Below are 57,671 nucleotides of genomic sequence, written 5' to 3' on the forward strand. Positions count from 1 at the left end.
GACAAAGTGATTTGTGCTGGCAATGTGGTGACTGGTGAGATGGTAGAAGAGCTTATCCTTTCTGGTGCAGATATTGTTAAAGTGGGTATTGGTCCAGGTTCTGTTTGTACCACGCGAGTTAAGACCGGTGTTGGTTATCCACAGCTATCTGCTGTGATCGAGTGTGCCGATGCTGCCCACGGTTTGGGTGGACAGATTGTCAGTGATGGCGGCTGCTCTGCACCGGGCGATGTGGCTAAAGCTTTCGGTGGTGGTGCTGATTTCGTGATGCTGGGTGGCATGCTAGCAGGGCACGATGAGTGTGAAGGCCGCGTGGTGGAAGAAAATGGCGAGAAATTCATGCTGTTCTACGGTATGAGTTCAGAGTCTGCTATGAAACGCCACGTAGGCGGAGTCGCTGAATATCGCGCCGCAGAAGGTAAAACAGTTAAACTGCCATTACGCGGTTCCGTTGATAACACGGTGCGCGACATTATGGGTGGCTTGCGTTCTGCTTGTACCTACGTGGGTGCTTCGCATTTAAAAGAACTGACCAAGCGCACCACCTTTATCCGAGTTGCAGAGCAAGAAAACCGCGTTTTTGGCAGTAACTGATTACGGATGGAAACAGGGCGTTATTTAACGCCCTGTTTCGACCTCCCTTTCCCCACGATACTTCGCCCTTAATACCCGTATTACCCAATAACATCCCCTAGTTGAAATATCGGTAAATACATTGCGATCACTAGAACCCCGACGATGCTGCCAATAATCAACATCAACAGTGGTTCCAACATTTGTGTGAGATTATCGGCTAAATCCTGTGTTTTTTGCCGATGCCAACCTGCTAGTTTTTCTAATAACACATCCAACGCGCCAGATTCTTCACCCACCCGAACCATTTGTTGGCATAGCGGCGGGAATAGATGATGTTGTGCAAGAGCGATATGCAGAGGCTCACCTTGGCTGATCTGTTGTTGAATATGTTTTAATGCTTGCTGATAGGTACAGTTATTGATGGAAAGGAGTGCGGCATCCAATCCGGCAGTTAGCGGTAATCCGGCATGTTGAGTGATAGCTAATGTTTGAAAAATTTGGCTAAGGCAACTTCCTCGGATTAATGTGGAGATGAGTGGGAGACGTAATAACAGTGTTTGCTCCCATTGTTGCACGTGCGCCTGACGCCGCCGCGCATAAAGGTATCCTATACATATTGATGTTAATAACACCGCAATATATGGCCCGTAAGTAGTAAGAAATACTGACATCAGCAGCAGCGTGGCAGTCAGTGTGGGTAATGGTGTATCAAATGATTGATAGATTTGTGCAAATTCAGGCAGCACCATGACCAGCATAACGAGGCTAACAACCATCGCGATAACGCAGACAAATATTGGATATTTGAGTGCCTTAATCACTTTCTTTTGTAATTTTTGTTGCCGTTCTTGGTGCTGTACCAACTGAATACAGCACTGTTCAAGGTTACCTGTCAGCTCCCCCATTGCAATCACTGGGGGGTATAATCGGGGGAACGTGTGTGGGTAACTCGCCATCGCTTCAGATAGTGATTGGCCCTGTGAAACCAGTTGGCTTATGTCCTGCAATAAGCAGCGCCACGGTAATGCATCTATCTCTTTCGCTAGCAGTTGCAGGCTATTAACCAAAGGCAGTCCGGCTTGCAGTAGTGTCGCCAATTGGCGAGTAACAGCCACCAGGTGCTCACCTTGCCAATAACTCATTGATAATCGCTTACCACCCTTAACGTTTAATGGTTGTAACCCTTGGCGGAACATTTGTTCATAAACAATATTTCGCTCTGTTGCCAATTGTGCTCCAGTCTGTAACTGTCCTGTAGTATCAATGGCTTTCCAGTAAAATAAACGTTGATGACTCACAGGATTACCTCGAATTCTTTCAGAGTTCCCACAACACGATTAATTTCACTAAGCGTAGTAACACCGCTTTCAACTAATGCCAAACCAGCAGAAAGTAATGTTACTTGTTCTTGCTCTTGTGCAATCTGAGTGAGCTTTGCCGGGCTGACATTGTTGAGCAAAGCTTGCTGGATTGGCGGGGTGACACTTAACATTTCGTAAATACCTGTGCGACCATAATAACCTGCGCAACAGTGTTCACAGCCCACGGCGAGATAATGTTGCAATGGACTCGCCCAAACACCTGCCGGAACCTGAAAAAGAGTGGGAGATGCCTGGCGACAGTGCAGGCAGAGCCTGCGAACCAGTCGTTGGGCGATAACTAACGTCAGGCTCGATGCAATTAAGTGACGTTCTATTCCCATTTGTGTCAGGCGTATTAGGGTTTCAGATGTTGAGTTGGTATGCAGTGTTGAAAGTACCAGATGCCCCGTTAATGCGGCCTTAACCGCTATCTCGGCAGTTTCATTATCGCGAATCTCGCCGAGCATAATCACATCAGGATCCTGGCGTAGCATCGCGCGTAATACGCAAGAGAAATCCAATCCAATTCTATTGTTAGTCTGAGTCTGATTTATGCCATCAACCTGGATCTCTATAGGATCTTCAACACTACAGATGTTTCTTTGCGGTTGATTGAGTTGGTCTAAACTGCAATAGAGCGTCACAGTTTTTCCACTTCCGGTAGGCCCAGTCACCAGAACTAAACCTTGCGGAGCAGATAATGCGCGCGTGAGTTGTTGGTGGGCCATGGTTGTCAGACCCAGACTGGCCAGCGTTGGTTGTTGATGAATATTCAGTATACGCAGCACCACTTTTTCACCGAACTGTACGGGGAGGGTGGCTATTCTTATGGAGTAGCGGGTGCCATTTAACACTAAAGCTAGCTGGCCATCCTGCGGTAACCGTTTTTCCGCGATATTCAATTTAGCCATAACTTTTAGGCAACTGCTGATACGGCTGGTTAATTCAGTTGTTGGAGGTGGGGATTCGTGTAAAACACCATCAATTCTTAAACGAATACGATAATGATGCTGATAAGGTTCAAAATGGATATCTGAGGAACGTTTCTGAATCGCCAATCTGAGTGTTTGCGTTATAAATTGAATAACGGGAATATCACTTTCATTATCCAGCAACGTCTCATCTAAATCCTGTTGTGGCAGAGAAGCTGAGCCTCCTCCTTGTCGTTTCCTCTCTTGTCGCGATACGCCTTGGCTATTTTCGGTAGATTCTACTTCTAGGTTTAGGTGCTCTTTTGCTGATGGCTCAAGGTTTAATAACTGTTCAATCTTAGCCTCAGGCCAGTATTCTACGGTAATTTTACGACCACAGGTAAAACGCAGAGCAGTTAATAATTCGTCATTCACTGGTTTGGATGACGCTATAGCGAGGTTTTTGCCATCGAGTTTTAAGGCTATTGCCCTATAACGACGACAGAGTTTGTGTAATTCAGCGCTGATTCGCTCGGGTTGGTGTGCCATGAATTCAGTCATTGGATTAGGCCTTATCATTGAAACGGAACACGGTCTTACAGCTATCAGCAAGGTTGTTATCTACGGTGGTACATGTTCTGGTCCAGACAATATTTCCACTACTACTAAGTGTGGGGGTCATCGAGAGAGTCAGGTCAGCAAGGGTATGTTGACCCGTAAGTGTAATCACACCTTGATCAATGGTTGTTGCACTGACATAACGCGATGGTTGCCCAGCCGGTACGCCGTTATTGCCCGCATTACAGCTATCGAACTTGGCATGCTCCAGAGCACAAAGTTCTACCGCCATTTTGTAGGGCACGATGGCTTGTAACATATCGGTGAGGGCTGCTTTTTGGATATAGCGCTGATAGGAAGGAATACCAATACCGCTAAGTACAGCAATGATGGCGATGGCAACCATTAATTCAATTAAGGTAAAACCCTGTTGCTTATTCATTTGTCACTCTCCTTGTGTGTGAGAAAACAAGGGAAGGGTGCAACTTTTTAATTGATGGCAACAGGGGCATTACATTGATTTGCGAAGCAGGCTGTCGAATATTTAGGTTGTTACAGTGAAGTCACAGATAACTTCGGCGATGCTCGCAAAAACAGAATTAGAGTCTGCTAATGGCTATCATCGGCCGAAGATAATTTGGTAGGCTTATTTAAATCGCATGGACAGGTCTAAAGCTGTCACGTGTTTTGTTAGTGCACCGACTGAGATGAAATCAATACCGGTTTCGGCATAGCTTCGCAGTGTTTCTAGCGTAACGTTGCCAGAAACTTCCAGTTGAGCACTCTCTTGGGTCTTGGCCAACTCATTACGCATGTGCACAGCATCACGCATCATTGGAATGGTAAAATTATCCAACATAATGATATCGGCACCAGCGGTTAATGCTTGTTGCAATTCATCAAGGGATTCAACTTCAACTTCGACGGGAACATCGGAATGAATCCAAAATGCTTTAGCAACCGCTTCTTTGATAGAGCCAGCAGCAATAATGTGATTTTCCTTGATAAGGAAAGCATCAGATAAGCCGAGTCGATGATTATTACCGCCACCGCAGAGGACGGCATATTTTAAGGCGGTACGCAGCCCTGGCAAGGTTTTCCTGGTATCGAGTAATTGTGTATGCAACCCAGAGAGCTCCGCCACATAACGGCTGACCTCGGTAGCGACACCGGATAAGGTTTGCAAGAAATTAAGTGCGGTGCGTTCACCGGTAAGTAGGATACGGGCAGGGCCAGTCAGATGGCAAAGTGTCTGATTAGCTATCAACTTGTCTCCATCGTTGACTAACCATTCAACTGTCACTTGGGCGCCAAGTTGAATAAACACTTCATTTAGCCAGCGCTGACCACAAAAGATACCAGCTTCGCGCGTAATAATCGTGGCATTAGCCTGTTTATCTGCTGGGAGTAATTGTGCGGTGAGGTCGCGATCTGCATTAACCTCACCACCCAGGTCTTCGCTCAAAGCTTGGGCAACAGTGAAAGGGATATCACATTGAATTCGTTCCAATAGCTCGGCACGGCGGCTGTCGGCATTATAGCTGCGGGTCGGCATATAAAACTCCGAAATGGCGGATAGATAATAGTTCAAACATGCTACTCTGTTGCTGGCTGAAGTGCCATAAAAGAGCCAGTTGAAGTGTACTATTAGGGGGCTTAGATAAACAATGCAGTTAGAAAATGGCTGGATTTTAGGGGTTAAACGGGTCGTTTCTCCCCATTTTGATCAACGGCCAGAATGCGAGGTACCTTCGCTGCTGGTAATTCATAATATCAGTTTGCCCCCTGGTGAATTTGGTGGCCCATATATCGATCAGCTTTTCACTGGCACACTAAATGCCGATGAACATCCTTATTTTGCTGATATTGTTCACTTGCGAGTTTCAGCCCACTGTCTGATTCGTCGTAATGGTGAAATTATTCAATATGTTCCGTTTGATCAACGCGCTTGGCATGCTGGAGTCTCAAGCTTTGGCGGGCGTGAGCGGTGTAACGATTTTTCTATTGGGATCGAGCTGGAAGGAACGGATGTGTTACCGTTTACGCCCGCACAATATCGGAGTTTGAATGAGATAAGTGTGCTGTTATTTGCTCATTATCCGATAACTGTTGATCGGGTGACGGGCCATAGTGACATTGCGCCACAACGTAAAACCGACCCTGGCCCCGCTTTTGATTGGGCTTTGTATCAGCAGAGTTTAGTGAAGTTAACATCGCCATCGTGATGCTGGTGATTCAGTCTTCACCGCAGGTTTGTTGTCGAGCAGCTCAGCTGCTTGTTGCCTGGTTTTATAGTGTGGTTTATACATGCCGGGAGGCATATGCCCTGTTTCCAGGGCTGGTTAAGTGCAAAGGGAGAATAAGAGCTAATGACACTGTTTACGCTGTTGCTGGTGCTAGCATGGGAGCGCTTGTTTAAACTCGGCGAACATTGGCAGTTAGACCACCGCCTTGAAGTCGTATTCACGCGTTTACACCGTTTTTCGTTGGCACAAACTATTTTGCTGACTGCCGTGTGGATGGCCTTGGTATGGCTGATTTTGCAGTTAGTGCAGAATATCTTGTTTGGTTTCCCCCTGTTGTTGATTTGGATTCTGATTTGCCTGCTATGCATTGGTGCCGGGGGGATTCGTAAACACTATCGAGCCTACCTTAAAGCTGCCCGCCAAAATGATGCCCATGCCACCGATAAAATGGCAGAAGAGTTAGCATTAATCCATGGTTTACCCATGGATAGCGGAGAGAAAGCTCGCTTACAATCCCTACAAAATGCCTTGTTGTGGATAAACTTCCGTTACTATTTAGCGCCTATCTTCTGGTTTGTTGTATGTGTTAACTATGGCCCCGTAGCGCTAGCAGGCTATGCGATGTTACGCGGATATCAAACCTGGTTAGCCCGACACCATACACCTTTACAGCGTTCTCAATCTGGTATTGATCGTCTGTTACATTGGCTGGACTGGATACCTGTGCGGTTGGTGGGTGTGGCATATGCCTTGTTGGGGCACGGCGAAAGAGCATTACCAGCTTGGTTTGCCTCATTAGGCGATTTCAGAACTCAGCAGTATCAGGTTCTGACCCAATTAGCGCAGTACTCTTTGGCTCGTGAGCCTCATTTAGACCCAGTACAGACGCCAAGGTCTGCGGTCTCGTTAGCACGAAAAGTGACACTAACGGTGATTGTAGTCGTGGCTTTACTGACCATTTATGGTGCACTAGTTTAGTTTTCTGATTTATGGCACTGGCCGGAGAGTTTGTGCTCGGCCAGTGCGGTCTTAACGAAATATGATTAATTAGCCCGCATACCTCATCCCCATCTCATATCTGATCTTTTCCTTCACTATTAGTTCTGTATTCATGGATATTCTCTCCGTTTTGGATCAAAAACAGTCATTGAAGATGGATAATTGCTGTTCAATCGGGGAGATATCAGAAGTTAATGGTTATAGAGATGCACAAATGTACCATCGCCATCAAAGTCTGAACCAGACGGCAAAAAAGGAAACGTGATAAATTCAATACATAAGTAATATCAAACTGTTCATTATCTGGTTTGTACTGTTGGGACGCACAGCACTATAGGATCAATGGGTTATGGAAGATGGCGAGTCAGTCGAACACGGTTTTGTTAAACAATAAAATAAACGGGTCAGCGCTGTGGCTGACCCATTAGCTATGATGTCGTCAGATTCCCGAGAGAAATCTGCTATCAGGATTTGGCGCGTTGGTTACGATTTTTCAGGATGTAGCCAATAGCCAGTAGCAATACCCAAGCTGGAATCAATAGCACAGAAATCTGGATACCCGGTGTCAGATACATAATGACCAAAATGCCGGTGAGGAACAGCAAGCACAGGTAGTTGCTGAACGGATACCAGAAGGCTTTGAACTGTGGGATCACACCTTGGCGGTTTTTAGCGGCACGGAATTTAAGGTGCGCAAGGCTAATCATCGCCCAGTTGATCACCAGCGCCGATACTACCAGTGCCATCAGTAATTCGAAGGCTCGGCCTGGGATCAGATAGTTAATCAGTACGCAGAAAGCGGTGGCAAATGCAGAGACGGCGATAGCAATAACAGGTACCCCGCGACCATCGACTTTTAGCAGCATTTTCGGGCCGTTGCCTTGTTTGGCTAAACCAAACAACATGCGGCTGTTACAGTAAACACAACTGTTATAGACCGACAATGCTGCTGTCAGTACCACGATATTCAATACAGTTGCGACCACATTGCTGTTCAGTGCATGGAAGATCAGTACAAATGGACTACCGCCTTCGACCACTTTTCCCCACGGGTAGAGTGATAATAAGATTGCCAGAGAACCAATATAGAACAGCAAGATACGGTAGATAACCTGATTGGTTGCTTTGGGGATGCTTTGGGCTGGGTTTTCGGCTTCTGCGGCGGTAATCCCAACTAACTCAAGGCCACCGAAGGAGAACATGATCACCGCCATTGCCATAACCAAGCCCATGACACCGTTAGGGAAGAAGCCGCCTTGTGCCCACAAGTTAGTCACAGTGGCTTCCGGGCCGCCTTGCCCGCTAAGTAGTAACCATCCACCGAACAGAATCATTGCAATGATAGCGACCACTTTAATGATGGCGAACCAAAACTCCATTTCACCATACACTTTGACATTTGCCAGGTTGATGGCATTGATAGCTAAGAAGAATACTGCCGCTGACACCCATGTTGGGATCTCCGGCCACCAATATTGTACATAGATACCTACGGCGGTCAGTTCGGCCATCGCCACTAACACATATAGTACCCAGTAGTTCCAACCAGAAGCGAAACCGGCAAAGTTCCCCCAATATTTGTAAGCAAAGTGGCTAAAAGAACCCGCGACTGGTTCTTCGACTACCATTTCTCCTAACTGGCGCATAATCAGAAACGCGATAAAGCCGCCGATTGCATACCCCAGTAGCACTGAAGGCCCCGCCATTTGAATGGTTTGCGCGATACCAAGGAATAATCCGGTACCAATTGCGCCACCTAAGGCAATAAGCTGTATGTGGCGGTTTTTAAGCCCCCGCTTTAGCTCTGCACCTTCCTGTTGAACACTCATTGTTGCATCCTCTGTCGTTGTCACTTTTAGCGGGCAAACCCGTCATCTTTCAAACTGCAAATATATTGGCTGTACTCGTTACTCAGCCCATCCTTGGAATAATCTCTTACCGCCTTCCCGCAACTTGAAATCTATTGGGTATAAATAGGTGCCGCTTGCTATGCGTAAGGTTTTGATTACATTATTTGTATTATTTTGTTTACGGTGACTTTTCTGGGAATTTTCTCTTTAGGCTACCGTTTAAAAGAGAATAGTGGTAGGCGAGAATTATTGCATCTGCTTTTTATTTTAATCGGTGAAGTTTTAGCCAAAACAGCAAGAAAAATGTTGATGCGTGATCAAGCTGTTGTTTTGAGGAAAAGCAGGAATGTGCTTTTTTGGGTTGAAAAGCCACCAGTAAGCCATTTTTATAATGGTCATACCAGTTTTAAGGCGAGAGACAGAGGGATACAGACTTTTCTTGTTTTTGTTTGAATATAAATTCAAATTTACAGGATTTATATTCACAAATAAAATCACTTTAACGCTTCAGCTTGCCTAATTACCCGTTTCATAAAAGTTAAAACCCGAGGCTGCCAGGTAATGGTATTACCACTGCTACGTTATCACTTTGCATTGCTTTATCAGTGAAGTTGTTAAAATGTGCTGGGTTTCATGATTTTGGTCAAGGTCCGTATGGACAGCTAGTGAATACTTTGTTACTTTATCGTCACGTTTTTGAAATTGGTATTACCAATTGACTCCGCGCTACTCGCAGAGACGATTCACTCAATACGGCTTACAGCGCGACTTACAACAAATTATGGCCTACAACAAAATACGTCAGCCCAAATTATCAGATGTCATCGAGCAGCAGCTCGAATACCTGATCTTGGAAGGGACGCTGCGTCCGGGGGAGAAATTACTGCCTGAACGCGAGTTGGCGAAGCAATTTGATGTTTCCCGACCTTCTTTGCGAGAAGCAATTCAGCGCTTAGAAGCTAAGGGACTGCTGTTGCGTCGTCAGGGGGGCGGGACTTTCGTGCAAACCAATCTGTGGCAAAGCTTTAGCGATCCGCTGGCAGAGCTACTGGCTGACCATCCAGAATCACAATTCGATCTGTTAGAAACCCGTCATGCTCTCGAAGGTGTTGCTGCCTATTATGCAGCATTGCGCGGCACTGATGAAGATCTGCAACGTATCCGTGAATGCCATACTGTTATTCAGCAAGCGCAGGATAACGGCGATTTAGATGCTGAGGCAGATGCCGTTATGCAGTATCAAGTGGCTGTCACAGAGGCTGCGCATAATGTGGTTTTGCTGCATTTACTGCGTTGCATGGGGCCGATGCTGGAACAAAACGTAAGACAGAACTTTGAATTGCTTTACTCGCGCCGCGAAATGCTGGCAACAGTAAGCAGTCACCGCGCCGGGATTTTTGAGGCGATTGTGGCACGCGAGCCAGAGAAAGCCCGCGAAGCTTCACACCGTCACTTGGCGTTTATCGAGGAAATTCTGTTGGATCTTAGTCGGGAGCACAGTCGCCGTGAGCGATCTTTGCGTCGGCTCCAACAGCGCAAGGACTAGAAACGAATCATTCAGGTTGCGCCTCTGCAAGACCTCAATAACTCGTTTTATACCCCTCGTACTTGAAGCTACAGGGTTGTCAGCTGCGTGAACTCACCCGAATCACTGACTTGGGTCAGCTCATCGAGATTCGTTCTCTGGCAGCGCTGCCGTAACTCCAATTTCGTTGGGTAGTTATTCTCATTTGAGAATTATTAGCGGCAACTATACCCAAAATAATTCGAGTTGTAGGTAGGCGGCAAGGGAATGAATCCTCAGGAGCTTACTTGGGTAAGTGACTGGGGTGAGAGAGTACAGCCAACGCCTCTACAGCTTGAAGTATGACGGGGACAAACTGATGGGCCTATCTTCCGGTGTTTTCACCAGGGCACGTGCTTTAGCCTGGGGTTAAAGCACAGGAAGATAGGCTCCAAATAAACCATTAGAAACAGATAAGGAATACCACCATGTCAGAACGTTTAAATAATGACGTGGATCCGATCGAAACCCGCGACTGGCTACAGGCGATCGAATCGGTCATCCGTGAAGAGGGTGTTGAGCGTGCTCAGTATCTGATTGATCAGGTTTTGGGCGAAGCCCGTAAAGGTGGCGTGAGCGTTGCGGCAGGTTCTGCCAACCGTGATTACATCAACACCATCGCGGTAGAAGACGAACCCGCTTACCCTGGCAACCTGGAGCTTGAGCGTCGTATTCGTAGCGCTATCCGTTGGAATGCTGTGATGACCGTGTTGCGTGCGTCGAAGAAAGATCTGGATTTGGGCGGCCACATGGCATCCTTCCAGTCTTCCGCTACCTTCTACGAGGTTTGCTTCAACCACTTCTTCCGTGCTCGTAACCAAAAAGACGGCGGCGATCTGGTTTACTTCCAGGGCCACATTTCTCCAGGTGTTTACGCGCGTGCTTTCCTTGAAGGCCGCCTGACTCAAGAGCAAATGGATAACTTCCGTCAGGAAGTCGATGGTAAGGGTCTGTCTTCTTACCCGCATCCGAAACTGATGCCTGAATTCTGGCAGTTCCCAACTGTATCGATGGGCCTTGGCCCAATCAGTGCAATCTATCAGGCCAAGTTCCTGAAATACCTCCATCACCGTGGTCTGAAAGACACTGCAGCACAGACCGTGTACGCCTTCTTGGGCGACGGCGAGATGGATGAGCCGGAATCCAAAGGTGCGATCACCATCGCGACCCGTGAAAAACTGGATAACCTGGTCTTCGTTATCAACTGTAACTTGCAGCGCCTGGATGGCCCGGTTACCGGTAACGGCAAGATTATCAATGAGCTGGATGGTATCTTCAATGGTGCTGGCTGGCAGGTTCTGAAAGTGATTTGGGGTAGTCGTTGGGATGAGCTACTGCGTAAAGATACCAGCGGTAAACTGATCCAATTGATGAACGAAACCCTGGATGGCGACTACCAGACCTTTAAATCCAAAGACGGCGCTTATGTCCGCGAACACTTCTTTGGCCGTTTCCCTGAAACTGCTGCATTAGTGAAAGACATGAGCGACGATGAGATCTGGTCTCTGAACCGTGGCGGTCATGATCCGAAGAAAGTCTTTGCCGCACTGAAGAAAGCACAAGAAACCACCGGTAAACCAACTGTTATCCTGGCCCACACCATTAAAGGTTACGGCATGGGCGAAACAGCAGAAGGTAAAAATATTGCTCACCAGGTGAAGAAAATGAACATGGAAGGGGTTCACCACTTCCGCGATCGTTTCAATGTACCAGTTGCCGATGCTGATATCGAAAAACTGCCTTACATTACCTTCGAGAAAGATTCCGAAGAGTACAAATATCTGCATGAACGTCGTCAGGCGCTGGAAGGCTATGTGCCAACCCGCATGCCTAAGTTCACCGAGAAGCTGGAAATCCCTGCGTTGTCAGATTTCAGCTCCTTGCTGGAAGAGCAGAACAAAGAGATCTCTACCACTATCGCCTTCGTGCGTGTGCTGAACGTGATGCTGAAGAACAAATCTATCAAAGACAGAATTGTTCCAATCATTGCTGACGAAGCGCGTACTTTTGGTATGGAAGGTCTGTTCCGTCAGATTGGTATTTACAGCCCGAATGGTCAGCAGTACACCCCGCAAGACCGTGAGCAGGTTGCTTACTACAAAGAAGACGAAAAAGGCCAGATCCTGCAAGAAGGGATCAACGAACTGGGTGCTGCCTCTTCATGGCTGGCTGCTGCGACCTCATACAGCACCAATGATCTGCCAATGATCCCGTTCTACATCTACTACTCCATGTTTGGTTTCCAACGTATCGGTGACCTGTGCTGGGCTGCGGGTGACCAACAGGCGCGTGGCTTCCTGATCGGTGGTACTTCAGGTCGTACTACTCTGAATGGCGAAGGTCTGCAACATGAAGATGGTCATAGCCACATTCAGTCACTGACTATCCCGAACTGTATCTCTTACGATCCGGCCTATGCTTATGAAGTTGCTGTCATCATGCATGACGGTCTGGAGCGTATGTACGGTGAAGCGCAGGAAAACGTCTATTACTACCTGACCACGCTGAACGAAAACTACCACATGCCAGCAATGCCACAGGGCGCAGAAGAAGGTATCCGTAAAGGTATCTACAAACTGGAAACTGTTGCAGGTAGCAAAGGCAAAGTGCAGTTGATGAGTTCAGGTGCAATCCTGCGTCACGTTCGCGAAGCGGCTCAGATTCTGGCTAACGACTACGGTGTTGGTTCTGACGTGTACAGCGTAACTTCATTCACTGAACTGGCTCGTGACGGTCAGGATTGTGAGCGTTGGAACATGCTGCACCCAACAGAAACGCCACGCGTTCCTTATGTGGCTCAAGTCATGAACGACGCACCAGCAGTTGCTTCAACTGACTACATGAAGCTGTTCGCTGAACAAATTCGTAACTTCATTCCTGCCAGCGAGTTCCGCGTTCTGGGTACAGATGGTTTCGGCCGCTCTGACAGCCGTGAGAACCTGCGTCACCACTTCGAAGTTGATGCTTCTTACGTTGTGGTTGCAGCTCTGGGTGAATTGGCTAAACGCGGTGACATCGACGCCAGCGTAGTTGCACAAGCAATTACCAAGTTTGGTATCGACGCCGATAAAGTTAACCCGCGTCTGGCATAAGAGGTAAAGAACAAATGGCTATTGAAATTAACGTACCAGACATCGGTGCAGATGAAGTGGAAGTCACCGAAATTATGGTGAAAGTAGGCGATACCGTTGAAGCGGAACAGTCGCTTATCACCGTTGAAGGTGATAAAGCTTCCATGGAAGTCCCATCACCGCAGGCGGGCGTAGTTAAAGAAATCAAAATTGCAGTTGGCGATACTGTCGCGACCGGCAAACTGATGATGATCTTCGAAGCAACAGGTGCCGCTGCGGCGCCTGCAACAGCCGAAGAAAAGCCAGCAGCCCCGGCTCAGGCAGCGGCTTCTGTGGCCAGCGCGGCGAAAGACGTTGCGGTGCCGGATATCGGTTCTGACGAAGTTGAAGTCACCGAGATTATGGTCAAAGTGGGCGACACTGTTGCGGCTGAACAATCGCTGATCACTGTAGAGGGCGATAAAGCCTCTATGGAAGTGCCAGCGCCATTCGCCGGTACCGTTAAAGAGATCAAAATCAGCACTGGCGATAAAGTCAGCACCGGTTCTCTTATCATGGTATTTGAAGTAGCAGGTGCTGCGGCACCCGCTGCGGCAACTGAGTCAGCACCGGCAGCAGCACCGGCGGCGGCAACAGCCTCTGCGGTTAAAAATGTCGACGTGCCAGACATCGGCGATGATGAAGTTGAAGTGACTGAAGTGATGGTTAAAGTCGGGGATAAAGTTGCCGCTGAACAATCACTGATCACCGTTGAAGGCGATAAGGCTTCAATGGAAGTGCCAGCACCATTTGCCGGTACCGTTAAAGAAATCAAAATCAACACTGGCGACAAAGTTAAAACCGGCTCGCTGATTATGGTGTTCGAAGTGGAAGGCGCAGCCCCTGCTGCCGCGCCTGCCCAGCAAGCGGCTCCTGCTGCTGCACCGGCTAAAGCGGCCAGCGCTCCTGGCGCGAAAGCTGAGAGCAAAGGCGAGTTCGCTGAGAATGACGCTTACGTGCATGCCACGCCGGTTATCCGCCGTTTAGCGCGTGAATTTGGCGTAAACCTGGCGAAAGTGAAAGGTACCGGCCGTAAAGGTCGTATCCTGCGCGAAGACGTTCAGGCCTACGTGAAAGATGCGGTCAAACGTGCTGAAACAGCACCAACTGCTGCCACTGGCGGCGGTCTGCCGGGCATGCTGCCTTGGCCGAAAGTTGATTTCAGCAAGTTCGGTGAGATTGAAGAAGTTGAATTAGGCCGTATCCAGAAAATCTCTGGTGCGAACCTGAGCCGTAACTGGGTCATGATCCCACATGTAACTCACTTCGACAAAACCGATATCACCGATCTGGAAGCGTTCCGTAAGCTGCAGAACGACGAAGCTGCCAAGCGTAAGCTGGACGTGAAGTTCACCCCAGTGGTGTTCATCATGAAAGCTGTTGCTGCTGCTCTCGAGCAGATGCCACGTTTCAACAGCTCACTGTCCGAAGACGGTCAGAAGCTGACACTGAAAAAGTACATCAACATCGGTGTCGCGGTAGATACGCCAAATGGTCTGGTCGTTCCGGTATTCAAGGATGTGAACAAGAAAAGCATCACTGAACTGTCCCGTGAACTGATGGCTATCTCCAAGAAAGCTCGTGATGGTAAGCTGACCGCTGGCGAAATGCAGGGCGGTTGCTTCACCATCTCCAGCCTGGGCGGTATCGGGACAACTCACTTCGCGCCGATTGTTAACGCGCCGGAAGTGGCTATTCTGGGTGTATCCAAGTCTGCGATAGAGCCAGTCTGGAACGGTAAAGAGTTCCAGCCGCGTCTGATGATGCCGATGTCGCTCTCCTTCGACCACCGTGTGATTGACGGTGCTGATGGTGCGCGCTTTATCACCATCATCAACAACATGCTGGCCGACATTCGTCGTCTGGTGATGTAATCGTCAAGGCCGGCTTAGCGCCGGCCTTGTTATACCTTTCGTTCTTGAAGTCGCAGGGGTGTTAACGCGCCTACAGTTTGAAAGATGAAGGGTATTTCGCCGGACAAACAATTAAGAGGTCATGATGAGTACTGAAATTAAAACTCAGGTCGTGGTACTTGGGGCAGGTCCAGCAGGGTACTCTGCTGCTTTTCGTTGCGCGGATTTAGGTTTGGAAACCATTCTGGTTGAGCGTTACTCTACTTTGGGTGGTGTTTGCCTGAATGTGGGTTGTATCCCTTCCAAGGCATTGTTGCACGTTGCCAAAGTTATCGAAGAAGCTAAGGCGCTGGCTGAACACGGTATCGTTTTTGGTGAGCCTAAAACTGACATTGATAAAGTCCGTGTCTGGAAAGAGAAAGTTATCAATCAGTTGACCGGTGGTTTGGCAGGTATGGCTAAAGGCCGTAAAGTCAAAGTGGTTAATGGTTTTGGTAAATTTACTGGCGCGAATACCTTAGTGGTTGAAGGCGAAAATGGCCCAACTACCATTACCTTCGATAACGCGATTATCGCGGCCGGTTCTCGCCCAATCCAACTGCCATTTATTCCTCATGAAGACCCACGTGTTTGGGACTCAACTGATGCACTGGCACTGAAAACCGTACCTGAACGTCTGCTGGTTATGGGCGGTGGCATCATCGGTCTGGAAATGGGTACGGTTTACCATGCGCTGGGCTCGAAAATTGATGTGGTAGAAATGGCTGACCAGGTTATTCCGGCTGCTGATAAAGACGTGGTGAAAGTTTTCACCAAGCGCATCAGCAAGCAGTTCAACCTGATGCTGGAAACCAAAGTGACGGCGGTAGAAGCCAAAGAAGACGGTATCTATGTCACGATGGAAGGCAAAAAAGCGCCAGCAGAACCACAGCGCTATGATGCCGTTCTGGTGGCTATCGGCCGTGTACCTAACGGCAAATTGCTGGATGCCGGTCAGGCTGGTGTAGAAGTTGATGAGCGTGGCTTTATCCACGTTGATAAACAACTGCGTACCAACGTGCCGCATATCTTTGCTATCGGTGACATCGTGGGTCAGCCAATGCTGGCACATAAAGGTGTGCACGAAGGTCATGTTGCTGCTGAAGTTATCTCCGGCCTGAAACATTACTTCGATCCGAAAGTCATTCCATCTATTGCGTACACTGAACCTGAAGTCGCATGGGTGGGTCTGACTGAGAAAGAAGCGAAAGAAAAAGGCATCAGCTTTGAGACCTCCACCTTCCCGTGGGCGGCATCGGGCCGTGCTATCGCTTCAGATTGCGCAGACGGTATGACTAAACTTATCTTCGACAAAGAAACTCACCGTATCATCGGTGGTGCCATTGTTGGGACTAACGGTGGTGAACTGTTAGGTGAAATCGGTCTGGCGATCGAGATGGGTTGTGATGCGGAAGATATCGCGTTGACCATCCATGCTCACCCTACCTTGCATGAATCTGTCGGTCTGGCTGCGGAAATCTACGAAGGTAGCATTACCGACTTGCCTAATCCGAAAGCGAAAAAGAAATAATTTTCGCTAATACAGCAAGATAATGAAGCGGCTCCTTAACAGGGGCCGTTTTTTTGTTTAAAGGTTTTTATCACTCAGGTATTTTTTATCGATCAAAAATCGATCCCGCCCGTAGTTGACTGGGCGAGATATGAAAGGTCCGCCGCAGTGCGGTGGCAAAGTTGGCTGGGCTGGTATAACCAGCAATGGCGGCGGCTTGATCGATACTGACTCCTTCTTTCTGTAATGCCAGCATGGCCCGCTTTAAACGACAATGGCGCAGATATTCAAATACCGTAATGTGGTAACTTTCACGAAAACGTCGCTGCAAGGTACTCTGGCTCATATTCACCAGACCGGCTAATTCACTCATCGATAGGTGGTCAGCCTCACCACTTTCCAGCCAGTCACGTACCTGCTGGACTCGGTTCAATCCACGTAATGAGATTTTATTTTGCTGTTGAGCTTGCTGCTCCAGTGAACTGAACGCTTCAATGATCAGCCCAATACATTGTGTTTCCCATTGCAACCGCTCCAGCGGCGTTGAAAAGGGTGGGGCGCTCGCTATTTTCTGAGCAATGGCTTGCGAGTGAACTGATGGGCGCCATAAATGAATCGCCAGATGCTGTTGGGTAAAGTTATACAACGTATCCCATGCGCCGGCTTGTGGCAGCAAATCGCCATACAGCCATTCACGGTCAAAAGTCAGTGTTAATGTGCGCTCGTGACTGTTGTTTTTACCGTGGCGAGTAAACAGGGTGCTTTCAGTTAATGAGACCAGCGAGGCATCGCCTTTTTCCTGCAAATGCAACTGTTGACCGCCGAATGAGATATGCGCGCTGCCACTAACCACAATAGCCAGTTTCAGTGCTGGATTAAGCCGGTTTTGTGTCTTGATATCACAGAGGTTGGTGACATTCGCGGTATGTAAAATCAGATGTGGGTTCAGACGCAATACTTGAAAGTCGCCAAACAATACCGGGTCAGTGGACAATGATTTCACGCTGCTCAGTTGATAATCACTGGCAACCAGATTCGATTGTTGCACAATTTGTTCACGATAAATCGGTTTGGATGAGGGAGAGACATTGCGTAATTTGTTTTGCTTCACCGCCGACATGACGAACTCTCCACTGACATTATGACAACATTGACGTTCTGACAAACAGATTTGCTGTTTGCACAAACCTTTTCCCTATATGCAAATGTAACAATTAACGCGATGAATTGATAATGGAAATAATTATCAATCTTGTTCGCCTTTATCGCCCAACGAATAGATTGCCAGAGATTTTACTCTGCGGATATTTGCTGTGGGCTTTTTTGCATCAGGGGAAAGTGTAATGAAAGTAAAATGGCAACGGCGTTCTCTGACGACATTGATCGGTATTTGCATATCGACTCCGCTCTGGGCACAAACTCAAGCGACAAATCAAGCTGAGTCCACAGCAGCGACACAGACGACAGCGCAAACAACCGCCACCACATCGCAGCAAGAGCCTGCTGTGGCCGGTGGGTCGGCAACCACCGGAGATACGCTGGTGGTGACCGCTCAACAGCAAGTTCGTCAGGCGCTGGGGGCATCCACTATCACCGCAGAAGATATCCGCAAACGGCCACCCGCGAATGACCTGTCCGAAATTATCCGCACCATGCCGGGTGTTAATCTTTCCGGTAACTCTGCCAGTGGTCAGCGTGGCAATAATCGCCAAATTGATATTCGTGGCATGGGACCTGAAAATACGCTGATTATGATTGATGGCATACCGGTCTCCAGCCGTAATGCGGTGCGTTATGGCTGGCGTGGTGAACGTGATACCCGTGGTGATACCAACTGGGTTCCCGCGAATATGGTTGAGAAAATAGAAGTTTTACGCGGGCCGTCAGCGGCACGCTATGGCAACGGTGCAGCCGGTGGTGTAGTGAATATCATCACCAAACAGCCGGACAAAGAACTACATGGTAGCTGGAACGCCTATATGAACCTGCCGCAGCACAGCGAGGAAGGCGCGACTCGTCGTACCGATTTCAGTCTGTTGGGGCCGCTAAGTGATACCGTCAGTTTCCGCTTGTATGGCGGATACAATAAAACCGATGCTGATGATTGGGATATTAACCAAGGCCATGAATCTGCCCGTACCGGTAACCAGGCCGGTACACTGCCTGCTGGCCGTGAAGGGGTACGAAATAAAGATATCAACGGGTTACTGCGTTGGGAATTTGCCCAAGGCCAATCTCTGGAGTTCGAGGCAGGTTATAGCCGCCAGGGAAATATTTATGCCGGTGATACACAAAACACAAACAGCAATGCCATAGTTCGCAGCTTATACGGTGCGGAAACTAACGTGATGTACCGCGATAATTTCTCGCTAACACACCGTGGCTTTTGGGATAACGGCGTCAGTACAACCTCCTATTTTCAGTATGAAGATACGCGCAACTCACGAATTAATGAGGGGCTGGCGGGCGGTACAGAAGGCATATTCTCAAATAAATATTTCAGTACTATCAAGCTGGACAACTATCTGGCCCACTCCGAGGTTAACCTGCCATTTGAATTGGGCGTTAATCAGGTGCTGACCGTGGGGGCGGAATGGAATGACCAGAAAATGAACGATCCAAGCTCTAATACCCAAACGACGAGTGAGGGTGGCAGTGTCAGCGGCTTGACGGGGACTGGGCGTAATACTCGTAGCTCGGCGCAGATAGCCTCGGTATTTGTTGAGGATAATATCGAGTTGACGGATACCACCATGCTCACCCCAGCACTGCGCTTTGATCATCACAGCACCGCGGGAAGTAACTGGAGTCCGGGCCTGAATCTGTCACAGGAACTGGGTGATTACTTCACCATGAAAATGGGTATTGCCCGTTCTTATAAAGCGCCAAATCTCTATCAAACCAACCCTAACTATCTGTTATATAGCCGTGGTCAAGGTTGCTATGGCGGTGGCGGCAGTTGCTACCTGATGGGTAATGATTCTCTGTCTGCTGAAACCAGCGTAAACAAAGAGATCGGGTTCGAGTTCCACGATGACGGCATTATTGCCGGTATCACTTACTTCCGTAATGATTATCGTAATAAGATCGAGCCGGGTTTGGTCTCCCTCGGGACTGCCAGTGGTGGTACCGGTACTTATGCTAATTCCGATATCTTCAAGTGGAGTAACGTGCCGAAAGCGTTGGTGGAAGGGTTGGAAGGTAATCTGACCGTGCCCTTCACTGAGACAGTACAGTGGAGCAGCAATCTGACCTACATGCTGGAGTCGAAGAACAAAAGCACCGGCGATTACTTATCGATCACGCCGGAGTTTACTTTGAATAGTTCACTGAACTGGCAGGCAACTGATGATTTGTCACTGCTATCCACGGTGACCTGGTATGGGCGTCAGAAGCCGAAAAAATATGACTATCAAGGTCTGCCGGTTACGGGTACGGCACGCAATGAAGTCAGCCCATATGCCATCTTTGGTCTCAGTGCTAGCTATACAGTGACAAAAAATGTCAGTGTCACCACTGGGATTGAAAACCTGTTCGACAAACGCCAGTTCCGTGCCGGGAATGCTCAGAGCGTAGCCGGTATCGCGGGTGCAGGGGCAGCGACTTACAATGAGCCGGGCCGGACCTATTTTGTTAGCTTGAATACCCAATTCTAAATGCCCTTCATACTTGGGGCATAGAGTCTTTTATCAAAGCAGAAACAGTGGTTATCGACTGTTTCTGCTTCATTTATCGCCACAATATCTTCCCTTCGTTATTTATCACCCTAAAAGTCATATCAATAGCACGAGATTCTCATAGAGAGATGGTATCCATTCATTTACTGTGGTTATCATACAGCGGTGTTTTTGCGGATATTGCCCTACGGTGAGAGGCTAACTGAGAGCCATTATCAATACTTCAGGTGATTACACTGCGCTCAACGATTCAGCAAAAATTTAATGTTGCTTTTATGTGAACGAATTAACACTGAGTTCAAATACTGGTATGCTGGCTGGGCAAACTGGGCATCTTACTTACACCTACTGCATCAGTGATGATGGCTGGTGGCTACTGATAGCCTGGAAATATACCCAATAGATTTCAAGGTGCAGGAAGGCGGCCAACGAGAGAGTCCCGATGAGCTTACATAAGTAAGTGATTCGGGTGAGCGAGAGCAGCCAACACATCTGCGGTTTGAAAGATGATGGGTATAAATGACAATAAAAGCGAGGAGAGAGTCGTGCTAGAAGAATACCGTAAGCACGTAGCCGAGCGTGCTGCTGAGGGTATCGTCCCCAAGCCATTAGATGCATCACAAATGGCCGCGCTGGTTGAATCATTAAAAAATCCGCCGGCGGGCGAAGAAGAATTTTTGTTAGATCTGCTGATCAACCGTGTTCCACCCGGTGTTGATGAAGCAGCCTACGTTAAAGCCGGTTTCCTGGCGGCGATTGCCAAGGGTGAAGCCAACTCCCCTCTGATTAACGCTGAAAAAGCGATTGAACTGCTTGGCACTATGCAGGGCGGTTATAACATTCATCCGCTGATTGATGCGTTAGATAACGAAAAGCTGGCACCGATTGCGGGCAAAGCGTTATCTCACACCTTGCTGATGTTTGATAACTTCTACGATGTGGAAGAAAAAGCCAAAGCGGGTAACCCACACGCCAAGAAGGTGATGCAATCCTGGGCTGATGCCGAATGGTATCTCTCCCGACCGCCTTTGGCCGAAAAAATCACGGTCACCGTATTCAAAGTAACCGGTGAAACCAATACCGATGATTTGTCCCCGGCGCAAGATGCCTGGTCGCGCCCTGATATTCCACTACATGCCTTGGCGATGCTGAAAAATGCCCGTGAAGGCATTCACCCAGATCAACCGGGTAGCGTTGGCCCGATCAAACAGATCGAAGAACTGAACAAAATCGGTTTCCCGCTGGCCTACGTCGGTGATGTAGTCGGTACCGGTTCTTCCCGTAAATCCGCCACTAACTCGGTGCTGTGGTTTATGGGCGACGACATCCCTTACGTGCCGAACAAGCGCGGCGGCGGTGTGGTGCTGGGCAGCAAAATTGCCCCGATCTTCTTTAACACGATGGAAGATGCCGGTGCTTTGCCAATCGAAGTGGATGTTGCCAATCTAAACATGGGCGACGTGATTGATATCTTCCCGTATCTCGGCGAAGTACGCCGCCATGATACTGGTGAGATACTCGCGACCTTCGAGCTGAAAACTGACGTGTTGCTGGACGAAGTCCGTGCTGGTGGGCGTATTCCACTGATTGTTGGCCGTGGCTTGACCACTAAAGCTCGTGAGTCGCTGGGTCTGCCAGTCAGCGAAGTATTCCGTGTGGCGAAGCCGGTTGCCAAAAGCAATAAAGGCTTCTCGCTGGCACAGAAAATGGTTGGCCGCGCATGTGGTGTTGAAGGTGTGCGCCCAGGCGAATACTGCGAACCTAAGATGACCTCGGTCGGTTCACAAGACACCACCGGCCCGATGACCCGTGATGAACTGAAAGACCTGGCCTGTCTGGGCTTCTCCGCTGATTTGGTGATGCAGTCATTCTGTCATACTGCCGCTTATCCTAAGCCCGTTGATGTGACCACTCACCATACTTTGCCTGATTTCATTATGAACCGTGGTGGCGTATCGCTGCGTCCTGGTGATGGCATCATCCACTCGTGGTTGAACCGCATGCTGTTGCCAGATACGGTTGGTACCGGTGGTGATTCCCATACTCGTTTCCCGATTGGGATCTCCTTCCCGGCAGGTTCTGGTTTGGTGGCCTTTGCGGCCGCAACAGGTGTAATGCCTTTGGACATGCCTGAATCGGTGCTGGTGCGTTTTAAAGGTAAAATGCAGCCGGGTATCACTCTGCGTGATCTGGTGCATGCAATTCCTTACTACGCGATTCAGGAAGGCCTGCTGACGGTTGAGAAGCAAGGCAAGAAGAACATCTTCTCTGGCCGAATTCTGGAAATTGAAGGCCTGCCAGAGCTGAAAGTCGAACAGGCATTCGAGTTGGCCGATGCTTCCGCTGAACGTTCTGCTGCTGGTTGTACCATTAAATTGGATAAAGCGCCGATCACTGAATACCTGCAATCCAATATCGTCTTGTTGAAGTGGATGATTGCGGAAGGCTACGGCGACCGCCGTACGCTGGAGCGACGGGTTAATGGTATGGAAAGCTGGCTGGCGAATCCAAATCTACTGGAAGGCGATGCCGATGCGGAATATGCAGCGGTAATCGAAATCGATCTGGCTGATATCACACAACCTATTCTGTGTGCGCCAAACGATCCAGATGATGCTCGCTTGTTGTCTGATGTGGCTAACAGCAAGATCGATGAAGTGTTTATCGGTTCTTGCATGACCAACATTGGCCACTTCCGTGCGGCGGGTAAGTTGCTGGATCAACATAAAGGCCAATTGCCAACACGTTTGTGGGTTGCACCGCCGACCAAAATGGATGCCGCACAGTTGACTGAAGAGGGCTACTACAGCGTCTTTGGTAAGAGTGGTGCCCGTATTGAGATTCCGGGCTGTTCACTGTGTATGGGTAACCAGGCTCGTGTGGCTGATGGTGCGACAGTGGTTTCTACGTCAACCCGTAACTTCCCGAATCGCTTGGGGAATGGGGCAAATGTCTATCTGGCGTCGGCTGAACTGGCGGCGATTGCATCACTGCTGGGGCGTCTGCCAACGCCTGAGGAATATCAAACTTATATGGCTCAGGTTGATAAGACCGCAGAGGATACTTATCGCTACCTGAACTTCGATCAGTTGAGCCAATATACGGACAAAGCTGACGGTGTTATCTTCCAAACCGCAGTCTAAACAGCTATACCCTTTGTCTTTGGAGTTACAGGGCTGTTAGCTTGCCGCCTATCTGTAACACCAATTACTTTGGGTATGATGTATAATACGTATCTGACGGGAGGCCTATGGCCTCCCGTTTCTATTTTAAACAAACCGTCTGGTAGTGAAATCTTAGTGGTATTTACCGGCTTTGCGAGCTTGCGCCAAGTGGGTGGGCTAAATACGGTTACAATAATTATAAGAGCATCAGGAGGGCATGCTATGGACTATGAATTCTTGCGTGATTTAACAGGGCAAGTGCTGGTCAGATTCTCCATGGGACATGAAGTGATCGGCCATTGGCTCAATGAAGAGATTAAGGGCGACCTGGCGAAACTCGATCAAATTGAAGCTGCCGCTATGGAAGTGAAAGGCAGTGAGCGCCAGTGGCAGTTGACCGGCCATGAATATACCTTGTGGCTGGATGGGGAAGAAGTGATGGTGCGTGCCAATCAACTGGATCTAGACGGCGATGAGATGGAAGAGGGCATGAATTACTATGATGAAGAAAGCCTCTGTCTGTGCGGGTTAGAGGACTTTCTGCTGGTATTGAAAGGCTATCGTAACTTCATTACTTCTAAATAAAATATTTACTCAAAGAACTTGGAGTTGCTGCCAACCTGCGGCTTCAAGTCCGAAGGGGATTGCGGCTGGCAGACCAGCACAGCAGAGAACCTACCACCACCATCGCCACTCCAGGCCAGAAAGCGGCTGAGGGCAGGGTATTGAGCCACAAGCTGGCAATCAATATCGATAGCAGTGGTGTGAAGTAGGATAGAGCAGCCACTAATGTGGCATTGCCCTTTTTCATGGCAATATCCCAACACAGATAGGCCAGCGCAGTGTTGGCTCCCATAAGTAACAGTTCAAATGTTGCCCGTGTGGTGAAATGCAACTTGCCGGGGGTCAGCATAAAGAACATGACCCACAAACACAGGGCGCAGGCGAGTAAAAACAGCGGCAACGCCCCTGGTCCACGGCTGTACAAACGGACCAGATTGGAATAAGCCGCCCAGGTAAACGCCGCGATGAGTGCCAGGCTGTAGGCCAGAGGGTTACTGCGAACATTGGTGCTCAATACGTTGATATCTAGTCCGTTTCCACCGCTGACTACCCAGATTACACCGAATAGAGCAAGTGCAACTCCCAGCCATAACCACCAACGGGCACGCAGCTTAAGTAATGGAACCGCTAACAGCAAGGTTAAACTCGGCCACAGGTAATTGATCAAGCCAATTTCCAGTGTCTGCTGACGGTCATTAGCCATACCAATAGCCAAAGCGAACGCCACCATATACACCACAAATAGTAAACCACAACCGTACAGATAAGCTGGATGCTGTCCACGTAACGTAGGTTTACCCGCCACCAACCACACCAAAACTCCACTCAGGCTGTAAATTGCCGCTCCGGCCCCAAACGGACCCAAGGTTTCAGATAGTCCGCGCGTTAAAGCGACACTCATGCTCCAAAGCAGGATTGCAATAATGCCATATAGGGTGGGGAGGCGGTTCATTCGCGGGGTCATTCCTTGAGTTGGAGGTATTAACCGGGCAAAAAGAGTTATGCCCGATTAATCGGTTTCTTGTCTGACTTATTACTGATTAATAACATATAAATACAGTGGTATTACCGGCAACGTATCACATTTCTGGCACATTGCGGCCATAGTAGATTTCCTGCATCTCTTTATATAACAGGCGAGTAATACGTTCTCTTTCTGCGGCACTCAGCTCTTCCGGCTTGGCGTTAAACAGGTAATGCTTCAAATCGAAGTCTTTCAACATCATCTTGGTATGAAAGATGTTTTCTTGATAAACATTCACATCCATCATGTGATACAGCGACTTCATATCGTCAGACATGAAATTCTGAATCGAGTTGATCTTATGATCGATAAAATGCTTTATCCCATTGATATCACGGGTAAAACCTCGCACGCGATAATCCATCGTAACAATGTCGGACTCCAACTGATGGATAAGGTAATTCAGGGCTTTCAGCGGTGAAATCACTCCGCAGGTAGAGACTTCGATATCTGCGCGGAAAGTGCATAACCCCGCTTCAGGGTGGCTTTCTGGGTAGGTATGAACGCAGATATGGCTCTTGTCCAAATGGGCAACCACTGCATTTGGCAGCGGGCCGGGGTGCTCAGAGGTATCAACATCGCGCGGATCGACCGGTTCTTCGCTGACCAGAATGGTAACACTCGCCCCCTGAGGGTCGTAATCCTGACGTGCGACATTCAATATATTTGCGCCAATGATCGAGCAGGTTTCGCTCAAGATCTCGGTCAGGCGGTTGGCGTTGTACTGTTCGTCAATGTAGGCGATATAGCCATCGCGGTCGTCTGCGGTCTCGGCATAACAAATATCGTAAATACAAAAACTCAGGCTTTTGGTCAGGTTGTTGAAGCCGTGTAGTTTAAGCTTGGACAATTTAGTTCACCTCCTTATTTGGCTGTTAAGGCATCCAGCAGATACTGCGGCAAGGCAAAGCTGCCGACATGAATGGCTGGGTTATAGTAGCGGCAGTTTAGGCCTGCTTCAGCAAAACGCTGTTGTAGCGTGGCAAGATCCAACTGACGCAGCGAGGGGTTCTGAGTCGCCCACGCGAAGGTCATAATACCGCCATAATAGGTCGGAATTGCGGCCTGATAAAAACTGACATCACTGAAATAGTGGTTAAGCTTATTGTGGCTGCCGACGGCTTCATCCTGTTGTAGGAAGCATACGCCGTTTTGCGCCACAAAAATGCCGCCTTGGTTCAGGCTACGGGCACATCCCTCGTAGAAAACTGAGGTAAACAGGCTTTCTCCTGGGCCGATGGGATCGGTACAGTCGGAGATGATGACATCGAATTTTTCAGTGCTCTGGTTAACGAAGTTAACACCATCATCAATAACTAATGTGAAACGAGGATCGTCATAGGCACCCGCACTGTGATTCGGCAGATATTGGCGGCAGAACTCCACGACACCGGCGTCAATTTCCACCATGGTAATCTGTTCGATATTTTTATGGCGGCTGACTTCACGCAGCATGGCACCATCACCACCACCGATGATAAGTACCTTCTTCACCTGACCGTGGGCCAGTAACGGCACATGAGTCATCATTTCGTGATAGATAAACTCATCGCGCTCGGTCGTCTGAACCACGCCATCCAGTGCCATGACACGGCCCAGCACGGGATTTTCAAAAATCACCAGATCCTGATGCTCGGTTTTCTCGTGGTACAGCACATTTTCTACTGAAAAATACTGACCGAAGTTGGCATGCAATGTTTCATACCATAGTTCTTTCTGTGACATGTTCGGGGCTTCTCCTTCGCAGTAACAGCCATGAAAAATGGGGGCAACATCATAGCCAACTCTGGATGAGGTTGCACGGTGGAATTTCAGACTGAAAGGATAAAGGCGGGATTGTTAGTTCGCGTAAGCCAATAAACTCAACGAGTCACGGGCCAGAGACTTGCATTTGGTAGGAACTGGAATAGCAATACCACGCAGGTCGCGATAACTCTCTTCGCCCAACGCTTTCATATTAAAGCTATTATAGTTACGCAGGTCCCAGCGATTTTGCTGAGCAAAATAGACGATAGCCCGTTTGATTTCGTTATTGGGTAATTCGTTATAACCACAATCATTTTTCAGATAGACAAATACCGCAGTCAGATCCGCAAGATCTTCTGCTTCGGATTCACTTAATGCAGAACTGGCAGATGAAAATCCGCACAGAGTAAGCAGCAGCATAACTAACGTTGTTCTTTTCATAGCGGAAACAGGCTTGTTCATTGTTAACAGACGTTATCACACTGTGATGGTTCAGAGTAAATTTTATTATACCCTTCGTAGTTGAAGCCGCAGGGTTGTTAGCGATGCAGGTGACTCTCCCGCACCATGCGCCTTGCCAGGCGAGGTTACTGCAAGCAGATTTATCACCAGAATCACTTACCTGATTTGGATTGATTCACCAAGTGATTGATTACGTCTTGACCTTCCTGTAAGGGGAGGGTTTAAGCTCACAGACTGCTGTTTTTGTGTCTTGCAGGCACTCACTCATTATCAAGATGGAGACGACCATGCATCGCCGTGATTTTATTAAGTTAACGGCAGCTCTTGGAGCCGCCACTTCACTGCCGTTATGGAGCCGCGCGGCCTTGGCCGCAGATTTCTCACCACTGCCTATTCCACCTCTGCTCCAGCCCGATGCCAATAGCAAAATTAATTTGAATATCCAGACCGGTACTGTGGCCTGGCTACCCTCCGCAGCAACGCAGACCTGGGGTTATAATGGCAATCTACTGGGGCCTGCCATCCGTTTGCAACGAGGCAAACCGGTCACTATTGATATCACTAATTCCCTACCAGAAGCGACCACGGTGCACTGGCACGGACTGGAAATCCCCGGCGAAGTGGACGGTGGTCCACAGGCACTGATTCAACCCGGCACAACCCGGCAGGTTGTTTTTAGTGTCGATCAACCGGCGGCTACCTGCTGGTTCCATCCCCACACTCATGGGAAAACTGGCCAGCAAGTGGCCATGGGCTTAGGCGGATTGGTCCTGATCGATGACAGTGAGAGCGAGAAACTTCCTCTGCCAAAGCTGTGGGGTGTAGATGATATTCCGGTTATTTTGCAGGATAAATTACTGGGTAAAGATGGGCAGATTGATTATCAGTTAGATGTGATAACGGCGGCTGTTGGTTGGTTTGGCGATCGGATGTTTACCAATGGAGCACACTATCCGCAGCAAATCACCCCACGCGGTTGGGTGCGGCTAAGGCTGCTCAATGGCTGTAATGCCCGCTCCCTTAATTTGGCACTCAGCGATGGCCGCCCGATGTATGTGATTGCCAGCGACGGTGGCTTACTGGCCGAACCGGTAGCCGTGCGTGAGTTGCCAATACTGATGGGTGAACGTTTTGAGGTGCTGGTGGATACCGCTGATGGTAAGCCGCTTGATCTGGTTACTTTGCCAGTGAAACAGATGGGTATGACCCTGGCCCCGTTCGATAAGCCATTACCGGTATTGCGCATTCAGCCATCACTGGCCGCCGGTAGCAAGGTGCTCCCGGATTCGCTGGTTGTGGTACCGGCATTAGCCGATGCCACTGGCCTGCAAGAGCGCTGGTTCCAACTGATGATGGATCCGAAATTGGATATGTTAGGGATGCAAGCGCTGATGAGCCGTTATGGTATGCAAGCAATGGCTGGCATGAACATGGGTAACGGTGCCATGAATGGCATGGATCACAGTAATATGGCCGGTATGGAGAGTGGCAATATGAAAGGCATGGCGAGTGGCGCGATGAAAGGTGCGGCAGCTTTTGATTTCAGCCATGCCAATATGATTAACGGCAAACCGTTCTCGATGACTGAACCGGCGTTTGACGCGAAGCTCGGGAAATTCGAGAAGTGGACCGTTTCTGGTGAAGGCGACATGATGTTACATCCTTTCCATGTCCACGGGACACAGTTCCGTATTTTGACAGAAAACGGCAAACCACCGGCAGAGCATCGCCGTGGCTGGAAAGATATTGTACGAGTGGAAGGTGCTCGCAGTGAGATATTAGTGCGTTTTAGTCACCTCGCACCAGCCAGTATGCCTTATATGGCCCACTGCCATCTGTTGGAACATGAAGATACTGGCATGATGTTGGGTTTTACCGTCAGCGCTTAGGGGGTATCAACAGGTTATGTGTGCGGCGGGTGAGTCCGTCGCAACATCGCTTAGGCTATGGTAAACTCAGCGGCTTTCTTGTGGCAAGTAACGTAAAAAAGCGACGTAAATACTTATGAAACACACTGTAGAAGTCATGATTTCCGAGCAGGAAGTCAAAGCCCGAATTGCCGAATTAGGCCGCCAAATCTCCGAACACTACCGCGACAGCGGCAGTGAAATGGTGCTGGTCGGGTTGCTCCGTGGCTCATTTATGTTTATGGCTGACTTATGCCGTGCCATTGATGTTTCCCATGAAGTCGATTTTATGACGGCGTCCAGCTACGGCAATGGCATGAGTACCACGCGAGATGTGAAAATCCTGAAAGATTTAGATGAAGATATCCGTGGTAAGGATGTGCTGATTGTTGAAGATATAATCGACTCCGGTAATACATTAAGTAAAGTGCGTGAAATTCTGCAATTGCGTGGGCCGAAGTCACTGGCTATCTGCACGTTGCTGGATAAACCAGAGCGTCGCGAAGTTCAGGTGCCGGTTGAGTGGGTCGGCTTCGCCATTCCTGATGAATTTGTGGTGGGTTACGGTATCGATTATGCTCAAAGATATAGACATCTTCCTTATGTAGGAAAGGTTGTCATGTTTGACGAGTGATCAGGAACGGCTACTGTGCGTCGCCATTTTGAGATTACGCAGTACTTAGAATCCTCACGTACTACGTGTACGCTCCGGTTGTTGCGTGCTGGGCGCACTCAAACTGACTTAGCTCGCTACGCCTTATTTGCCGCTGGTCACTGCACGTCAATATTTTGAGTTCGAGTGTCTTTAGCAGCATTTAGGGATGGGAGAGGGTGTGCTTGAACACCCTCCCTGGCGACTGTTCAGTCTTTTCTATTAGGTTGCAGTAACTTTGCCATCGCTTCACGGTAAAGGACTTCAAGGCTACTGAGGCTGGTGGCCGAGACTTTCAAATCAGTCAGTTTGCCATCTTCAATACCATAGACCCAGCCGTGAATCATGGCTTTCTGCCCACGCTTCCAGGCGGACCGGACAATAGTCGAATGACCCAGGTTATAGACTTGTTCTACGACATTGATTTTACATAACATATCGCTGCGTTCTTCTTGTGGTAGCTCACCCAGCAGTGAGCTGTGCTTATACCAAAGATCACGAATATGCAGTAACCAGTTATCGATAAGGCCCATCTCTTCACCTTTGATCGCCGCTTCGACACCGCCACAACCAAGGTGACCACAGATAATGATGTGTTCGACCTGCAAAACATCGATGGCGTATTGCACCACGGACAAGCAGTTGAGATCCGTATGGATAACCAGATTGGCTACATTGCGGTGAACGAATAATTCACCCGCTTTTAGACCAGTTAGTTGCTCTGCGGGGACGCGGCTGTCTGAACAGCCAATCCACAGAAAACGGGGTTTCTGGGCTTGCGCCAGGTGTTCAAAAAAATCGGGGTCATCTTTACTGATAGAGTTTGACCACATGTCATTGTTCGCGAGGAGCTTCTCTATTTCTTTCATTAATGTAAATAGCCTGTAATGAACGGATTGCGATAAGATAATATACGGCAAGGATGACGATTTTGAAATCGGAACAGTGACCCTGTTGATCGCGCAATTTTCGTCTGCGTAACATCTTCTCGGTATCGACCCATGATCCCTTCTGCTCCCCGTAACTTGCCCTGACAGGCGAGCTAAGCAAGGCATGGGTATGCTGTTATCGCTGAGAAACTCATAGAATAAGGTTCTTTTTTACTTATGACATATGCACTGGAAATAACGCAACTAACCAAAACCTATGCAGGTGGCGTTCAGGCACTACGTGGCATTGATCTGCGCGTAGAGGCAGGTGATTTTTATGCCCTGCTTGGGCCGAATGGTGCGGGTAAATCGACCACCATTGGTATTATCAGTTCATTAGTGAACAAAACGTCCGGTAAGGTACAAGTTTTTGGTTACGATATTGATAACGATATCGTGAATGCCAAACGCCAACTTGGGTTAGTACCACAGGAGTTTAACTTCAACCCATTCGAGACGGTGTTGCAGATTGTGATTACCCAAGCGGGGTATTACGGCGTCACGCGGCGTGAGGCGTTACAACGTGCCGAGAAATACCTCACTCAGTTGGATTTGTGGAGCAAACGCAATGAGCGCGCTATCCGGCTGTCGGGCGGGATGAAGCGCCGTTTGATGATTGCGCGTGCGCTGATGCATGAGCCGAAGTTGCTAATCCTTGATGAACCTACCGCTGGGGTGGATATCGAGTTACGCCGCTCGATGTGGGGGTTCCTGAAAGAGCTGAATGCGCAGGGGACCACCATTATTCTGACTACTCACTATCTGGAAGAAGCAGAAATGCTGTGCCGTAACATTGGTATTATCCAGAATGGTGAACTGGTGGAAAATACCACCATGAAGCAGTTGCTTGGCAAACTTGAGTCAGAAACCTTTATTTTTGATTTGGGTATTAAAAGCCCGCTACCTAAGCTGGAAGGTTATGGCTATCGTCTGACGGACACCTCAACGCTGGAGGTTGATGTTAAGCGTGAGCAAGGTCTGAATGGTTTATTCAGTCAATTGAACGCTCAGGGAATTCAGGTACAAAGTATGCGCAACAAGGCTAACCGTCTGGAAGAGCTATTTGTCACCTTGGTTAATGGTAACGGGGGAGAGAAAGCATGACCCGCCTATATTGGGTAGCATTACAGAGTATTTGGATCAAAGAAATCACGCGTTTTGCTCGTATCTGGATTCAAACACTGGTACCACCGGTGATTACTATGTCGCTCTATTTCGTTATTTTCGGCAACCTGATTGGTGCCCGAATTGGTGATATGGGCGGTTTTAATTATATGCAATTTATCGTTCCCGGCTTGATTATGATGGCGGTTATCACCAACTCATATGCCAACGTCGCTGCATCGTTCTTTGGTGCTAAATTCCAGCGCAGTATTGAAGAGTTGCTGGTAGCACCGGTACCCACACATATTGTGATTATCGGTTATGTCGGTGGTGGGGTCGCCCGTGGGATCTGTGTCGGTATTCTGGTAACGATTATCTCACTGTTCTTCGTACCGTTGCATGTCCACTCTTGGTCAATGATTGCACTGACATTGATGCTGACGGCCATTCTGTTTTCCCTCGGTGGGTTACTGAATGCGGTATTTGCCAAAACGTTCGATGATATCAGCCTGGTGCCTACTTTTGTGCTGACCCCCTTGACGTATCTGGGCGGGGTCTTTTACTCGCTATCATTACTGCCCCCTTTTTGGCAGGCGGTATCGAAACTAAATCCCATTGTGTACATGATAAGCGGGTTTCGTTATGGCTTCCTTGGGATTTCTGATGTGCCATTGGTATTGACCATTGGTGTTTTGGTGGTATTCATCGCGGTGTTTTATGCGTGGGCTTGGTATTTGATAGAGCGTGGTCGTGGGCTACGCACCTAATACCCTTCGGCCTTGACGTTACAGCGGTGTTGGCTACGTTCACTTACCCGAATCACTTACTACTGTAAGCTCATCGGGATGCGCTGACTTGCCGCCTTGCTGTAACGCCAATGACTTTGGGTATTCTTTTCGGCCTTGACGTTACAGCGGTGTTGGCTACGTTCACTTACCCGAATCACTTACTACTGTAAGCTCATCGGGATGCGCTGACTTGCCGCCTTGCTGTAACGCCAATGACTTTGGGTATTCTTTTCGGCCTTGACGTTACAGCGGTGTTGGCTACGTTCACTTACCCGAATCACTTACTGCTGTAAGCTCATCGGGATGCGCTGACTTGCCGCCTTGCTGTAACGCCAATGATTTTGGCTATTAGCAGAGATTGATCGTGAATTATTAGTTAGTTAATTGTTGTTAATACTGGAATTTAAACGTAATAAATAATGTCCCCATCTAATATCGTCTTTCTCAACTTCTGGCGTCTCGTGCTATGCTGGCGCACCAGATTTTCCCCTTTTCAATTCAGCGCCAAATGCGCATAAGTAGAACGATAATGTGGCATAAAAACAGAATAGCTATTGGGATGCTACTCGGTCTTGTCATGTCGGTAATGATACCGGCAACCCATGCAGATCTCTTACCTGATGAAGCAACACTTACGCCTAAATATATGGTTGCACAGCGTGATAGCGAAATATATTCACTGGTTGGTGAGAAGGTCATTCCTGTCGGTGAGATTAAAGAAGATCAACTTATTCAGGTTTTACCCGCCGCGGCAGAATACTATGAATTTAAATTTGGTAATGGCATCGGCTTTATTGATAAGGACGATTTAGAAGATATCAACAAAGCACGAAAAACCAACGATATCTTGGGTGATTTGAATAAACCCCTGCCCAATCAAAATATATTGATCAAGCGCGAAACTCCTGTCTATCTGGCGGCGGATGTGCGCAGTGAGCAGTTTGCTACGCTGGTAGATAACTTGCGTTATCCTATCGTGGGTAAATTGAAAGGCCGGTTAGGGAATACCTGGTATCAGGTCAATATTGGTGATCGCTTAGGCTATGTCAGTAGTGTCGATGCTGAAATCGATAACGGCATCCCGATCCTGACCTATCACCATATGTTGAAGAATGAGGAGAATAAACGTTTCCTCAATACATCAACCACCACCTCTGATGCGGCATTCAGTAACCAGATGACCTATCTCAAGCAGACAGGTTACGACACGATTTCGCTCTATCAGCTTGAAGGTTATCTCAATAACAAGATTAATCTGCCCGCAAAAGTTGTAGTACTGACCTTTGACGATGGTCTTAAATCGGTCCACCGCTACGCATATCCTATATTGAAAGAAAATGGCTTCCGGGCTACGGCGTTTATTATTTCATCACGAATTAAGCGCCATCCACAAAAATGGAACCCTGATTCATTACAGTTTATGAGTATCTCTGAATTGAAAGAGATTCAGGATGTATTTGATGTTCAGTCTCATACTCATTTTTTACACCGGACTGATAATAAACGTAACCCTATCTTATTGAGCCGTTCTTATCACAATATTGTTTTTGATTTTGAACACTCACGACGAGCGTTATCTCAATTTAATCCGCACGTGATCTTTCTGTCATATCCGTTCGGTGGCTTTAATCAAACTGCGATTGATGCTGCTAAAAATGCCGGTTTCCATTTGGCGGTGACCACCATACAAGGCAAGGTTAAACCCGGTGATAATCCGTATACCCTCAAACGGCTTTATATTCTGCGTACTGATTCAATACCGACTATGGCAGAGCGTATTGCCAATGAACCTGGCCAGCCGGTTGCCCCTGCACCTGCGGTGATGGAGTCGGATTAACAACTCGATGGTATGAAGAGGATATGAAAGATGGTGCTCTGGTAAGGCACCATTTTTTATCTTGAAAGACCAAGAATACAGGTGAGCAAACGTGGCTAACCTGAGCCTTCAGTAAGAAGGATATTACCCAAAGTAATTGGAGTCGCAGGTAGGCCAGCAAGTAAACGCATCCCGAGGAGCTGACTGAAGTCAGTGATTCGGGTAAGTGAACGTAGCTAACACCCCTGCGGCTTCAAGTACAAAGGGTAATTAAGCGACTTGAACCGGTACCGCTTTAGCTTTGCGTTGCAGTTGATTCTGACCTTCAAAATACGCCACTTTAGGGTGGTGCAATCGGGCATCAGCATCAGACATCTGTACGTAGGAACAGATGATCAGCTTATCACCGACACAAGCACAACGCGCCGCGGCACCGTTCACCGAGATAATCCGTGAACCGCGTTCGGCGGAGATAGCATAAGTGGAAAAACGCTGACCATTATCAACGTTATAAATATCAATGGCTTCGTATTCCAGAATGCCAGCGGCTTCCAGAAAATCCTGATCGATAGCGCAGGAACCTTCATAGTGCAAATCAGCTTGAGTGACTTTGACCCGATGCAGTTTGCCTTGCAACATAGTGCGTATCATAACTCTTACCTTTGACCCCGGTTATTACCCAGAATAAGTCTGGCATCCTATCCCATCATCGATTGATTTAGGGAGAAGCATCCAGTTTTGCTGATTTTATACCGCTTGTCTATGGCTCAGCGATTGAGTGATAAAAACAGGAGACTAAAACGGGTCTGCGGCTAGCGGAACAGGGACTTGCTATCAAGCCCCCGATCCCATCGGTCTATCGGTTGCTTGTGCAGACTTTGGTCGCAGATATAGGCATACTGGGTCGCCACTAGGGGTGGAGATTGTGTATTTATTGGTGTTAATGTTCATTCTTATATTTAATATAAATTCGTCATTTTTATCAGTAATAGTGAAATGTTGCTCTTGGTTATTAGACCCCTTAGGCTGAGAAAATCTCTCTTCATATCCTGGTGCTGCTAACTGTTTTAATTGATTAAATGCTTTTGCTATGTTGCCGCGAATTTCCTCCGGGTTCATTGCATCGGTATTATTCAGAGGATGGTACAGTTGATAGAGACAATCCAATGCTTCAGCATGATGGGTACAACAGAAAAAGTCCTTTATTATCTCCCATAAACTCATCGATGGTGGTAGTGTTTTTTCCGCTATATTTGCGATGACTGAGTGACTAATCTCAGTGGAAAACAGATGATTTCCAACCCTAATTCCCATCTTCAACCCCCTTTTATTTATGCGATGTATTACATACAAAAGGCAGAGAAAATGCTTTCGGGTTAACACCTTGTTTGGTGAAGAATAAGAGGAGCAGGGAAGGGGGATGTGCGGTGAAAACCGGGCTCGGCCGCTATTCACCGCAGTCAGGGGTTAACTACGCAAATCAACCTGTTGGTTATCAATCAGGCGTGCTTTACCCAGCCAGGCGGCCAGCAGGATAACGGCTTGTTGACTGTCGATGGTCAATGGTTGCAAAGTGTGGGCATCGCGGATAAACAGTTCATCCGGGGTAAAACCGGCATGGCGTAATTGCTCTGCGGTGTCAGCCAGCAAATCATCAATCTGCCTTTCACCCAAGATCAGTTTCTCGGCCAGAGCTTGCATTATCTTATTGAGCTGCGGGGCGATTTTTCGCTCTTCAGCCGTCAGATAGCCATTGCGGGAACTCAGTGCCAGACCATCTTTCGCCCGCACAATCGGCACCCCGACAACATTGATGTCATAGCCCATATCCGCCACCATTTTACGGATCAGTGCCAGTTGCTGATAATCTTTTTCACCAAAACAGGCAACATCTGGTTGCACCAGATTGAACAGTTTGCTGACGATAGTGGATACACCACGGAAATGACCAGGGCGACTGGTACCTTCTAAAATAGTAGACAGGGCAGGGACGTCGACATAGGTCTGGCTTTCCAGACCGGCTGGATAGACATCGACTGCCGCAGGGGCGAATACCAGATCCACACCGTGACGGGTCAACTTCTCGCAATCTTCCTGCAAAGTGCGTGGGTAGCGAGCTAAATCATCCGGGCGTTCAAATTGCAGCGGATTGACAAAAATACTCACGACCACCACATCGGCACGGGTTTTGGCATCTTCCACTAATGTCATATGCCCTTCATGCAGGTTACCCATGGTTGGTACCAGTGCAACTCGCTTTCCTTCCTGACGCCAACGGCGAATTTGCTGACGCAATAGCGGCAGGGTTTCAATAATCAGCATTCTTCTCTCCGATACCGGTCATCTTTCAAATTGCAGGTGTGTTGGCTGCGGTGATTACTCGACCCATTCATGGGCCTCGCCTCTGCTTGCCGCCTTCCTGCATCTTGAAATCTATTGGGTATAAATAGGATGTAATAGCAGCGTATTATCCGCAAAATTTACTGGAATGTATGTTCTTCCGCCGGATATAGGCCACTTTCAACTTCCTGAATATACAGCTTAATGGCGGCGCGAATATCACCGGCACTTTGTGCCAGGAAATTCTTACTGAATTTAGGGGTATGACCGCCAGTAATGCCCAGCGCATCGTGCATAACCAGTATCTGCCCGTCAGTGACATTACCAGCACCAATACCAATCACCGGAATAGCCAGCTCTTCGCTAACCCGTTTTGCCAGTTCTACTGGCACGCATTCCAGTACCAATAATTGCGCCCCCGCGAGTTCAAGTGCCAGTGCATCTTTCAGTAGCTGATTTGCTGCTACTTCTTCGCGGCCTTGTACTTTGTAGCCACCGAAGATATTAACTGACTGCGGGGTTAATCCCAGATGCCCGCATACCGGAACGGCACGTTCAGCGAGCATGCGCACGGTATCACATAACCAGCTACCGCCTTCCAGTTTGACCATATTGGCCCCGGCGCGCATCAACTCTGCGGCATTAGTAAATGTTTGCTCTGGTGTGGCATAACTCATGAAGGGCATATCTGCCAATAATAGGCAATGAGGCGCACCTCGGCGCACCGCACGGGTGTGATAAGCCACATCCGCGGTGGTTACTGGCAGAGTCGAGTCGAAGCCTTGTAACGTCATACCGAGCGAATCACCCACCAGCAGTACCTCAATACCTTGCTCGACAAACAACTGGGCAAAACTGGCATCATAGGCTGTCAGTGTGGCGAACTTACGCTTTTCTTGTTTCCATTGACGCAAGTGGCTCATGGTGGTGGCTTTCATCACTCTTTTCTCCTGAGACAAGGGGTTAAGATGGTGGGGATATCAGATAGGGATGCTATATGTTGAATTAGGCAAGTATGAGTTACCAAGGCACCAGACCGTTTTTATCCACCCATTTAAGGCGTTCTGATAATGCTTCGCCATCGGGGAAAATCAGGTCAGGTGCGATATCAGCCAGCGGATAGAGCATAAACTCGCGCTCTTTCAAACCATAGTGCGGCACAGTCAGGCGATCGGTTGTTATCACCTGTGAGCCATACAGCATGATATCCAGGTCCAGCGTTCGTGGCCCCCAGCGTTGTTCTTTCCTTACCCGGCCCTGATTGCGTTCAATGGCTTGAGTGTGGTCCAGCAGTTGCTCGGGTGGTAGTGAGGTATCTAACGCTACCACGGCATTAAGAAAATCTGGCTGATCTTGTGGGCCTAACGGTTTGGTGCGATAAAATGGCGAACATGCAACTAACCGGGTGCGTGGCAGATGCTCCAACGCTTCCAGGGCGGTTTTAACCTGTTGCAGTGGCATAGCCTGATTGCTGCCTAACGCGATATAGACCCGGATCATGATGCGAATTATGCCCCTTCTTTACGTGGTGCTGGCTTACGTGGGCGGCGGGGACGAGAGCGTCGTGGTGCCGGATCAGCCCCTAACGTATTCAGCATGGTTTTCTGCTGTAGCGGTGTGGCTTCCTGGAACTCCCCCCACCATTGTGTCAAACGCTGCAACTCATGGTTATTTTCCACTTCAGCCCGCAGCGCTAACAGATCATAAGCAGCACGGAATTTCGGATGTTCCATCAACTTGTGCGCACGTTTACCCTGACGGCGAGACAGGCGCAGTTGCAGCAGCCAGATATCTCGTACCAGTGAGGTAATACGTTTTGGAACGGCCAGCGAACGGCACTCTTCATCCAGCACATCATTCATTGCCAGGGCAAAGGCATCGTAATACGCCAAACCGCTTTCCTGCGTCAGTTTTTGCGCATGTTCAATCAACGGATACCAAAGCATAGCCGCAAATAAGAACGCTGGGTTGACGCGTTGATCATTATGCAAACGATGGTCAGTATTTTTTAGTACCTGAACCAGAATGCGCTCCATCGGAGAGTCATGCTGCTCAGTGAAATTGCGTGCAATCAGTGGAAATAATGGTTGGAACAACTGATATTCACACAGTTTTAAATAGGTTTTATAACCATAACCCGATTGCAACAGTTTGAGTGATTCTTCAAACAGGCGCGCTGGCGGGATCTCGTGCAGTAATGAGGCCAGACGTGGGATCGGCTCAGCGGTTTCCGGGCTGATCGTCATATCCAATTTGGCGGCAAAACGCACTGCACGCAGCATGCGCACGGGATCTTCACGGTAACGAGTTTCAGGATCACCAATCAGCCGGATAATGCCTTCTTTCAGATCACGCAAGCCACCGGTGTAATCACGCAGGGCAAAATCAGAAATACCGTAGTAGAGGCTGTTAATGGTGAAATCACGGCGCTGAGCATCATCTTCGATGGTGCCAAAAATATTGTCACGCAGCAGCATGCCATTTTGCGCTTGCTGGGAAGAGTTCTTGTCGCTATCTTCCGCCGGTTGTTGCTCATGGTGGCCACGGAAAGTGGCAACTTCAATGATCTCAGGGCCAAACATGACATGGGCCAGGCGAAAACGGCGGCCAACCAGACGACAGTTACGGAATAATTTCCGCACTTGTTCTGGTGTCGCGCTGGTGGTGATATCAAAATCTTTCGGTTTTTTGCCCAGTAACAGGTCGCGGACGCCGCCGCCAACCAGATAGGCTTCATAGCCTGATTTATTCAGGCGATAGAGAACCTTCAGCGCATTATCGCTGATTTCTCTACGGGAAATATTGTGCTGATCTCGCGGAATAATCGTCATCGCACTCTGTTGTGAAGCAGGCACCGCATGATTCTTGCGGCCAGTATTTGTTCTGGCAGGCCTTTTCTCTTTGCGGGCCACGCTATCTTCACCGGGCACTTTATCTTTACGGGCACTACCATCACGGACAGCTTTGTTATCGCGTTCTGATTTATCATCGCGAATCAGTACCTTACGGCAGAAATTGGCTACTCGGGTAAAAATGGTACACCTCGATAGTGGCTAATAAATAACAGAACTACAGAAAAACAGCGGCTAATCATAGCTCACCGTGCTTACTTTGAGAATGCCGTTGTGTTTTCAGTGACTGCTATTGTCCCGTGAAGCGGAATTGCTGCCAACGTCCAATTTTCGACTGCAAAACGTAATAATAACGGTAAATCAAGATCTTGCCAGCATTCTGGCAGCGGTTGATGTAAAAACTTCAATGCATCAACCAAAATCGGGCGCGGATCGCCATCCGGTAGCGGTGTTGCATGGTTTTGCTTGGATAACTTATTACCGTCATGATTCAGTGCCAATGGCAAGTGCAAATAGCTCGGAACGGGCTGTTGTAACTGTTGGTAGAGGGCTATTTGGCGCACGGTAGGTTCAATCAAATCAGCCCCACGCACAATTTCTGTCACGCCTTGAAAAGCATCATCAACCACCACAGCTAAATTATAAGCAAACAAGCCATCTCTGCGGCGGATAATAAAATCCTCTTGTGCCAGCGCAGATTCAACATGCAACTCACCCAGTAATTTATCATAAAAGGCATAAATCGGCTGTGTCTGTCGCAAACGAATGGCGGCACTATCAGCAGGTAAATGGCGGTCACGGCAATAACCGTCGTAGAATCCCCCTAGCTGTTGAATGCGGCTGCGTGTACACGTGCAGTAATAACTCAGGCCCTGCTGTTTCAACCAGTCTAATGTGGTGCGATAGGCTTCATGACGCTGGGACTGATAGATAACCTGACTGTCCCAATGGAGGCCATAGTGATCTAATACCGCCAGGATACGGGAAGCAGCTCCGGGAATTTCTCGAGGGGGGTCAATATCTTCAATGCGAACTAGCCAGTTCCCGCGTTGAGCACGGGCTTGCAGGTAACTTCCGAGTGCGGCAATCAGTGAACCAAAATGTAAATCACCAGACGGGGATGGGGCAAAACGGCCCACGTACTTATGTTGCCGAACATCGTGTTGCTGAACATAATGTTGCAGCACACTGGGCTGTTGAGTACTGATATCTTCGGACATAAAAAGGGAAGGGAATTCCGCGTAATAGATACGGTGCCGGAGGTGACTCTGGCACCGTGTTATACCCTTCATATTTGGAGTTGTAGGGTTGTTAGCTACGCCTCTCGCCCGAATTACTTACGTTTGTTAGCGCATCGGGATTCGTTCGCTTGCTGCCTATCTACAACGCCAATTTCATTGGGTATGCAGTTAGCCTGCCATCTGCTTTTCGCGGATTTCGGCCAGGGTTTTACAGTCAATGCACAAATCTGCAGTTGGCCGTGCTTCCAGACGACGGATACCAATTTCTACGCCACAAGACTCGCAGAAACCGAAATCGTCATCCTCGACTTTTTTCAGCGTTTTTTCGATCTTTTTAATCAGTTTACGCTCGCGGTCGCGGTTACGAAGTTCAAGACTAAACTCTTCTTCCTGCGCAGCACGGTCTACCGGATCAGGGAAATTAGCGGCTTCGTCTTGCATGTGCGATACAGTACGATCCACTTCATCCCTGAGCTGGTTGCGCCATGCTTCAAGAATCAGCTTGAAATGCGACAGCTGGGCGGCATTCATATACTCTTCGCCTGGCTTCTCTTGGTACGGTTCTACCCCAGCGATGGCGAGAATGCTCAAGGACGAGGTTTTACGTTTTTGCCCTTCTTGCATGATGCTTCTCCTACATTCATACGCACTATCGAAATCCCCAATACGGGGAAAAATCAGGCCGCTATAAATACCAGAAGGAAGGTAGGTTAGCAATTATTCCTGTCGCCTGCTTGACAATGGTGTGAAGGAAGGCGTATTTGGCGAACAACTTTCTCCAATAATCGCTTCTTTATTCAGCGCTTGTTGGTGAGAGCGTTTCAGCCAGTAATAACGGTATGCGGGCGTCCAGCGCAATACCGTCAGGCGATAGTTGAAAACCGTAGCAAATAACCTCCACTCCTGCTTGCTGAGCCTGGGCCAGCAATTCTGCATAGCGATTGTCAATGTGTCGGGCCGCAGCGACTTGCCTGATGCCCGTATGCAATACGGCAAAAAAAAGTACCGCCCGGTGACCGTCGGCAACCATGCTTTGTAACTCCCTGAGATGCTTCTGACCCCGTAGGGTGACGGCATCCGGGAAATACCCACACTGTTGCTGTAATAAGGTAACCGACTTGACTTCAATATAGCAGTTAGACCTATTTTCTGCCTGCAATAACAAGTCTATACGGCTGTTCTCGTCTCCATATTTAATCTCTCTTTTGACAGAAGTGTAACCAGATAATTCAACAATATGGTTTTTATCTATCGCAGAGCTGACTAACTCATTGGCCCGTAAGGTATTTACGCAAATCCAATCACCACTTTGGGTGTGCGTTAACTCCCAACTGTGGGGATACTTACGTTTCGGGTTATCTGAGGTCGAATACCAAACTGTATCACCGGGCGTCGCGCAACCCGTCATTGCCCCAGTATTAGCGCAATGAATGGTTAATGATTCTCCAGCGGGTGTCACAATATCAGCTAAAAAGCGTTTATACCGCAGGATAAGTGTGGCGGGCTGTAACCGTGGGTTAAAAGATAACAATTGAGGGTTAGACGTCATCAAATTTCCTTTCGCCGCCAGCCAGCGGCCAGCTTTGTATCAGGGTATAGCGGGTGCGACCGCGCACCAATACTGACTCATACAGTGAGAAGTGGTCTACGCACAAGCGTTGATTATTGGTTTTGGCCGGTATAGCTACCGGGCGAGTAGCGCCACGCAACAAGGTCACATGGGGGTGGAATGGCAGTGATGTTTGGGCGCAACCACTGCGCGCAGCCTGAGATCGCAGCAACTGCGCCAACTGCAACAGGCCCCGGGGCGGATTTTTACAGCCAAGCCATATCACGCCCGAACCAGGCCAATGGCCGACATCATCTAAGGTTACGCTGAAGCCAGTCTGGCTGATACGCCCGGCTTGCTGCTGCAATACCTGTGCTTTAGCGGCACTTATATCGCCAAGAAATGCCAGTGTCAGGTGCATATTAGCGACTTCGATAGGGCGACCGGCCTCGGGTGGGAAGCTCGCCGCCCGCCATTGCACAATATCCTGCTGCATGGTTTCAGGCAGTGTCAGGGCAAAGAACATGCGACGGAAACTTGTTTTAGTTTTATCAATGGTATTTATCATCTGGTTGGCATAATCACTCGGCTAAATACGCTCTACGGCCATGATGTTACAATGACTGATGATGAAAGTAGAGCATGGAGACAAATGTGGTGGTGAACCAGAAAGAGCGTGATGCGACAGTGATTGCTTTACCGGTAAGTGAAGTGCTCAGCGAGATACTCTCTGCGTTGCAAACCTCATCGCAAGTCTTACTCCATGCCCCGACCGGCGCGGGAAAATCGACCTGGTTACCGCTGCAAATCCTGCAATACAGTGGGTTGCCAGGGCGGATTATCATGCTGGAACCACGGCGGCTGGCGGCGAAAAATGTGGCTTACCGCCTGGCGCAACAACTGGGGGAACAACCCGGCCAGACGGTAGGCTATCGGATGCGTGCTGAAAGCAAAAGCGGGCCAGATACGCGTTTGGAAGTAGTAACCGAAGGCATTTTGACGCGCATGCTCCAACAGGATGCTGAGCTAACGGGCGTCTCGCTGGTGATCCTCGATGAATTCCATGAACGCAGTTTGCAAGCTGATTTAGCGCTGGCGCTATTGCTGGATGTACAGCAGGGGCTGCGCGATGACCTAAAACTGTTAATCATGTCCGCGACTCTGGACAACCAGCGTCTTTCCTCGCTACTTCCTTGCGCGCCAGCCATTGTCTCGGCTGGGCGCAGCTTTCCCGTCGATCGTTGCTATCAGCCGCTATCAAGCCATGAGCGGCTTGAAGATGGGGTTTCCAGTCGGGTTAAGCGTTTATTAAATGAGCAACCCGGTTCTTTATTGCTATTTTTACCCGGTGTCGGTGAAATCCATCGCGTGATGGAGCGCTTGCACGGTGCCGTAGCCAACGACACAGATCTTTGCCCGCTGTATGGTGCGCTGCCGCTCAGTGAACAGCAGAAAGCGATTCAACCGGCTCTCGCCGGACGGCGCAAAGTGGTGCTGGCGACTAATATTGCCGAAACCAGTTTGACCATTGAAGGTATTCGGCTGGTGGTGGACAGTGGCCTGGAGCGGGTAGCGTGTTTTGATGTGAAAAATGGCCTGACCCGATTAGTCACCCAGCGTATCAGTCAGGCCTCAATGATTCAGCGTGCCGGGCGTGCCGGGCGGCTGGAACCGGGTATCTGCTGGCATTTGTTTGCTAAAGAGCAAGCCGATCGAGCAGCGGAATACAGTGAGCCGGAAATCCTCAACAGCGATCTATGCAGCTTATGGTTGGAACTGCTGAATTGGGGCTGTCAGGATGTGGCACAACTGAGCTGGCTGGATCAACCGCCGCAGGCGGCACTCATTGTCGCGCGCGAATTATTGATGCGACTCGGGGCCATCAACACCCATGGGCACCTTAGTGCTACGGGGCGCAGTATGGCGAGTTTAGGTTGTGAACCGCGTTTGGCGGCCATGTTGTGCTTTGCCGCTGAACAAAGCCCCGATGCGTTGGCAACGGCGGCATTGCTGGCCGCCATTTTGGAAGAACCACCCCGTTCTGGTCAGATTGATTTACACGATTGGCTTAGTCGGCCGCAACCTCACTGGCAGCGCCGGGCACGGCAATTGACGCAAAGAGTCAACCGCCGTTCAGGCAACGTGGACAGTAATCTCGCCGGCCAATTGCTGGCACTGGCTTACCCTGATCGCATCGCGCAGCAGAGAGGGCTGGATGGTCGCTACCTGTTGGCTAACGGTATGGGGGCTGCAATGGCTCAGGATGAGGCGCTGTCACGTACCCCCTGGCTAGTGGCCGCCAACTTATTACAAAGCAACAGCGGGCCGGATGCGCGTATTTTGCTGGCATTGCCGATTGATGTTGAACAACTGGTAAAACAATTACCCCGGTTAGTCGACGAGCGGATGGTGGTGGAATGGGATGAAGAAAAGGGTACGCTGCGGGCCTGGCGACGCTGGCAAATCGGGCGTTTGACCTTACGGGCGCAACCGTTAGCCAAGCCGAGCGATGAGGCATTGCAATCGGCATTACTTAACTGGATACGCGAGCAAGGGTTGCAGGTACTCAATTGGGATGAGCATGCCGAGCAGTTACGCGTTCGATTACAATGTGCTGCCCGCTGGCTACCTGAGGAGCCTTGGCCTGCGATGGATGATGACAGTTTGCTGAGCAAACTTGAGCTGTGGTTACAGCCGTCGCTGTCCGGCGTGCGGGCTTTCCGCGGATTGCGGCAAGTGAACATTAGCGAGGCATTAACCCGCTTGTTGAGCTGGCAGTTACGTCAACGGCTGGATACTGAGCTGCCAACTCATTACACTGTGCCCACGGGGAGCCGCCTGCCAATCCGTTATTATGTCGAGCGGCCACCGGTACTGGCGGTGCGTTTGCAGGAGGTCTTTGGCGAACAACACAGCCCGATGCTGGCCTGCGGGCGGGTGGCGGTGGTGTTAGAACTGCTCTCCCCGGCACATCGGCCATTACAGATTACGGGTGATCTAGCCGCTTTCTGGCAAGGCGCATATCGGGAGGTACAAAAAGAGATGAAAGGGCGTTATCCCAAACATGTCTGGCCGGATGACCCTGCCAATACCCGGCCAACCCGCAGGACCAAGAAGTATCAGAGCCAATAATTTCAGATGTTTCCCCTTTCTATTCGATAAATTGGGGAACACATTAAGCCGCAATAATCGCCAATGCGCGTGGAGATAAATACATGTCTGGGGATGACCGCGAGCCAATAGGGCGCAAGGGCAAGAAAGCCCTACCCAAAGTCGCATCGAAACGGCCACTGCGCCGGCGGCGTGATGAAGATGAGTTCGAAGAAGAAGACTATTTAGATGACGAAGAGCACGACGATGATGACTACGATGACGAGGAAGAGCCGATGCCAAGAAAGGTAGCATCACGTCCGCCCCGTAAAAAACGCCGCTGGCTCGGCTTATTTATCAAACTGTTTTTAGTCGGTGCCGTGGTGCTGGCTATTTATGGGGTTTACCTCGATTCGCAAATTCGCAGCCGCATCGATGGCAAAGTTTGGCAACTGCCAGCCGCTGTGTATGGCCGCATGGTTAACCTTGAACCGGGGATGTCCTACAGCAAAAAAGAGATGGTCGATTTGCTGGAAGGGATGCAATACCGGCAGGTTACCCGTATGACCCGTCCAGGTGAATTCACGGTTCAGGGCGATAGTATTGATATCTTGCGCCGCCCATTTGATTTCCCTGATGCGAAAGAGGGCCAGATCCGCGCGCGTTTGGTGTTTAAAAACGATCGTCTGGCCCAGATCCAAAATCTGGATAATCAGCGTGATTTCGGTTTCCTGCGCCTTGATCCTAAGTTGATTACCATGCTGCAATCACCTAACGGTGAACAGCGTCTGTTTGTGCCGCGTGCCGGTTTCCCTGATTTGTTAGTCGATACTTTGCTGGCAACCGAAGACCGCCATTTCTATGAGCACGATGGCATCAGCCCGTACTCCATTGGCCGCGCAGTAGTCGCTAACCTGACTGCCGGTAAAGCGGTGCAGGGCGGCAGTACCCTGACGCAGCAATTGGTGAAAAACCTGTTCCTGACCAACGAGCGTTCACTGTGGCGCAAACTTAACGAAGCCTATATGGCTCTGTTGGTGGATTACCGTTACAGCAAAGATCGGATTCTGGAACTGTATCTGAACGAAGTGTATCTCGGTCAAAGTGGTAGCGATCAGATTCGTGGTTTCCCGCTGGCAAGCCTGTATTACTTTGGTCGCCCGGTAAATGAACTGAGCCTTGATCAGCAAGCGATGCTGGTGGGTATGGTGAAGGGGGCGTCGCTGTATAACCCATGGCGTAACCCAACGCTGGCACTTGAACGTCGCAATCTGGTGTTGCGCCTGTTACAGAATCAAGGTGTGATTGACGCAGAGCTTTACACCATGCTTAGTGCCCGCCCGCTGGGGGTACAGCCAAAAGGCGGTGTTATTACTCCCCAGCCAGCCTTTATGCAGATGGTGCGTCAGGAACTGCAACAGAAACTGGGTGACAAGATTAACGATCTATCTGGTGTGAAGATCTTCACCACACTGGATCCAGTTTCACAAGATGCAGCAGAAAAAGCCATTGAAGACGGCATTCCGGCGCTGAAAGCCGCTCGTCATTTGGATGATCTGGAAGCGGCGATGGTGATTGTTGACCGCTTCAGTGGCGAAGTTCGTGCCATGGTGGGCGGCGCACAGCCGCAGTATGCAGGCTTTAACCGTGCAATGCAGGCTCGTCGTTTAGTCGGTTCTCTTGCCAAGCCACCCACTTATCTGACGGCATTGAGTGAGCCAGATAAATACCGCCTTAACACTTGGTTATCTGATCAACCGTTGTCGATCAAATTACCAAACGGTTCATCATGGCAGCCAAAAAACTATGATCGCCAGTTCCGTGGTCAGGTGATGTTGGTTGATGGGCTGGCTAACTCGCTGAACGTGCCGACGGTGAATCTGGGAATGTCGGTTGGGTTGGATCAAATCAGTGCGATGTTGCAGCGATTAGGGATCCCGAAAGCCGCTATTACTCCAGTTCCGGCCATGTTACTGGGGGCGATTGACCTGACTCCGGTTGAAGTGGCACAGGAGTATCAGACTATCGCCAGTGGCGGTAACCGTGCACCGTTATCGGCGGTGCGTTCGGTTATTGCCGAAGATGGCACCGTGCTGTATCAGAGCTTCCCACAGGCGGAACGTATGGTACCTGCTCAGGCGGCCTATTTGACACTTTATGCGATGCAACAAGGGGTGGCCCGTGGTACCTCTCGTTCGCTGTCAGTGAAATTCTCCAAATACACACTGGCGGCCAAAACCGGTACTACCAACGACCTGCGTGATAGCTGGTTTGCCGGTATTGATGGTAAGGAAGTGGCGATTGCCTGGGTTGGTCGTGACAATAACGGCCCGGCAAAACTGACCGGAGCTAATGGTGCGCTAACCTTGTATCGCCGCTATCTGGAGAACCAGACTCCACTGCCGTTGGTGTTGCAACCACCGGAAGGGATTAGCGAGATGAGCATTGATTCGGCGGGTAACTTTGTCTGTGGTGAGGCTGGTGGTATGCGCACCATTCCTGTCTGGACTGAAAACCCACAGGGGTTGTGTAAGGCGGCTCAGCCCGCTTCGCAACCACAAGCCGAAGGCGACGGTGTTGCCGGCTGGATAAAAGATATGTTCGGCCAGTAACAGTTAACCCACTGGCACGGTTATCGCGACCGTGCCAGTCTATTCATGCTCCACAGCTCCACTGTTTTGCCTCCGCACCTTATCCCCTCATTTCTTACTACTCAATCGGCTGGCTTAGCGCTTGCAGTTCGTCGCAGGTTACGCATAAACTACCTGCTTTGATAATTATTTCACTTTGATAATTATTATCGTTTCGATTCACTTTCTCGCTATTTTTCGATAACGTTCGGGTCGCAATAATTGTTAAACCCGTTAACTTTTAATCGCAGGGCACCATCTTGGACCAACAGGCAAGCCAATCCAGCACCTTTATCCTCCGTGAGCTGAGTTTTTCGGTTCCCGGCCGAACCTTATTACAGCCACTGTCACTGACATTCCCACAAGGCAAAGTCTGCGGACTTATCGGCCATAATGGTTCCGGTAAATCAACACTATTAAAAATGCTGGGTCGCCATCAGCCACCATCAAGTGGCGAAGCCTTACTCAATGATGTGCCATTAGCACTGTGGGACAGCAAAGCGTTTGCCCGTGAAGTTGCTTATTTGCCACAACAGTTACCGGCGGCTGAAGGGATGACGGTACGTGAATTGGTGGCGATTGGCCGCTATCCGTGGCATGGCGCGTTAGGCCGTTTTCGTCAGGAAGACCGCCAACAAGTGGAAGAGGCAATTGCACTGGTCGATTTAAAACCCTTGGCTAGCCGGTTGGTTGACAGTTTATCCGGTGGTGAACGGCAGCGTGCCTGGTTGGCCATGCTGGTGGCACAAAATAGCCGCTGCCTATTGCTCGATGAACCGACTTCGGCACTGGATATTGCGCACCAGGTAGAGGTATTAGGGTTAATTCAACATCTCAGTCGTGAACGCGGATTGACGGTCATTGCTGTGTTGCATGATATCAATATGGCCGCCCGTTATTGCGACCACTTAGTGGCATTGCGTGGCGGGGAGATGATTGCACAAGGGCCGGCTGACAGTCTGATGCAGGGAGAGGTATTGGAGCAAATCTACGGTATCCCAATGGGGATATTACCGCATCCGGCCGGTGGTGCGCCGGTAAGCTTCGTGTACTAATGACAACACATTTATCCATGGTTGAATCTCATTGCGCGATGCCAGATCACTCTCGGCGCAGACTGCTTACCGCATTAGCACTATCGCCGTTACTGCTGTCATTGCCCAGTTGGGCGCAGAATAGCGGCAAGATTGATGCTAATCGAGTTGTCACGTTAGAGTGGTTACCCACTGAGTTACTGTTGGCATTGGGGGTTACACCTTATGGTGTGGCTGACACCCATAATTACCGACTATGGGTTGAAGATCCTGAATTGCCTGCCAGTGTTATTGATGTGGGGCAGCGTACTGAACCTAACCTGGAACTGCTACAGCAAATGGCACCGTCGCTAATCCTGATGTCGCAAGGCTTTGGCCCTTCGCCGGAAAAACTCGCTCCTATCGCTCCCTCGATGAGTTTTGCCTTTAATGAAGAGGGCAGTTCACCGCTGGCAGTTGGCCGGAACTCATTGCGCACGCTGGGCCAACGGCTAGGGCTAGAAACGGTTGCGGAGCAGCATATTGCTGACTTTGCCCACTTTATGCAGGTAGCTCGTCAACGTCTTTATCACACCAGCCAGGCACCACTACTGATGTTTACTCTGTTGGACACTCGCCATGCGCTGGTTATCGGCAAAGGCAGCCTATTCCAAGATGTATTGGACCAATTGAAGATTGAAAATGCCTGGCAGGGAGAAACCAATCTCTGGGGTAGCTCGGTTGTGGGTATTGAACGTTTAGCGACCATAAAACAGGGGCGCGCCATCTGCTTCGATCATGGTAATCGTGAAATGTTACAACAGGTTGCTGGCACTCCGTTGTGGCAATCTATGTCATTTGTGCGTCAAAACCAATTACGAATATTGCCGCCGGTGTGGTTCTACGGCTCAACGTTGTCTGCCATGCGTTTTGTGCGTCTTTTGGAGCAGGCATGGGGTAATGCATCATGATGGCAACCCATCCACGCAAGAGCGGGTTACTGCCCATTGGATTACTTGGGCTGTTATTGATAATTGCCGTGGCACTGACTCTATATAATCTGCGCCAATTATTGCCCGTTTCATTATGGGCTGAAGCGTTATGGCGGCCAGACAACAATGATGTGCGCCAGATGTTATTCCATTACAGCCAGTTACCTAGGTTGGTCGTCGCACTGCTCACCGGTGCTGGGTTAGGGTTAGTCGGTGTTTTATTCCAGCAAGTGCTGCGTAACCCATTGGCCGAACCCGCCACACTCGGTGTCGCGGCGGGTGCCCAACTTGGGCTGACAGTCGCTACCCTATGGATGTTACCCGGTGGCGAATTGACCCGCCAACTGGCAGCAATGGCTGGTGGTATGGTCATCGGTGCGTTGGTATTTGGTGTCGCCTGGGGAAAACGACTCTCGCCTGTCACTCTGATTCTGGCTGGCCTGGTTCTTGGTTTGTACTGTGGTGCAGTTAATGGTCTGTTGGCACTATTTAACTATGACCAGTTGCAGGGGCTGTTCTTATGGAGCAGTGGCGCACTGAATCAGCAGGATTGGAGTACGGTGCAATTTATTCTGCCACGCTTAGTGATTACCTGCATATTGGCAGCTTTACTGATACGCCCATTAACCCTATTGGGGCTAGATGATGGCATTGCTCGTAATCTAGGACTGGGGTTATCACTGGCGCGGTTGAGTGCGCTGGGCGTGGCAATTATTTTCAGTGCGATGTTAGTTAATGCAGTCGGAGTCATTGGGTTTATCGGTCTATTTGCGCCACTGTTGGCGAAAATTTTTGGTGCGCGGCGGTTATCTCAGCGCTTGATACTGGCACCGGTAGTCGGGGCGTTACTGCTCTGGGTTACCGATCAGAGCATCATCTGGCTGACGCAAGTCTGGCGGGAGATTCCTACCGGTGCGGCGACCGCCTTGATTGGTGCACCACTACTGTTGTGGCTACTACCACGTTTACACAGTGCGACCGCACCCAATATGGATTTTGGCGATAATGTTCCTGCTGAACGACAGCATTTAGGATTATGGATAAGTGTTGGTTTGCTGTTACTGCTGGCTGGGTTGACGGTAGCGCTTATGCTCGGCCGCGACAATCAGGGCTGGAGTTGGATTACCGGTGATGAACTTCAGGCAGTGTTACATTGGCGCTGGCCACGTGTGCTCGCGGCATTATCGGCCGGTATGATGCTGGCGGTGGCGGGGACCTTAATCCAAAAACTGACGGGTAACCCAATGGCTAGCCCCGAAGTTCTGGGTATCAGCTCTGGTGCTTCTTTCGGGGTGGTGGTCATGATGTTTATCGTGCCAGGTAATGCGTTGCTATGGTTGCTACCCGCCGGGAGCTTAGGGGCTGCGGCCACGTTATTGTTGATTCTGGTGGTTGCTGGTCGTGGCGGGTTCTCTCCAGGCAGAATGCTATTAGCAGGGATTGCACTGAGCACCGCCTTTACCACGGTAATCACTATGTTACTGGCCAGTGGCGACCCACGTATGCGCGGCTTGCTGGCGTGGATTTCTGGCTCTACCTACTCGGTTAATGGAACACAGGCAGTAACAACCGGTTTAGTTGCTTTGGTGCTGATTACATTAGCGCCACTGTGCCGCAGATGGTTAATGATTTTGCCATTGGGCAGTGTCACCGCCAGAGCACTGGGTATGGCGCTTGCACCTAGCCGGTTAGCCATTTTGTTATTGGCTGCCATCTTAACTGCCGCGGCTACCCTGACAGTTGGGCCTTTAAGTTTTGTCGGGCTGATGGCACCACATATGGCGCGTATGATGGGCTTTCGCCGAGCCATTCCACAACTGTTTATCGCGGCTATTTTAGGTGGACTGCTGATGGTATTTGCCGACTGGTGTGGCCGCATGCTGTTGTTCCCGAACCAAATCCCCGCAGGGTTGTTGGCAACATTTATTGGTGCTCCTTACTTTGTTTATTTATTGCGTAAACAAGGGCGGTAAGCGGTTATTATGTCAATAATCTGCTTCGTTTGAATATGGATTCTGAACTGTAGTTAGATTTTTTATCAAATATATCATCGAGCTATTAATTATGAGTCGATGATATAGAGGATATTGGGTTAATTTATAGTAATATTATTTAATGATTATTGTATTTAAAATTATTATAAATAAAAATACTACATGCATTGTTAATTATATTTAAACTCAGTTAAATTTAATAAGTAATAAAGTATTGCTCATGAGTTTTTATATGATAGTGTGAAAGAATCAGGCAGAAAATCCACCGCGTTACTTAGACGCTAATTGTGATTGTCAATTTGATAGTTACCTGTATATTATCAAACTAAATAATGCAATGTAAATTATTTTTAAGTTATTAGTTTGTCTGATTATTCTACTCATTATTTAGTGGTAATTAAATTGGAGAGAAATAAGATGACTGAATTAATTCATGAAAAAAGTAAGTTTTTTCTGCATGGAGTTAATGACAAGGTGTTGATTAATATCTTGTTAATATATGGCCTGATAGTGACAGGCTTTGGTGTGTTACTCATTTCCGATGTATTAACTTTTTCTCTGACGACGCACATTGATACTGTTCAACCAGTAACCCGTAATATAATAGATTATCACCCAGTTGAAGTTAAAATGCCTACACTTCCTATGGGGCCAAGTTGGAATGGTAGTAGTGGTGGTGATATTCCACAGTATGTAGAAATATCAGAATTACTTTATACCGTTAATCGGCATTAAATTAATTAAGCGCATTAAACCTCTGGGCTTTAATTTATAACCACCTCCAGCGTTTTGGCTGTGGTTATAGTATCTATAGATATTAAAGTTTGGCAAAGCACCGGCGGGCAGCATCGACGGTTCTCTGGATATCCTCTTTGCTATGTGCGACGGACATAAAACCGGCTTCAAACGCAGAAGGGGCCAGATAGACGCCTTCTGCCAGCATCAAATGGAAGAAACGTTTAAAGCGTTCAACATCACAATTCATGACATCCTGATAGCAGGTGACCGTTGGTGAATTGCTAAAGAAGATACCAAACATGCCACCAACGTGGTTAACCACCAGCGGGATATTCTCTGCTTGTGCTGCATCGAGCAGGCCAGTTGCCAGTAAATCGGTTAACTCGGTCAGGGTTTCATGAATACCTACCTGTGCCACTTCAGTTAAACAGGCATAACCCGCCGCCATAGCGATAGGGTTCCCGGAGAGAGTTCCCGCCTGATAAACTGGTCCAGTCGGTGCCAGTGCCTCCATGACATCACGGCGACCACCGAAAGCACCCACCGGCATACCACCACCGATAATTTTCCCCAGACAGGTTAAGTCAGGAATGACATGGTAGTAATCCTGCGCCCCGGCTAATGCCACCCGGAAACCCGTCATGACCTCATCAATAATCAGCAATGCACCAAATTCATCACATAGATCACGCAGCCCCGGCAGGAATTCTGGCTGCGGTAGTATGCAGTTCATATTGCCAGCGACAGGTTCAACAATGATACAGGCGATTTCTTGTGGGTATTGCTCAAAGGCTTCACGTACAGAGGCGAGATCGTTATAAATACAGGTCAGAGTGTGCTTAGCGAAATCAGCCGGTACCCCCGGAGAGTTTGGCTGACCGAGGGTCAATGCGCCAGAGCCTGCTTTTACTAATAGGCAGTCGGCGTGGCCGTGATAGCAGCCTTCAAACTTGATGATTTTATCGCGCGCAGTGAAACCTCGGGCTAGACGAATGGCGCTCATGGTGGCTTCGGTACCGGAGTTAACCATCCGTACCATATCCATGGTTGGCACTAATTCTGTCACCAACTCAGCCATTTTGACTTCCATCGCTGTCGGTGCGCCAAAGCTTAGGCCGCGCTCGACTGCTTCAATTACGGCCTGACGAATGGCGGGATGATTGTGACCAAGCACCATCGGACCCCAGGAGCCGACATAATCGATGTAAGCTTTACCATCGACATCAAATAGATAAGCGCCGTCAGCACGTTCAATAAACAATGGAACGCCACCGACACCGGTGAATGCACGCACCGGAGAGTTAACCCCGCCTGGGATCACCTGCTGTGCCTGGGCATACAGACTTTCGGACTTACTCATAAACTGGCTCCTGAATTGGGCTTGATGACATTGGCTGAGATGATATTATATTAAATAACAGTGAGTTATATAAAATGAATGTTGTTAACATCAGCTATGACCATAGACAATGGTACCTATTCTAAAGAACTGGCCGCGGTTATCAAATGATTGGGCATAATTAACTGCTAGCTTGCGCGACGTGCCGCATATTCGAAACTTTCATCGCTAAACTTACATTCTAAGCCAGAGTGTTTCATCGACGTTTAAGCAGGCACATCATGATGATGTAGTCTAAACTCAGACTACTGTTCATTTGTATTACTTATTATTCAATTGATAAATAGACTAATCATGACTGATTCAACGCAACCAATGCCTGCTGAAGGCGTTACTGAACTCAAACGGGGTCGTTTTATCCGAGCATTGGTTAATCGTGATAAAACGCCGTTGGTTATTCTTATTATGGCTGGTGTGGTCGGGGTTGTTACCGGTTTGCTGGCTGTGGCTTTTGATCGCGGCGTCGATTGGATCCAACAACAAAGGTTGGCAACGCTGGCCAAAGTCGCGGATTACGCAATTTTGGTATGGCCGCTGGCTTTCGTTATGTCGGCGTTGCTGGCGATGGTAGGTTATTTTTTGGTGCGTCGTTTTGCTCCTGAGGCTGGTGGTTCAGGTATTCCTGAAATCGAAGGGGCAATGGAGGAAATGCGGCCAGTGCGCTGGTGGCGGGTTATTCCGGTTAAATTTATTGGCGGCCTTGGAACATTAGGGGCGGGCATGGTGTTAGGCCGGGAAGGGCCGATGGTACAGATGGGGGGTAATAGCGGGCGGATGATTGTCGATATCTTTCGTCTGCACAGCCCTGAAGCACGTCACTCATTGCTGGCAACAGGTGCAGCTGCCGGGTTGTCTGCGGCCTTCAATGCCCCGCTGGCGGGGATTTTGTTCGTTATTGAAGAGATGCGCTCTCAGTTCCGCTACAGTCTGGTATCAATCAAAGCCGTATTTGTCGGGGTGATAACATCTACTATCGTCTACCGCTATTTTAACGGTGAACATGCGGTTATTGATGTCGGTAAAATGAGCGAAGTGCCACTGGACACATTATGGCTTTACCTTGTGCTGGGGATTATTTTCGGTGCCATCGGTGTGATGTTCAATGCGTTAATATTCCGCACGCAGGATATGTTCATGCGTTTCCACGGTGGTGATTGGCGCAAGTTAGTTTTGCTTGGCGGCCTGCTGGGAGGAATGTGTGGTTTATTGGCATTGTTTCATGGCGAGGCTGTGGGGGGTGGTTTTGCATTAATTCCTATTGCGACAGCCGGTAACTTCAGTATCGGCATGTTGCTATTCATTTTTATTGCTCGAGTTATTACGACACTATTGTGCTTTGGTTCTGGTGCACCTGGCGGGATATTTGCCCCAATGTTGGCTTTAGGAACTATTTTGGGTACTGCTTTCGGTTTGTCCTGCGCGTATTTTTTCCCCGAATACGGCATTGAGGCCGGGACTTTTGCTATTGCCGGGATGGGGGCGCTGTTTGCTGCATCGGTACGTGCACCACTGACTGGGATAGTTTTGGTGTTGGAGATGACCGATAATTATCAGCTTATTTTACCAATGATAGTGACCTGCTTGGGCGCCACATTAATAGCACAATTTATGGGGGGTAAGCCCTTGTATTCAGCTATTTTAGCCCGCACATTACAAAGACAAGAGCAGGCTGCATCTGCGAGTGAACAACAACAACCGGTGGTTGAAAATGATACTCAAACAGGTAGATAATATATAACATTAGCCAGCAATACTTGAATGAATTACTCAGGTATTAGATAATTGATGATTAGATCAGGCTGCCATTGTAGTAACCTGCAACTCGAACACCGGTTGGGAGTGATGAGTATGAGCGATGAAACAGTACTGCCCCTACAGTTTACTGAGGCAGCAGCTAAGAAAGTTAAACTGCTGATTTCTGATGAGGAAAATCCGAATCTGAAGCTGCGGGTTTATATTACCGGTGGCGGATGCAGCGGGTTCCAGTATGGTTTTACTTTCGATGATCAAATCAACGATGGGGATATGACCATCGAAAAGCAAGGCGTGGAATTGGTTGTTGATCCGATGAGCCTGCAATATCTGGTCGGCGGTGCGGTGGATTATACCGAAGGGTTGGAAGGCTCACGCTTTATTGTGACGAACCCGAATGCGAAAAGTACCTGTGGTTGCGGTTCTTCTTTCAGCATTTAATTTATCCTGTGTCCTTGATGCTACAACGACGTTAGCTGTATTCACTTAACCGAACCACTGAATTGGGCCAGCTCATCGGGATTAGTGAGCCTTATTTTGAAGGCACACTCTACGGGCTAGCATCAATGCTGTTCAAATCGCTTCTGACTGATTTGTCGTTCGTTTACTGCCCTGCTGTAACACCAATGACTTTGGGTATAATTAGTCCACTCAATTTCCGATAAAAAACCGCAACTTTAATAGTTGCGGTTTTTTTCATCTGAATATTACCATTCTACAGTGATCAACTGTGTCATCTGGCTGTTACTGGTTTGGCTGAGTAATGAGCCATCTGTCGCAATAAAAGAATGGCTGATTTTAGGTTCGCTAACCAAGCCACCTCCTCGTTGGCAGTGTATTTGTGGATAATTTACTTTTGCATCATTAGCTATGTGTTCATTTTGATTCGGTGATTGCACCTGACAAGATGGCACGATAGTTAAGCTTAATTCTATTGTGCCGCTTAGCCCCTGAGCCAGCGACGGACTGGCAATAAATGCCAGCCAAAACGTAAACAAAAAATATTTCATGATTTATGACTGCATTTTTATCTGTCGGTGTCCCATTCAGCCAGCTAAATGGGGATATCCTGCTTATTGACGCCGCAGCGTTGTTAGCTATCAGGGCCAATTATTTTGGATAGATATATCGGCTAATTATTTAAAAACTTGAAGATTTAGATCATACAAATTAGACCAATCACTCTATTAGTGCTCTATTTCAAATGTGGGTAGTTTTAAACGCCAGCGGATAGCTGCAAGCCGGATACCGAGCGTAATCACCATGCCCAGCATCATTGCTTGTTGTAAGGGCATACCAAAAGTATAGAACGCGGTAGCATGAACGATACCACCAATAATGCAGGCGGTAGCATAAATTTCAGTGCGCAGGATCATTGGGATCTCGCGGGCTAATACATCGCGGATAATCCCACCGCCGACTCCGGTTATAACACCCATACAGATAGCCACTAACGGGCTGGCACCAGCCGCAAAGGCTTTATTGACGCCGATACCGACGAATACTGCCAGACCAATAGCATCAAGCACCGGCAGGATCCATTTAGGTGTTCGACGAGGTTGACGCACCAACAAAATGGTTGCCAGACAGGTCACCATTGCAACCACTAAGTCAGTAGGATCTTTCACCCAAAAAACCGGGCCATTGGCCAAGGCCATATCGCGGATTGTT

47 protein-coding genes (2 of these 47 running past the window's edge) are annotated in these 57,671 nt (G+C 48.9%); 23 read left to right on the top strand and 24 right to left on the bottom strand.

Annotated elements, in window-relative coordinates; genetic code table 11:
* Window positions 1-594, top strand: the 3' portion of a protein-coding gene (locus ACWJJO_RS03850) for a GMP reductase (protein WP_083160502.1). The gene continues 450 nt to the left of window position 1, outside the view; 594 of the gene's 1,044 nt are visible here — the last part of the coding sequence; its start codon lies beyond the left edge, outside the window; it ends in the stop codon at window positions 592-594.
* Window positions 595-674: 80 nt separating this feature from the next.
* On the opposite strand, the gene hofC is transcribed toward ACWJJO_RS03850, so the two are convergent.
* The 4 genes from hofC to nadC form a co-directional block, all read right to left on the bottom strand.
* Complete coding sequence (hofC, locus tag ACWJJO_RS03855; RefSeq protein ID WP_083160500.1) at window positions 675-1,874, bottom strand: protein transport protein HofC; 1,200 nt, start codon at window positions 1,872-1,874, stop codon at window positions 675-677.
* Entirely contained in the window at window positions 1,871-3,409 is a 1,539-nt protein-coding gene (gene gspE, locus ACWJJO_RS03860; protein ID WP_372568677.1) for a type II secretion system protein GspE, read from the bottom strand. Before gspE ends, hofC begins: the two co-directional genes overlap by 4 nt.
* Window positions 3,410-3,413: 4 nt before the next feature.
* Window positions 3,414-3,848 carry a prepilin peptidase-dependent pilin gene (gene ppdD / locus ACWJJO_RS03865; protein WP_083160498.1) on the bottom strand — a complete coding sequence of 145 codons (435 nt, stop codon included), beginning with the start codon at window positions 3,846-3,848 and terminating at the stop codon, window positions 3,414-3,416.
* A 204-nt stretch (window positions 3,849-4,052) separates the two neighbouring features.
* Complete coding sequence (gene nadC / locus ACWJJO_RS03870; protein ID WP_083160496.1) at window positions 4,053-4,961, bottom strand: carboxylating nicotinate-nucleotide diphosphorylase; 909 nt, start codon at window positions 4,959-4,961, stop codon at window positions 4,053-4,055.
* 112 nt (window positions 4,962-5,073) lie between these two features.
* Here nadC and ampD point away from each other — a divergent pair, with 112 nt between their 5' ends.
* Window positions 5,074-5,631 (top strand): 1,6-anhydro-N-acetylmuramyl-L-alanine amidase AmpD, encoded by a 558-nt coding sequence (gene ampD / locus ACWJJO_RS03875; RefSeq protein ID WP_083160494.1) that lies wholly within the window; start codon window positions 5,074-5,076, stop codon window positions 5,629-5,631.
* A 144-nt stretch (window positions 5,632-5,775) separates the two neighbouring features.
* On the top strand, window positions 5,776-6,630 hold the full coding sequence (ampE, locus tag ACWJJO_RS03880) for a beta-lactamase regulator AmpE (protein ID WP_083160492.1): 855 nt from the start codon (window positions 5,776-5,778) through the stop codon (window positions 6,628-6,630).
* Between the two features lie 485 nt (window positions 6,631-7,115).
* Here the strand turns inward: ampE and ACWJJO_RS03885 are convergent, their stop codons facing one another.
* Window positions 7,116-8,480: an amino acid permease gene (locus tag ACWJJO_RS03885; protein WP_083160490.1), complete on the bottom strand. Its 1,365-nt coding sequence runs from the start codon at window positions 8,478-8,480 to the stop codon at window positions 7,116-7,118.
* Window positions 8,481-9,282: 802 nt separating this feature from the next.
* Here ACWJJO_RS03885 and pdhR point away from each other — a divergent pair.
* The 4 genes from pdhR to lpdA all read left to right on the top strand — a co-directional run bounded on the left by pdhR (window position 9,283) and on the right by lpdA (window position 16,598).
* Window positions 9,283-10,047 (top strand): pyruvate dehydrogenase complex transcriptional repressor PdhR, encoded by a 765-nt coding sequence (gene pdhR / locus ACWJJO_RS03890; RefSeq protein WP_049613280.1) that lies wholly within the window; start codon window positions 9,283-9,285, stop codon window positions 10,045-10,047.
* A gap of 446 nt (window positions 10,048-10,493) precedes the next feature.
* Complete coding sequence (aceE, locus tag ACWJJO_RS03895; protein ID WP_083160488.1) at window positions 10,494-13,157, top strand: pyruvate dehydrogenase (acetyl-transferring), homodimeric type; 2,664 nt, start codon at window positions 10,494-10,496, stop codon at window positions 13,155-13,157.
* A 14-nt stretch (window positions 13,158-13,171) separates the two neighbouring features.
* Complete coding sequence (gene aceF, locus ACWJJO_RS03900; RefSeq protein ID WP_372568682.1) at window positions 13,172-15,049, top strand: pyruvate dehydrogenase complex dihydrolipoyllysine-residue acetyltransferase; 1,878 nt, start codon at window positions 13,172-13,174, stop codon at window positions 15,047-15,049.
* A gap of 124 nt (window positions 15,050-15,173) precedes the next feature.
* A complete protein-coding gene (lpdA, locus tag ACWJJO_RS03905; RefSeq protein ID WP_050086092.1) occupies window positions 15,174-16,598 on the top strand; it encodes a dihydrolipoyl dehydrogenase in 1,425 nt (474 codons plus the stop codon).
* Between the two features lie 85 nt (window positions 16,599-16,683).
* Here lpdA and ACWJJO_RS03910 read toward each other — a convergent pair whose 3' ends face one another.
* Window positions 16,684-17,697 (bottom strand): helix-turn-helix domain-containing protein, encoded by a 1,014-nt coding sequence (locus ACWJJO_RS03910; RefSeq protein ID WP_420072767.1) that lies wholly within the window; start codon window positions 17,695-17,697, stop codon window positions 16,684-16,686.
* A gap of 223 nt (window positions 17,698-17,920) precedes the next feature.
* Between ACWJJO_RS03910 and ACWJJO_RS03915 the strand changes: the two genes are divergently transcribed.
* The 3 genes from ACWJJO_RS03915 to yacL all read left to right on the top strand — a co-directional run bounded on the left by ACWJJO_RS03915 (window position 17,921) and on the right by yacL (window position 24,003).
* Window positions 17,921-20,233, top strand: a complete 2,313-nt coding sequence (locus tag ACWJJO_RS03915; protein WP_481090654.1) for a TonB-dependent siderophore receptor — start codon at window positions 17,921-17,923, stop codon at window positions 20,231-20,233.
* Window positions 20,234-20,799: 566 nt separating this feature from the next.
* Window positions 20,800-23,397 carry a bifunctional aconitate hydratase 2/2-methylisocitrate dehydratase gene (acnB, locus tag ACWJJO_RS03920; RefSeq protein WP_372568684.1) on the top strand — a complete coding sequence of 866 codons (2,598 nt, stop codon included), beginning with the start codon at window positions 20,800-20,802 and terminating at the stop codon, window positions 23,395-23,397.
* A 243-nt stretch (window positions 23,398-23,640) separates the two neighbouring features.
* Window positions 23,641-24,003 (top strand): protein YacL, encoded by a 363-nt coding sequence (gene yacL / locus ACWJJO_RS03925; protein ID WP_083160480.1) that lies wholly within the window; start codon window positions 23,641-23,643, stop codon window positions 24,001-24,003.
* 43 nt (window positions 24,004-24,046) lie between these two features.
* Here the strand turns inward: yacL and yddG are convergent, their stop codons facing one another.
* The 4 genes from yddG to ACWJJO_RS03945 all read right to left on the bottom strand — a co-directional run bounded on the left by yddG (window position 24,047) and on the right by ACWJJO_RS03945 (window position 27,193).
* Window positions 24,047-24,934, bottom strand: coding sequence for an aromatic amino acid DMT transporter YddG (gene yddG, locus ACWJJO_RS03930; protein ID WP_083160478.1), 888 nt, complete (start codon window positions 24,932-24,934; stop codon window positions 24,047-24,049).
* A 127-nt stretch (window positions 24,935-25,061) separates the two neighbouring features.
* Window positions 25,062-25,856 carry an adenosylmethionine decarboxylase gene (gene speD, locus ACWJJO_RS03935; RefSeq protein WP_083160476.1) on the bottom strand — a complete coding sequence of 265 codons (795 nt, stop codon included), beginning with the start codon at window positions 25,854-25,856 and terminating at the stop codon, window positions 25,062-25,064.
* A 14-nt stretch (window positions 25,857-25,870) separates the two neighbouring features.
* Window positions 25,871-26,731, bottom strand: coding sequence for a polyamine aminopropyltransferase (speE, locus tag ACWJJO_RS03940; protein ID WP_083160474.1), 861 nt, complete (start codon window positions 26,729-26,731; stop codon window positions 25,871-25,873).
* 114 nt (window positions 26,732-26,845) lie between these two features.
* Entirely contained in the window at window positions 26,846-27,193 is a 348-nt protein-coding gene (locus ACWJJO_RS03945; RefSeq protein ID WP_016266377.1) for a YacC family pilotin-like protein, read from the bottom strand.
* Between the two features lie 308 nt (window positions 27,194-27,501).
* Between ACWJJO_RS03945 and cueO the strand changes: the two genes are divergently transcribed.
* Complete coding sequence (cueO, locus tag ACWJJO_RS03950; protein ID WP_083160472.1) at window positions 27,502-29,103, top strand: multicopper oxidase CueO; 1,602 nt, start codon at window positions 27,502-27,504, stop codon at window positions 29,101-29,103.
* Between the two features lie 115 nt (window positions 29,104-29,218).
* Window positions 29,219-29,755 carry a hypoxanthine phosphoribosyltransferase gene (gene hpt, locus ACWJJO_RS03955; protein WP_083160470.1) on the top strand — a complete coding sequence of 179 codons (537 nt, stop codon included), beginning with the start codon at window positions 29,219-29,221 and terminating at the stop codon, window positions 29,753-29,755.
* 227 nt (window positions 29,756-29,982) lie between these two features.
* Here the strand turns inward: hpt and can are convergent, their stop codons facing one another.
* A complete protein-coding gene (can, locus tag ACWJJO_RS03960; protein WP_050086084.1) occupies window positions 29,983-30,642 on the bottom strand; it encodes a carbonate dehydratase in 660 nt (219 codons plus the stop codon).
* A gap of 237 nt (window positions 30,643-30,879) precedes the next feature.
* Here can and ACWJJO_RS03965 point away from each other — a divergent pair, with 237 nt between their 5' ends.
* From ACWJJO_RS03965 to ACWJJO_RS03975, 3 genes are all read left to right on the top strand, one after another.
* Window positions 30,880-31,806, top strand: coding sequence for an ABC transporter ATP-binding protein (locus ACWJJO_RS03965; protein ID WP_083160468.1), 927 nt, complete (start codon window positions 30,880-30,882; stop codon window positions 31,804-31,806).
* Complete coding sequence (locus ACWJJO_RS03970) at window positions 31,803-32,573, top strand: ABC transporter permease (RefSeq protein WP_083160466.1); 771 nt, start codon at window positions 31,803-31,805, stop codon at window positions 32,571-32,573. The genes ACWJJO_RS03965 and ACWJJO_RS03970 overlap by 4 nt, the downstream gene beginning before the upstream one ends.
* A 550-nt stretch (window positions 32,574-33,123) precedes the next feature.
* The gene (locus tag ACWJJO_RS03975; protein ID WP_481090655.1) at window positions 33,124-34,431 is read left to right on the top strand and encodes a polysaccharide deacetylase family protein; all 1,308 of its coding nucleotides are present in this window, start codon (window positions 33,124-33,126) and stop codon (window positions 34,429-34,431) included.
* Between the two features lie 249 nt (window positions 34,432-34,680).
* On the opposite strand, the gene panD is transcribed toward ACWJJO_RS03975, so the two are convergent.
* The 10 genes from panD to thpR all read right to left on the bottom strand — a co-directional run bounded on the left by panD (window position 34,681) and on the right by thpR (window position 42,960).
* Window positions 34,681-35,061: an aspartate 1-decarboxylase gene (panD, locus tag ACWJJO_RS03980; protein ID WP_481090656.1), complete on the bottom strand. Its 381-nt coding sequence runs from the start codon at window positions 35,059-35,061 to the stop codon at window positions 34,681-34,683.
* Between the two features lie 183 nt (window positions 35,062-35,244).
* On the bottom strand, window positions 35,245-35,724 hold the full coding sequence (locus ACWJJO_RS03985) for an SGNH/GDSL hydrolase family protein (RefSeq protein ID WP_083160464.1): 480 nt from the start codon (window positions 35,722-35,724) through the stop codon (window positions 35,245-35,247).
* Between the two features lie 153 nt (window positions 35,725-35,877).
* On the bottom strand, window positions 35,878-36,732 hold the full coding sequence (panC, locus tag ACWJJO_RS03990; protein WP_481090657.1) for a pantoate--beta-alanine ligase: 855 nt from the start codon (window positions 36,730-36,732) through the stop codon (window positions 35,878-35,880).
* Between the two features lie 158 nt (window positions 36,733-36,890).
* A complete protein-coding gene (panB, locus tag ACWJJO_RS03995) occupies window positions 36,891-37,688 on the bottom strand; it encodes a 3-methyl-2-oxobutanoate hydroxymethyltransferase (RefSeq protein WP_083160460.1) in 798 nt (265 codons plus the stop codon).
* An 82-nt stretch (window positions 37,689-37,770) separates the two neighbouring features.
* Window positions 37,771-38,250, bottom strand: a complete 480-nt coding sequence (gene folK, locus ACWJJO_RS04000) for a 2-amino-4-hydroxy-6-hydroxymethyldihydropteridine diphosphokinase (RefSeq protein ID WP_083160458.1) — start codon at window positions 38,248-38,250, stop codon at window positions 37,771-37,773.
* Window positions 38,251-38,258: 8 nt separating this feature from the next.
* Entirely contained in the window at window positions 38,259-39,581 is a 1,323-nt protein-coding gene (gene pcnB / locus ACWJJO_RS04005; RefSeq protein WP_372559821.1) for a polynucleotide adenylyltransferase PcnB, read from the bottom strand.
* Between the two features lie 275 nt (window positions 39,582-39,856).
* Window positions 39,857-40,822: a tRNA glutamyl-Q(34) synthetase GluQRS gene (gene gluQRS, locus ACWJJO_RS04010; protein WP_481090658.1), complete on the bottom strand. Its 966-nt coding sequence runs from the start codon at window positions 40,820-40,822 to the stop codon at window positions 39,857-39,859.
* A 189-nt stretch (window positions 40,823-41,011) separates the two neighbouring features.
* Entirely contained in the window at window positions 41,012-41,467 is a 456-nt protein-coding gene (gene dksA, locus ACWJJO_RS04015) for an RNA polymerase-binding protein DksA (RefSeq protein WP_002209354.1), read from the bottom strand.
* A gap of 169 nt (window positions 41,468-41,636) precedes the next feature.
* Window positions 41,637-42,392, bottom strand: coding sequence for a DNA/RNA nuclease SfsA (gene sfsA / locus ACWJJO_RS04020; protein ID WP_193784723.1), 756 nt, complete (start codon window positions 42,390-42,392; stop codon window positions 41,637-41,639).
* Window positions 42,382-42,960 (bottom strand): RNA 2',3'-cyclic phosphodiesterase, encoded by a 579-nt coding sequence (gene thpR / locus ACWJJO_RS04025; protein ID WP_481090659.1) that lies wholly within the window; start codon window positions 42,958-42,960, stop codon window positions 42,382-42,384. The genes sfsA and thpR overlap by 11 nt, the downstream gene beginning before the upstream one ends.
* A gap of 74 nt (window positions 42,961-43,034) precedes the next feature.
* Here thpR and hrpB point away from each other — a divergent pair, with 74 nt between their 5' ends.
* The 6 genes from hrpB (at window position 43,035) to ACWJJO_RS04055 (ending at window position 52,846) form a co-directional block, all read left to right on the top strand.
* On the top strand, window positions 43,035-45,524 hold the full coding sequence (hrpB, locus tag ACWJJO_RS04030; RefSeq protein WP_481090660.1) for an ATP-dependent helicase HrpB: 2,490 nt from the start codon (window positions 43,035-43,037) through the stop codon (window positions 45,522-45,524).
* A gap of 83 nt (window positions 45,525-45,607) precedes the next feature.
* Window positions 45,608-48,094, top strand: a complete 2,487-nt coding sequence (gene mrcB / locus ACWJJO_RS04035; RefSeq protein ID WP_442821252.1) for a bifunctional glycosyl transferase/transpeptidase — start codon at window positions 45,608-45,610, stop codon at window positions 48,092-48,094.
* Between the two features lie 278 nt (window positions 48,095-48,372).
* Entirely contained in the window at window positions 48,373-49,167 is a 795-nt protein-coding gene (gene fhuC, locus ACWJJO_RS04040; RefSeq protein WP_083160448.1) for a Fe3+-hydroxamate ABC transporter ATP-binding protein FhuC, read from the top strand.
* On the top strand, window positions 49,167-50,096 hold the full coding sequence (gene fhuD, locus ACWJJO_RS04045; RefSeq protein ID WP_442851157.1) for a Fe(3+)-hydroxamate ABC transporter substrate-binding protein FhuD: 930 nt from the start codon (window positions 49,167-49,169) through the stop codon (window positions 50,094-50,096). Before fhuC ends, fhuD begins: the two co-directional genes overlap by 1 nt.
* A complete protein-coding gene (fhuB, locus tag ACWJJO_RS04050; RefSeq protein WP_083160444.1) occupies window positions 50,093-52,090 on the top strand; it encodes a Fe(3+)-hydroxamate ABC transporter permease FhuB in 1,998 nt (665 codons plus the stop codon). Before fhuD ends, fhuB begins: the two co-directional genes overlap by 4 nt.
* Window positions 52,091-52,528: 438 nt before the next feature.
* Window positions 52,529-52,846, top strand: a complete 318-nt coding sequence (locus ACWJJO_RS04055; protein WP_083160442.1) for an E492 group microcin — start codon at window positions 52,529-52,531, stop codon at window positions 52,844-52,846.
* Window positions 52,847-52,928: 82 nt separating this feature from the next.
* On the opposite strand, the gene hemL is transcribed toward ACWJJO_RS04055, so the two are convergent.
* Window positions 52,929-54,209 carry a glutamate-1-semialdehyde 2,1-aminomutase gene (hemL, locus tag ACWJJO_RS04060; RefSeq protein WP_083160440.1) on the bottom strand — a complete coding sequence of 427 codons (1,281 nt, stop codon included), beginning with the start codon at window positions 54,207-54,209 and terminating at the stop codon, window positions 52,929-52,931.
* Window positions 54,210-54,542: 333 nt separating this feature from the next.
* Here hemL and clcA point away from each other — a divergent pair, with 333 nt between their 5' ends.
* Both clcA and erpA read left to right on the top strand, forming a co-directional pair.
* Window positions 54,543-55,979, top strand: a complete 1,437-nt coding sequence (gene clcA / locus ACWJJO_RS04065; RefSeq protein ID WP_083160438.1) for a H(+)/Cl(-) exchange transporter ClcA — start codon at window positions 54,543-54,545, stop codon at window positions 55,977-55,979.
* 117 nt (window positions 55,980-56,096) lie between these two features.
* Window positions 56,097-56,441, top strand: a complete 345-nt coding sequence (erpA, locus tag ACWJJO_RS04070; protein WP_004706254.1) for an iron-sulfur cluster insertion protein ErpA — start codon at window positions 56,097-56,099, stop codon at window positions 56,439-56,441.
* 266 nt (window positions 56,442-56,707) lie between these two features.
* Here the strand turns inward: erpA and ACWJJO_RS04075 are convergent, their stop codons facing one another.
* Both ACWJJO_RS04075 and ACWJJO_RS04080 read right to left on the bottom strand, forming a co-directional pair.
* Window positions 56,708-57,010: a hypothetical protein gene (locus ACWJJO_RS04075; protein ID WP_372568694.1), complete on the bottom strand. Its 303-nt coding sequence runs from the start codon at window positions 57,008-57,010 to the stop codon at window positions 56,708-56,710.
* 177 nt (window positions 57,011-57,187) lie between these two features.
* Window positions 57,188-57,671, bottom strand: partial view of a TRIC cation channel family protein gene (locus ACWJJO_RS04080; protein WP_019211026.1) — the 3' portion only. It continues 131 nt past the right edge of the window; 484 of the gene's 615 nt are visible here — the last part of the coding sequence; its start codon lies off the right edge, out of view — the gene reads right to left on this strand; it ends in the stop codon at window positions 57,188-57,190.

This window comes from Yersinia antarctica, from assembly GCF_056636475.1.

Excerpts from the sequence above, each read along its gene's own strand:
- hrpB (WP_481090660.1), top strand. The coding sequence starts at position 43,035 with ATGGAGACAAATGTGGTGGTGAACCAGAAAGAGCGTGATGCGACAGTG.
- gspE (WP_372568677.1), bottom strand. The coding sequence starts at position 3,409 with ATGACTGAATTCATGGCACACCAACCCGAGCGAATCAGCGCTGAATTA.
- ACWJJO_RS04055 (WP_083160442.1), top strand. The coding sequence starts at position 52,529 with ATGACTGAATTAATTCATGAAAAAAGTAAGTTTTTTCTGCATGGAGTT.
- thpR (WP_481090659.1), bottom strand. The coding sequence starts at position 42,960 with ATGATAAATACCATTGATAAAACTAAAACAAGTTTCCGTCGCATGTTC.
- aceF (WP_372568682.1), top strand. The coding sequence starts at position 13,172 with ATGGCTATTGAAATTAACGTACCAGACATCGGTGCAGATGAAGTGGAA.
- ACWJJO_RS03945 (WP_016266377.1), bottom strand. The coding sequence starts at position 27,193 with ATGAAAAGAACAACGTTAGTTATGCTGCTGCTTACTCTGTGCGGATTT.
- ACWJJO_RS03985 (WP_083160464.1), bottom strand. The coding sequence starts at position 35,724 with ATGGGAATTAGGGTTGGAAATCATCTGTTTTCCACTGAGATTAGTCAC.
- pcnB (WP_372559821.1), bottom strand. The coding sequence starts at position 39,581 with ATGACGATTATTCCGCGAGATCAGCACAATATTTCCCGTAGAGAAATC.
- mrcB (WP_442821252.1), top strand. The coding sequence starts at position 45,608 with ATGTCTGGGGATGACCGCGAGCCAATAGGGCGCAAGGGCAAGAAAGCC.
- nadC (WP_083160496.1), bottom strand. The coding sequence starts at position 4,961 with ATGCCGACCCGCAGCTATAATGCCGACAGCCGCCGTGCCGAGCTATTG.
- lpdA (WP_050086092.1), top strand. The coding sequence starts at position 15,174 with ATGAGTACTGAAATTAAAACTCAGGTCGTGGTACTTGGGGCAGGTCCA.
- ACWJJO_RS03975 (WP_481090655.1), top strand. The coding sequence starts at position 33,124 with ATGTGGCATAAAAACAGAATAGCTATTGGGATGCTACTCGGTCTTGTC.
- speE (WP_083160474.1), bottom strand. The coding sequence starts at position 26,731 with ATGTCACAGAAAGAACTATGGTATGAAACATTGCATGCCAACTTCGGT.
- panD (WP_481090656.1), bottom strand. The coding sequence starts at position 35,061 with ATGATACGCACTATGTTGCAAGGCAAACTGCATCGGGTCAAAGTCACT.
- panB (WP_083160460.1), bottom strand. The coding sequence starts at position 37,688 with ATGAAAGCCACCACCATGAGCCACTTGCGTCAATGGAAACAAGAAAAG.
- fhuD (WP_442851157.1), top strand. The coding sequence starts at position 49,167 with ATGACAACACATTTATCCATGGTTGAATCTCATTGCGCGATGCCAGAT.
- clcA (WP_083160438.1), top strand. The coding sequence starts at position 54,543 with ATGACTGATTCAACGCAACCAATGCCTGCTGAAGGCGTTACTGAACTC.
- ACWJJO_RS03970 (WP_083160466.1), top strand. The coding sequence starts at position 31,803 with ATGACCCGCCTATATTGGGTAGCATTACAGAGTATTTGGATCAAAGAA.
- dksA (WP_002209354.1), bottom strand. The coding sequence starts at position 41,467 with ATGCAAGAAGGGCAAAAACGTAAAACCTCGTCCTTGAGCATTCTCGCC.
- hpt (WP_083160470.1), top strand. The coding sequence starts at position 29,219 with ATGAAACACACTGTAGAAGTCATGATTTCCGAGCAGGAAGTCAAAGCC.
- can (WP_050086084.1), bottom strand. The coding sequence starts at position 30,642 with ATGAAAGAAATAGAGAAGCTCCTCGCGAACAATGACATGTGGTCAAAC.
- hemL (WP_083160440.1), bottom strand. The coding sequence starts at position 54,209 with ATGAGTAAGTCCGAAAGTCTGTATGCCCAGGCACAGCAGGTGATCCCA.
- ACWJJO_RS04075 (WP_372568694.1), bottom strand. The coding sequence starts at position 57,010 with ATGAAATATTTTTTGTTTACGTTTTGGCTGGCATTTATTGCCAGTCCG.
- ACWJJO_RS03910 (WP_420072767.1), bottom strand. The coding sequence starts at position 17,697 with ATGTCGGCGGTGAAGCAAAACAAATTACGCAATGTCTCTCCCTCATCC.
- yddG (WP_083160478.1), bottom strand. The coding sequence starts at position 24,934 with ATGAACCGCCTCCCCACCCTATATGGCATTATTGCAATCCTGCTTTGG.
- gluQRS (WP_481090658.1), bottom strand. The coding sequence starts at position 40,822 with ATGTCCGAAGATATCAGTACTCAACAGCCCAGTGTGCTGCAACATTAT.
- cueO (WP_083160472.1), top strand. The coding sequence starts at position 27,502 with ATGCATCGCCGTGATTTTATTAAGTTAACGGCAGCTCTTGGAGCCGCC.
- erpA (WP_004706254.1), top strand. The coding sequence starts at position 56,097 with ATGAGCGATGAAACAGTACTGCCCCTACAGTTTACTGAGGCAGCAGCT.
- fhuB (WP_083160444.1), top strand. The coding sequence starts at position 50,093 with ATGATGGCAACCCATCCACGCAAGAGCGGGTTACTGCCCATTGGATTA.
- ppdD (WP_083160498.1), bottom strand. The coding sequence starts at position 3,848 with ATGAATAAGCAACAGGGTTTTACCTTAATTGAATTAATGGTTGCCATC.
- ampE (WP_083160492.1), top strand. The coding sequence starts at position 5,776 with ATGACACTGTTTACGCTGTTGCTGGTGCTAGCATGGGAGCGCTTGTTT.
- sfsA (WP_193784723.1), bottom strand. The coding sequence starts at position 42,392 with ATGACGTCTAACCCTCAATTGTTATCTTTTAACCCACGGTTACAGCCC.
- ampD (WP_083160494.1), top strand. The coding sequence starts at position 5,074 with ATGCAGTTAGAAAATGGCTGGATTTTAGGGGTTAAACGGGTCGTTTCT.
- ACWJJO_RS03885 (WP_083160490.1), bottom strand. The coding sequence starts at position 8,480 with ATGAGTGTTCAACAGGAAGGTGCAGAGCTAAAGCGGGGGCTTAAAAAC.
- yacL (WP_083160480.1), top strand. The coding sequence starts at position 23,641 with ATGGACTATGAATTCTTGCGTGATTTAACAGGGCAAGTGCTGGTCAGA.
- panC (WP_481090657.1), bottom strand. The coding sequence starts at position 36,732 with ATGCTGATTATTGAAACCCTGCCGCTATTGCGTCAGCAAATTCGCCGT.
- aceE (WP_083160488.1), top strand. The coding sequence starts at position 10,494 with ATGTCAGAACGTTTAAATAATGACGTGGATCCGATCGAAACCCGCGAC.
- folK (WP_083160458.1), bottom strand. The coding sequence starts at position 38,250 with ATGATCCGGGTCTATATCGCGTTAGGCAGCAATCAGGCTATGCCACTG.
- pdhR (WP_049613280.1), top strand. The coding sequence starts at position 9,283 with ATGGCCTACAACAAAATACGTCAGCCCAAATTATCAGATGTCATCGAG.
- ACWJJO_RS03915 (WP_481090654.1), top strand. The coding sequence starts at position 17,921 with ATGAAAGTAAAATGGCAACGGCGTTCTCTGACGACATTGATCGGTATT.
- ACWJJO_RS03965 (WP_083160468.1), top strand. The coding sequence starts at position 30,880 with ATGACATATGCACTGGAAATAACGCAACTAACCAAAACCTATGCAGGT.